This window comes from Pseudomonas citrullilanati, assembly GCF_030580855.1.
GTDB classification, from domain to species: domain Bacteria; phylum Pseudomonadota; class Gammaproteobacteria; order Pseudomonadales; family Pseudomonadaceae; genus Aquipseudomonas; species Aquipseudomonas citrulli.
In genome coordinates, this window is the sequence record NZ_JAUQOP010000035.1 from 1 (window position 1) to 56,816 (window position 56,816).

Here is a 56,816-nt window from a genome sequence, read left to right on the forward strand (position 1 = left end):
GGAACGCCTGCCGCTGGCGTGCTCAGTGGAAGACTACGAAGCGCTGCTACCGTGGAATTGCACGCCTCGAATATATAGCTGAGTGCTCTGCCCATCATTGGTTAGGTGGGGTTCATGGAGCGCTTACATTCGATTGCATCGAAGACAGAGGTCTTTCCATATCCATTTGGTCCGTCGAGCAGTACGAGAGTATTATCTTCAAAGTTAATGGTGTATGGCTCATCGCCAAATACCTTGAAGTTCTTAAGGGTTATTTTGTTGAGGTTAATCATACCAATTTCTCCCACACTTCTTCGACTCGTTGATGAATGTTTTCATCGGTCCAGTCCGAATCGTATGCCATCAACTGACTGTAGATTGAGGATTGGTATAAGGATAGAGATTTGTCTATCTCGTCATTCAGGTTAGTGAGTTGCTGTTCTTGAGGCGTGTAGGTAATAAATGGAAGCTTGAGTGCGGTTTTTAATATAAGTGAGTAATAGTCTTTTTTGTTGGTGTGATCGTTTTTGAATGTTAGAAATTTCCTTCCGGAATTTGAGTTTATTATCTCGCTTATGATGGCGTTGGTTATTTTTTCTATTCCAGTTTCGATGATGTAGGATTCTAAGCTCTCTAGCTCGTTTAATGTGTAGGTGATGACGTTTTTCTTGAAATTGTAATGGTCTTCTTCCAGCGCAAGTATTGTTTGTCTACTGATTTTTTCTTCTTCGTGACAAATAAGTAAGGTGCAGTTTTTTTCGAAAGGGCGGTCTACTTTTCCTGAGTTGCTGATTTCTTCAAACAATATCTGCGCCTTTTCAAGTAGTAACTCTTGCGCTGCGGTATCAGATTGCTTCTGAAGTTGAATGGTTACGAAGTATTCTTCTCTCTTGTTTCCTTCGGGTAAGCAGAAGACATAAAAAATTTCATTAGAAGACGACGGTTCTATGTTTAGGCGCTCGTAGCCATTGCTGGAAAGGATTTTGTTGATGAGTGTGATCATTATTTCAGTGCATCCTTTGCATTAGCGATGGGGACAAGCGTTATAAGTTTTAATACTTCGTCTCTTTTAGAGCGAGGATCTGAGTCCTCTGCTTTCGGAGCTTCTGTATGCACTGCCAATGTGGGGGAGAATGGGTAGAGTTCTAATCCGTCGTAAATTAAGTTTTGAACTTCATAAAGTATCTCGCTCATACTTGGATTAGTTATGATTTTTCTCTCAATTTGGGTCGGTCGCGCAATTCTTGTAATGGTTGTTGGCAGATAATGCTGATGCGGTAGCGTGGTTGTGCGATAGGTGAATTTATACTTTGGTGCGTTATGAGTGGCGCGCTCAAAGTTGATTGTGTGTAAAATTTTTATTAGTACATGACGGATGCCCTCAGGATTTGCGGAGAAAGCATTATCCGTATTGTTATCATGCTGGAGATAAATTTGAGGGGAGAAGCTACGATAGTGTTTCCAGAGATCGATCGCGCTCAGACCTAGAAAAAGTTTTTTTGCTTCTTTTAGGTTGCAATATTCATCTTGATTTGAGTCGTTGTAGTCCTCTGGGTCGCCCATGTATTCGTCGATTAAATGGGCAAAGCCTTCTTTGAATTTACAGGCTAAATATTCTTCACCAACATCTTCATGGTCTATTTCAAGAGCTTGAACTATTTCTTCAAAGGTTATAGGTGTTTTAGTGTTTGATTGTTTGGTCTTGTGTCGATGAATGATATGTCGGTCTATCATTCCAAGAAAACAGTGAAAGGTTTTATCTAGATGCTCAGGCGTAATGACGCCATTTCTGCTGGCTAGTGAATTAGATATCTCAAACTTTATTTTGGTGTTGATATCATCTAGGCTGCAGAATTTATTGCCGTCATCATACTGATAAGAGTCAAGTCTAGCGAGAGCATTATTTTGGCCGCTCAAGATAGATGCTAGAGTTTCATATAATTGATCTGCAGTACTTCCTTTGAAAGCGGCTCTCAGTATGGCTGCTGGCTTAGAAATCTTACTTTCATCAGAAGCGGCTTTTTCGAGTGTGGTGCTTCCGTCTTTGGGATTTTTAGTTTGATATTGAGTTGTTAAGTTTCTTAGATCGTCCTGTATGGATGCTCTTAAGTCTTGGAAGGATGGCTTGGCATTTATCGGTTTCCAAGTGTGAATTTTTCCGGAGACGCCCGGTTGTTTATATAATTCTAAAGCTATCCCGAGTAGGGCGTCGGAATACTCACTGTAAGTACTGGAATTATATGCCTTTACTTGATGAAACGAGATTGGGTCTCCGCCGCGCTTGATCTCGAAGTCTTCAGTAGACTCGAGTATTAAACTGTAACTCGACAGATCTGCACCCACGGGCTCTGCGTTTATAAGCTTTAGGGCGTAGTAGAGAGCGACCTTACCTTGGTAATTGAAGCCACTCCAAGACGGCGACGCATCGAAAGCCATTAGAGAACTCCTGCACTGCATCCGTGAAAAAATATGCGTACGGAAAGGACGACAGCGAGGTCATGGCGTTTCCTTACGCGCGTGCCATATTAGGCAAAATCTCATGTCATAATGCCACTTTTCGGTTGGTTCAGTGGACATCTGTCGCTTCGCGAAACCAAATTCTCTGGCGGGGCATTGTGAGAGGCTGAACGATATGGATTTCGATTGCATCGTGCTCACGGCTAAGCCGGTTGTGTAATCACGATGAGGCGATGGCAGAGCTTTTTAAGGCTGATCCATTTTATGCCCTTGAATTGCCTGTCGAAGTCTGCGCTGACGGTGCCGCTGATGAGCTTGCGGTACTGATGCGTCAGCTTTCTATCGGCTTTGCCTCGACGGTCATGCCTTCTGGCAGCACAAGCACGCCAGGGTGACTTTGAGGTTTCATGGTATTTTTCATGGATTTAAGTATCTTTTTGTCTTTTTGGGGGGGTGAGGGGCTATTGATAATAGAGTGGGAATAAGTCAGGTTTAAAATATCTGACCGCTGACGGCCGCTATTGGCCCCGGTTCCCCTTTGAACAAAAGCCCTGTGGATAACTTCCACGGGGCTTTTTTCATTTTTGCTGATCAATTCCAGGCGTCCGATCGCAATGACATGCCGTGACGGTTTGGAAGGGCTGTGCCGTCATCTTTCGCAACGGTTGCCCGCCCCTAGCATGCACCGCGAAGCGCTTATCATCGACTGGCATGACCCATGAGGATTTCATCGGCATGGTTCACGAGGACCCGTCGTATGCCAACCAATTTTCCTCGTTTGAGACGCCGCTCAAGAACCGCGCTTGAAAAGGAAGATTTTGATTGTCATTTGACAACCATGCGACTCATGCGAATACTGGAGATCACGGATGATTCGTCCAACGCACCCAAAGAAAGAAATCGAAGAAGTACTCAGGCATGCCGAAGGGCAGGGGTGGCGCGTTGAAGTTGGCGGCGGTCACGCCTGGGGACGGGTTTATTGCCCGTACAACGATAGGGAGTGCCGTTGTGGCGAGTTCTGTATCACCTCGATATGGAGCACGCCGAAGAACGCTGGCAACCATGCGCGAGCATTGCGACGTGTCGTGGACAATTGCACTGCGCATCGCGATCGGCGCGAAGCTGAGGAATAGAACAAATGGAATACATTTTTACCTTGAAGTATCAGCTTGCTGACGACGCCTGTGCCATGGACGAACTGGTCGAGCGGCTGGGAGAAGCGGGCTGCGACGATGCCCTGATCGGCATCGGGCAACCGGGGCGGCTGGCGCTTGAGTTCACTCGCGATGCGTCTGATGCGGTCAAGGCAGTGCTTAGCGCGCTGGCCGACGTCCATCGCGCGGTGCCGTCGGCCAAATTGATAGAGGTTGCGCCTGATTTGGTCGGGCTGACCGACGTAGCCGAGATCGTAGGTGTGTCTCGGCAGAACATGCGCAAGCTGATGTTGACTCACCCAGGCAGCTTCCCGACGCCAGTGCACGAAGGGAGTACATCTATCTGGCATCTGGCAGACGTGCTGACCTGGCTGCAGGCCAAGGGCAGCTATTCGCTTGCCGAGAATGTATTGGATGTGGCCCAGGTGGCGTTGCGGGTCAACGTTGCGAAAGAAGGCCGGCGTTTACCTGGCTTGGCTTCCAAAGAGTTGGCAGCTTTGGTTGGGTGACGCTGAAACATCAAACAGCTTCAACGCCGCGCCACATCCGAAAAATAAAACTTATCCAGGGTATGCCGCGACTCGGTGTACTCGAACTGCCGGCCGTCCTGGAGAAAGGTCTGGTTGCTGACCACGATGACGTGGCTCTGGCCTTCGAGGTCCAGATGTTGCTGGTCATCCTTGCCGCAGCGGACCGCTTCGATGGTGCGCTGGGCGTAGGCGATCTGCAGTTGCAGGGTCTGTTCGATGAAGGCGTAGATCGACTGCATGGCGATGTCGCGGGTCAGGCCTGGGATCACGTCGCTGACGAAGTGGTTGATGTCCAGGATCACGCGCTTGCCGTCGATTCGCCGGACCCGCTTGATGCGGGTGATCGCGCTCCCGGCGGGCGCCTTGATGTGTTCGAGCAAGGCGCCTTCCAGCGATAACTGGCTGAATTCGACCACTTCGGTGCTGACATCGTCGCCCAGGCGTGGGTAGGTCTCCTGGAAGCTGACGATGCCGCCGAGCTGGAATTCGATCGGCTGGGTCGACAGCACGAAGGTGCCTTTGCCATGGATCTTCTGGGCGAAGCCACGCTCCTGGAGTTGTTCGATGGCCTTGCGCACCGTGCCACGACTGGCCTGGTAGCTGTCCATCAGTTCGGTTTCGGAGGGCAGGCGGGCGCCTCGCTCCAGGCGCTCGGTGGTAATGCTGGTCAGCAGATCGTTGTAGATCTGGTTGTATTTACTCATGGAAAGGGCTCTGTACCGCGCGGTTCACCGGGGCGGAACCTTACGGGCCAAGTGGGGGATTTGTCCATTCGGCTGTCGTTATTTGACGACAGGAGCGTGGGACGTTTCCTGATTTTCGAGGGTTCATCATAAACAAAAACATCACTCGTCTGTACGAGTTGTTGATTTAACTCGTACAGACGAGTACTTTCTCTTCCACGTGCTGTCGACTCTCAATAACAAGAATGACGCGGAAGAAAAAAGCATGAGCCACGATTACCCCAAAATCGCCAGTGAGCTGCTGCACAGCTTGGGTGGCGTCGACAATATCGAGCAGGCGGCCCATTGCGTGACGCGCCTGCGCCTGTCCCTCAAGGACGCGGCTCAGGTGGACAGCGCCACGCTGAACCAGATCGACCTGGTCAAGGGCTCGTTTTTCACCGGTGGTTTGTTCCAGGTGGTCATTGGCCCGGGTGAGGTGGAAAAAGTCTACGCCGCCCTGCGCGAACTGACGGGCCTGGCCGCCGCGACCATTGCCGACGTCAAGCGCCAGGGGGCGCAGAAGGGCAACGGCATGCAGCGCCTGGTGCGGGTACTGTCCGATGTGTTCATGCCCATCCTGCCCGCCCTGGTGATCGCCGGCCTGTTGATGGGCGTCAACAACCTGCTGGGCGCCAAGGGCATGTTCATTGCCGGGCAGACGTTGCTCGATGCCTATCCGAACCTGGATGGCGTCTGGAGCCTGATCAACCTCATGGCCAATACTTCCTTCGTCTTTCTCCCGGCCCTGGTGGGCTGGTCGGCAGCCAAGCGTTTCGGGGGCAGTGAGATCCTCGGCATCGTCCTCGGCCTGATGCTCGTCCACCCGGACCTGCTCAACGCCTGGAACTATGGCAAGGCCGTGGCGGGGTTGGAAGGTCAGAGCCTGCCGTACTTCGATATCTTCGGCTGGTTCCGGATCGAGAAAGTCGGCTACCAGGGACAGATCCTGCCGATTCTGCTGGCGGCCTATGTCATGAGCGTGATCGAGCGGTGGTTGCGGGCCAGGGTGCCCAACGCCATCCAACTGCTGGTGATCCCCATCACCACCATCGTGATCACCGGTGTACTGGCCCTCGCCATCATCGGGCCGGTCACCCGGCACCTGGGGATCCTGATCACCGAAGGCATGGTGGCGCTGTTCGACCTGGCGCCGGTGATTGGCGGGGCAATTTTCGGCCTGCTCTATGCGCCGTTGGTGGTGACCGGCATGCACCACATGTTCCTGGCGGTGGATCTGCAACTGATCTCGACCCAGGGTGGCACCTTCATCTGGCCGATGATCGTCATGTCCAACCTGGCCCAGGGCAGCGCGGCACTGGCGGTGTTCTACATGACGCGCAATGCGCGGGACAAGAGCATGGCGTCCACCTCGGCGATATCCGCTTACTTCGGTATTACCGAACCGGCGATGTTCGGGGTCAACCTGCGCTACAAGTTCCCCTTCTACTGCGCCCTGGCCGGTTCGGCCCTGGGCTGTATTTTCCTGTCGCTGAACAAGATCAAGGCCTCGGCGATTGGCGTCGGGGGCCTGCCGGGTTTCATTTCGATCGTGCCTGACTACATACCGATGTTCGTGGTCGGCATGGTCATCGCCATGAGCGTGCCCTTTGCCCTGACCTGCGCGTTGAGCATGAAGATCGTCCGGCCGGGGTATCGGGTGGCCTGACACCGGCTTGCACGATGAAGCCGACAAGACCGTACCAGACAGATTGAAGGAATTGCACATGCAAGACTGGCAACGCTCGGTGATCTATCAGATCTACCCCAAGAGTTTCTACAGCCATGGCGGCCAGGCCACCGGTGATTTGCTGGGGGTGGTGGACAAGCTCGACTACCTGCACTGGCTGGGCGTGGACTATCTGTGGCTGACACCGTTCCTGCGTTCGCCGCAACGGGACAATGGCTACGACATCAGCGACTACTACGCCATCGACCCGAGCTACGGCACCATGGCCGATTGCGAACTGTTGATCGCCGAGGCGCACAAGCGCGGCATCAAGCTGATGCTCGACATCGTGGTCAATCACACCTCCATCGAGCATCCCTGGTTCCAGGCCGCCCGTAGCAGCCTCGACAACCCGTACCGTGATTTCTATATCTGGCGGGACGAGCCGAACAGCTGGGAGTCCAAGTTCGGCGGCTCGGCCTGGGAATACGAGGCGCAGACCGGCCAGTATTACCTGCACCTGTTCGACCATACCCAGGCCGACCTGAATTGGGACAACCCCCGGGTGCGTGCCGAGGTGTTCAAGATGATGCGTTTCTGGCGGGACAAAGGGGTGGGGGGCTTTCGTCTCGATGTGATCAACCTGATTTCCAAGCCGGCTGACTTCCCGGATGACCATACCGATGGCCGGCGTTTCTACACGGATGGTCCCAACGTACATCGCTACCTGCAGGAAATGCATCGGGAAGTCTTCGAGGGGTTCGACCTGATCAACGTCGGCGAGATGTCGTCCACCAGCCTTGAACACTGTCTTCGCTACTCTTGCCCGGCCTCGCGGGAACTGTCGATGACCTTCAATTTTCATCACCTGAAGGTGGATTACCCGAACCTGCAAAAGTGGGTAAGGGCTGACTTCGATTTTCTCGAACTCAAACGCATCCTGTCCGACTGGCAGGTCGGCATGCAGGCCGGTGGTGGTTGGAATGCGTTGTTCTGGTGTAACCACGACCAGCCACGGGTGGTGTCGCGGTTCGGTGATGACGGCGAATACCGCGTGCTGTCGGCGAAGATGCTCGCCACGGCGCTGCACTTCCTCCAGGGCACGCCGTTCGTGTACCAGGGTGAAGAATTGGGCATGACCAATCCGGGCTTCAATCACATCGAGCAATACCGCGATGTCGAGACCCTGAACATCTATCGCCTCAAGCGCAACGCCGGAGTGTCCGAAACCGACGCCATGGCGCCGATCATGCAGAAATCCCGGGACAACGGGCGCACGCCGATGCAGTGGAATGCCGGGCCGAATGCCGGTTTCAGCCGGGCCGAACCCTGGATTGGCGTGCCTGCCAACGCCGCTTTCATCAATGTCGAGCAGCAACAGGAAGACTCGACTTCGGTGCTGCATTACTACCGCCAACTGATTGCCCTGCGCCGCAGCGAAACCTTGATCCAGGACGGCGTCTACCACCTGCTACTGCCCGAACATCCACATGTGTGGGCGTACCTGCGCGAAGGGCAGGGGGAGCGCCTGCTGGTAGTCAGCCATTTTTATGGGCACCACTGCGAGGTAGAACTGCCCGAAGGAATCCTTACCCAGGACACCCGACAACGCTGGGTGATCGGCAACTACGAGGCTGACGAGCACCGACATCGACACCGACGGCTGCGCTTGCGGCCCTACGAGTCGTTCGTGTTGCACCTGAGCGACTGAATAAAAAAATTCCCCTGACCCAGGCAATGCCTGACAGCGAACACGTTGCGCCAGACGCGTCGTGGGCCCTTTGTCGTCAGTCAAACGCCAACCAAGGGAAGTCATGGAGCAAAAAAACAATAAGAAACAATGGAGAGGCGTATGAGAACAATAATAAACCGCGGTCTTGCCGCGTCCTGTATCTGCCTGGCGCTGCCGTTTCCGGTTCAAGCACTTGAGTTTTCCGGCTATCTGCGCAGCGGTGTCGGCAGCGCGACCAATGGCCGTTCCCAATCCTGTTTCCAGCTGCCAGGGGCGCAGTCCAAATATCGGTTGGGCAACGAATGCGAGCAGTACGGGGAGCTGGAGTTGCGCCAGGATCTGTTCACCCTCGACGATGGCTCGGTATTGAGCGTGGACGGCATGGCGTCGCTGTACAACCGCTATGACCGCACGCCGACCTTCCAAGGGGAAAACGGCGCGGCGCGTATGCCGCAGATGTATGCCCAATGGTCGAACATGCCCAGCCTGAACGGCGGGTCGCTGTGGGCCGGTCGGCGTTACTACAAGCGGAACGACATCCATATCTCGGATTTCTACTACTGGAACCAGAGCGCCACCGGCGGTGGGATCGAGGACGTGCTGATCGGTGGCTTGAAATACAGCTACGCCTTTTCGCGCAAGGACAACCTGTACCAGAAAGACCCGGTCAACCGGCATGACTTCAACGTCGCCGGCTTCAGGACCAACCCTGGCGGCGAGCTGGAATTCGGCCTGAGCTTCATCGACCGGGCGAACCGTCGCGATGCCCATCGCGGCTGGGCCTTGACCGCCCAGCATGTGCAGCAGGACGTCTTCGGCGGCAAGAATAAACTGGCTTTGCAGTATGGCGAGGGCCCTGGCACCGGCCTGGGTTATACCGGCGATACCGGACTGGACGACAGTAGCAAGAGCTATCGTCTGGTGGAGTTTTTCGATTGGCAGGTTACGCCGCGTTTCGGCGGACAGGTTCAGGCGGTGTACCAGAAGGACATCCGCCCCGACGGAGCCGACCAGGACTGGCTGTCCCTGGGGGTTCGCCCGGCGTATGCCATCACCGATCAATTCAAGCTGGTGGCCGAGCTAGGCCATGACCAGGTGCAGGCCAGCGATGGAACCCGCAAGCTGAGCAAATTCACCTTTGCCCCCACCTGGTCGCCCAAGGGCCCGGAGTTCTGGGCGCGTCCGGAAATACGCCTGTATTACACCTATGCCAGTTGGAACGAGGCGGCCAAGCGTGCAGCCAATGAACTGGCGGCCGGCTCGGCCCTCTCCGACACCGGTGCGTTTGGCGGTGCGCGACATGGCTCCAACATCGGCCTGCAGGTCGAATACTGGTGGAAATGACCCGTGTAGCGCGGGTCGCTGATCGCTGCGAGCCCGCGCTGCGAAAAAGAACAGACAGCAACAGGTGAAGTCATCATGAACACAACGCAACCTTTGCAATTGCTCGCACCGCTGTCCGGGGTCCTGATGCCTCTGGACCGTGTGCCGGATCCGGTCTTCTCCAGCCGGGTGGTGGGGGATGGCCTGTGCATCGATCCGACCTCACAGACTCTTTGCGCGCCATTGTCCGGGGTCATCGACACGCTTCAGGACAGTGCCCATGCGGTGAGTATCACCGCTGACAATGGCGTCCAGGTGTTGCTGCACATTGGTCTGGACACGGTCAATCTGGCGGGCAAGGGATTCACCTCGAGGGTCACGGTGGGGCAACGGGTCGAGGCCGGACAGGCGCTGATCGATTTCGATGCCGACTACATTGCCTTGCATGCGCGCAGTCTGTTGACGCTGATGCTGGTGGTCAGCGGCGAACCCTTCAGCCTGCTTGCGGAGGAGGCCAGTTGCATCGAGAGTGGCGCGCCGTTGTTGCAGGTGCGCTCAGGTGAGCAAGGGGCGGTCGACGAGGCGCGGCAAGGCTCGGTGCTGTTTTCCAAGCCGCTGATCGTGCCCAATGAAAGTGGCCTGCATGCCCGTCCTGCCGCTGTGCTCGCCCAGGCGGCCAAGGGGTTCGAGGCCACTGTCCAACTGCATAAGCAGCAGGCCAGTGCCAACGCCAAGTCCGTGGTGGCGATCATGGCGTTGCAGACGGCCAAGGGCGACAGCGTGCAGATCAGCGCCGCCGGCCCCCAGGCCGGGCAGGCCATCGAGGCGCTGGAACAGTTGCTGTTGTCAGGCTGCGGCGAAGGCGTGCAGGCGCCGTTGACGCTGACGCCAGTCATGTCCGTCGAACCGTCGATGCCCGATCGACTGCGCGGTGTATGCGCATCGCCCGGCTCGGCGTTTGGCGAAGTGGTCCAGATTGCCTCGCAGGCGTGGGACATCGACGAGTCGGGTGTCGGCATCGAGGCTGAGCAGGCGGTCCTGGATCAAGGGCTGGAGCAGGCGATGCAAGCCTTGAAGGCATTGCAGGACGAGGCGGCGGGCAGTGTCCAGGCGCAGATTTTTCGTGCCCATCAAGAGTTGTTGGAAGATCCCACCCTGCTGGAGCAGGCCCAAGCCTTGATCGCCGAGGGCAAGAGCGCGGCATTTGCCTGGAAAGCCGCCACCGAGGCGAGCGCTGCGCTGTTCCAGCAGTTGGGCAGCGCTTTGCTGGCCGAGCGCGCAACGGATCTGGCCGATGTCGGGCAACGGGTGCTCAAGCTGATCCTTGGGGTGCAGGACAATGCCTGGCACCTGCCCGAGCAGGCGATCCTGGTGGCCGAGCAACTGACACCGTCCCAGACCGCCAGCCTCGACACCTCACGCATCGGCGGTTTCGTCACTGTGGGCGGCGGCGCCACCAGCCATGTCGCGATCCTGGCCCGTGCGCTGGGCCTGCCCTCGTTGTGTGGCGTGGCGCAATCGGTGTTGGCCCTGGCTAACGGTACCCGAGTGTTGCTGGACGCCGACGGTGGTGAACTGCATGTAAATCCGTCGCCGGCCCTGATCGAGCAACGCCAGGCCGCGGGTGACCGGCAGCGCCAGCGACATCAGCATGACCTCGAACAGGCGGCCCAGGCGGCGCGTACTCTGGATGGCCATCGCGTCGAAGTCAGTGCCAATGTCGGGTCGCTGCGGGACGTGGAACAGTCCATGACGTTGGGAGGCGAAGGGGTCGGCTTGTTGCGCTCCGAACTGCTCTACCTGGAGCGCGTGCAGCCACCTGGCCACGATGAGCAAGCGGCCCTGTACAGCGCCGTCGCCCGGGTCCTGGGGCCTGAGCGCAACCTGGTGGTTCGCACCCTGGATGTGGGCGGGGACAAGCCGCTGGCCTACGTGCCGATGGCTCATGAGGCCAATCCGTTCCTGGGCATGCGCGGCATTCGCCTGTGCCTGGAGCGACCCCAGCTGCTGCGCGAACAGTTCCGGGCCATTCTTGCCTGTGCGGGGCTGGCGCGGCTGCACATCATGTTGCCCATGGTCACGCAACTGGCGGAGCTACGCCTGGCGCGGCAGATGCTGGACGAAGAGGTCCGCCACCTGGGACTCAAGCAGGCGCCGAAGCTGGGCATCATGATCGAGGTGCCGGCGGCGGCGCTGATGGCCGACCTGTTCGCCCCTGAAGTGGATTTCTTCTCCATCGGCACCAACGATTTGACCCAATACACCCTGGCCATGGACCGGGATCACCCGCGCCTGGCCAGCCAGGCCGACAGCCTGCATCCCTCGGTGTTGCGCCTGATCGCCCGTACGGCCGAGGCCGCTCGCACCCACGGCAAATGGGTCGGAGTGTGTGGCGCGTTGGCCTCGGACCCCCTGGCGGTGCCGGTGTTGCTGGGCTTGGGCGTCGATGAGTTATCGGTCAGCGTGCCGCTGATTCCGACGATCAAGGCCTGCGTGCGGGAATGGAACCTGGACGAGTGCCACACTCTGGCTCAGCGGGCCTTGGCCCAGGAAAGCGCCGAGCAGGTGCGTGACCTCCTGCGTACTCACTCATCCACGGGCAGCCCGGCCCCCATGGCCATGGAGCACTGAACATGTTCGACAAATTGCAAAAGGCATTCTGGAAAGCCTTGACCCCGGACCTGGTACCGGAAGAACCCAAGCGGCCGACAGCGGTGGAAGGATTGGCGCCGGCCCTCATCGTCGCGTTGGGCGGTGCGGAAAACCTCAAGTCCCATCAGGCTGTGGCGTTGACGCGACTGCGGGTGGAACTGCGGGATACGGCGCGGATTGACCGGATGGGGTTGAGTGCCGCCGGCGTGGCAGGGGTGATGACGCTGGATAACGGCGTGGTGCATCTGATCACTGGCTTGCAAGGCTGACTGTTCGCCGCAGGCAATCGGTGTGCGCCCAGGCGTGTCCTATACTCCTGGCACCATCACGGCGACGGCCACGTCGCAAGGAGCCGGCCATGAACAACACCCAACGACTCGCCGCCTTGCGCATGGTTTTGATCGTGGTCGGCCTGATCGCCGTCTTCGCGATCTGGCCGCTGATGAACCTGTGGCCGTCCGGGTGGGCGTGGCACAGCGGCCATTCCCACTATCCGTTGATGATTGTCGGCATCTACGCCACCCTCGGTGTGTTCCTGCTGATGGCCTCGCGCGATCCGATGAAACACCTGAGCCTGATCTGGTTCACGGTGTGGTCCAGCCTCGTGCACGGCGCGATCATGGCGGTGCAATCCTTCGGGGTCGAGATGGACGGAATGGACCATTACGGCCACTTGCTCGGCGACGTGCCTGCGTTATTCGTCGTCGCGGCAGCGCTGGCGTTCTTGACGCCGCGGGGTGAGAAGGCGCGGTCGTTGGCCGGGTGATCCTCGCGTTCCGGAGTGCTTGAAAAGTCCTGTAGATAATCTCCCCAGGGCTTTTCATTTTGCCGAGCTGACGGTTTCCTCTGCTTGTGATGGCTTCTGCCGGTGACTGCCGCCGGTACCGTCACCTTTGGCTACGATTCCGGATCATGCGCGAGCATTACGACGCGTCGTCGACAATTGCACTACTCGTCGCGAAAGAAGGTCGGCGGTCGCCGGGTTTGGTTTTCGAAGAACTGGACACTCTGGTGGGATGACCACCCAGGTTGGAAGGGCGCCCATTGGGCGCCCTTGGCGCATCCAACCAGCCAGCGCGACAATCCTTCACTTAATCTTTCCCAATTGCGGGTGTATCGTATTCGCCTTTTGCGGACCCGCCGGTCCGCGCAGATTCAATAGGTGGTTGCGTTCATGTCCTTTACCCGTCGCCAAATCCTCGGTGGCCTGGCCGGTCTTGTTGTTGTAGGCGTTGGCGCGGGAGGCGCATCGCGGTATTGGCTGGGCAAGCGGGCGGATGCCGAGGCTGGCCACGACTACGAATTGATCGCCGCGCCCCTGGACGTGGAGTTGGTGGCCGGGCACAAGACCCCGGCCTGGGCATTCGGGCCTTCGGCGCCGGGCACAGAGCTGCGGGTGCGCCAGGGCGAGTGGTTGCGGGTGCGGTTCATCAATCACCTGCCGGTGGCCACCACGATCCATTGGCACGGGATCCGCCTGCCGCTGGAGATGGACGGCGTGCCTTACGTCTCGCAATTGCCGGTGCTGCCGGGCGAGTACTTCGACTACAAGTTCCGCGTGCCGGACGCTGGCAGCTATTGGTACCACCCTCACGTCAACAGCAGCGAGGAGCTAGGCCGTGGCCTCGTGGGGCCGTTGATCGTCGAGGAGCGTGAACCCACCGGTTTCAAATACGAACAGACCCTGAGCCTCAAGAGCTGGCACGTGGATGAACAGGGCGCGTTCGTCGAATTCAGTGTTCCCCGCGAAGCGGCCCGTGGCGGTACCGCCGGGCGGTTGGCGACCATCAATGGCGTGCCGCAGGCGGTGATTGACCTGCCGGCCGGGCAGATCACCCGGGTGCGCCTGCTCAACCTGGACAACACGCTGACGTACCGCATCAATATTCCCGGCGTTGAAGCGCAGATCTATGCGCTGGACGGCAACCCCATCGAACCGCGCCCGTTGGGCAAGGAATACTGGCTGGGCCCGGGCATGCGCATTTGCCTGGCGATCAAGGCGCCGCCGGCCGGGGAAGAACTGTCGTTGCGCAACGGCCCGGTGCGCCTGGGTACCTTGCGTTCGGTGGCCAATAACGATGCCCCCACCCAGTGGCCGCCCGCGCTGCCCGCCAATCCGGTGGCCGAGCCGGACCTGGCCAATGCCGAGAAACTCAACTTCAATTTCGAATGGGTCGGTTCGGTGTCGGTCAACGTGGACAACGGCAAGCCGCCGAGCCTGTGGCAGATCAATGGCAAGGCCTGGGACATCACCGACAAGACCTGCGCCGACCGGCCGATTGCCACGCTGAAGAAAGGCCAGAGCTACATTTTCGAATTGAAGAACATGACCCAGTACCAGCATCCGATCCATTTGCACGGCATGAGCTTCAAGGTGATTGCGTCCAACCGGCACAAGGTGGTGCCGTATTTCACCGATACCTATTTGCTGGGCAAGAACGAGCGGGCGCAGGTGGCACTGGTGGCGGATAACCCGGGGGTGTGGATGTTCCATTGCCACGTGATCGACCACATGGAAACCGGTCTGATGGCCGCGATCGAGGTGGCGTGATGCGCCAGGTTCGCCCCGCCAGAATCATCGACCGCAGCCGTGACCAGGACTTCATGCGCGAAGCCCTGGCCCTTGCCGCCCAAGGCGCGGCCCTGGGCGAAGTGCCGGTGGGGGCGGTGCTGGTGCAGGATGGCGAGATCATCGGGCGCGGCTTCAATTGCCCGATCAGCGGCCACGACCCCAGCGCCCACGCGGAAATGGTCGCCATCCGCGCCGCCGCCCAGGCCGTGAGCAACTATCGCCTGCCGGGCAGCACCCTCTACGTCACGCTGGAGCCATGCAGCATGTGCGCCGGCCTCATCGTCCACTCACGCATCGCCCGGGTCGTCTACGGCGCCCTGGAACCCAAGGCCGGCATTGTCCAGAGCCAGGGGCAGTTCTTCAGCCAGGGCTTCTTGAATCATCGGGTGTTGTTCGAGGGTGGGGTGTTGGCGGAGGAGTGCAGCGTGGTGTTGAGCGAGTTTTTCAAGGCCCGCAGAGCCAAAGACTGAACACGACCCCGTGGGAGCGAACATCCGTGGGAGCAAGGCTTGCCCGCGATGAACGATAACGCGGCCTTGCTATAGATCGCGGTGCCCGTCATCGCGGGCAAGCCTTGCTCCCACAGATTCACTCCCACAGGTTCACTCCCACAGGTTCACTCCCACAGGTTCACTCCCACAGGTTCACTCCCACAGAGGCCCTCTCACAGAGGCCCTCTCACAGGGGGCTCGGCGATTTATTTACGCGCCACAATCACCGCCCGCATCGGCGCCGGCAGCCCTTCGATGGTCTTGCCGTGGTCGGCGGGGTCGAGGAAGTCGCTCAGCGACTGGTACTTCATCCATTCGGTGCTGCGCTGTTCCTGCACCGTCGTCAGGCTGACGTCGACGCAGCGCACGTCGCTGAACCCGGCGCGGCGCAGCCAGCGTTCCAGGGCCGGCACCGAGGGCAGGAACCACACGTTGCGCATCTGCGCGTAGCGATCCTCGGGCACCAGCACCTGATGTTCATCGCCCTCGATCACCAGGGTCTCCAGCACCAGCTCACCGCCCTTGACCAGGCAGTCCTTGAGCGCGAGCAAGTGTTCGATCGGCGAGCGGCGATGGTAGAACACCCCCATGGAGAACACCGTGTCGAAACCTTCGAGATCCGGCGGCAGGTCTTCGAACGGGAACGGCAAGTGCCAGGCGTTGGGCTGCGACAGGTAGCGCTGCACCGCCTGGAACTGGCAGAAGAACAGCCAGTTGGGGTCGACGCCGATCACGGTGTCGGCCCCGGCCCCGAGCATCCGCCACATGTAGTAGCCATTGCCGCAGCCCACATCGAGGATACGCTTGCCCTTGAGGTCCAGGTGCGGCGCCACCCGCGACCATTTCCAGTCCGAGCGCCATTCGGTGTCCACGTGCACGCCAAACAGGTCGAACGGCCCTTTGCGCCAGGGCGACAGGCCCATCAGCGCGGTGCGCATTTGCACCCGGGTTTCGTCGGAACAATCGGTGTCGAGCGTCAGGCCGTTCAGCAGGTCGACGGTGGTGGGCTGCAAAACCGGCAGCGCATCGAGGGCGCTCTGCCAGCGCTCCAGGTCGCCGTGGCCCTTTTCCATCTTGCGGTCGAGCTGCGCCTGCAACGTGGCGGCCCAATCGGCCAGGGGCGTGCCGGCCAGATGGCGGGCGAGGGGGGACAGATCAATCATGGCAGGGCAATCAACGAGGCAAAGTTAAGGCATTGGAACCAGGGCACGACTTTCGAGAACCCGGCCGCCAGCAGGCGCTCGCGGTGTTCTTCAAGGCTGTCAGGTTTCATGACGTTTTCGATGGCGCTGCGTTTCTGGGCGATTTCCAGTTCGCTGTAGCCGTTGGCGCGCTTGAATGCCACGTGCAGGTCGGTGAGCAACGCGTGCTCCTGGGCGTCGTTGAAACGCAGCTTTTCCGACAGGATCAGCGCGCCGCCAGGCAGCAGCGATTGGCGGATGCGGCCCAGCAACGCGGTGCGCTGCTCGGGGGCGATGAATTGCAGGGTGAAATTCAATGCCACCACCGAGGCGGGCTGGAACGCCAGGGCGAGGATATCGCCTTCGACCACCTCGACCGGGAGCAATTCCTGGAACATCGAATCCTGGCCGTTCAGGTATTCGCGGCAGCGCTCGACCATGGCCGCCGAGTTATCCACAGCGATGACCCGGCAACCGTCGGTGCGCACGTGGCGGCGCAGCGCCTGGGTCACCGCGCCCAGGGACGAGCCCAGGTCGTAGAGCACGCTGCCTGGCTGGGCGAATTGCGCGGCGAGCACGCCCAGGTTCTCGACGATGGTCGGGTAGCCCGGCACCGACCGCTTGATCATGTCCGGAAACACCCGCACCACGTCTTCGTTGAAGGCGAAGTCAGGCACCTGGGCCAAGGGTTGGGCGAATAGGCGATCGGGCTCTTTGCTCACGATGGTTCCAGCGGCAGGGTGGTGAAAAGGCCGGCATTTTAACCAAAAAAGCTGTGGGAGCGAGTTTTGTGGGAGCAAGGCTTGCTCGCGATAAAGGCACCGCGGTCTATAGCAAGACCGCATTATCGTTCATCGCGGGCAAGCCTTGCTCCCACAGAGCCTTCCCACAGAGCCTTGCCCACAGCGCTCTCGCCCACATTAATCTTTTTCAGTATGGCTTTCGGCTGAACGCCGAGGCGGTGATGCCCCATTGGCCCAGCCAATAGCTGAGGATGATCAGGTAGGGCGCGGCGTGGAAGGGCGCGACGAAGCGGTTGATGCCGATCATGCTGTCGGACACCACGAAGGCCAGCGCGCCGGCGGCGGCCAGCCAGGCCGAGCGCCGGGGGACCTGGGTGCCCAGTCGCGCCAGCGCGCGCCAGAGCATGGCGCTGATGACCAGGCCATAAACCACTACCGGGATCAGCAACGGCCCGAGGCCACTGGACACCAGGACGCCCAACAGCAGCGCGCCGATGCCCAGCGCCAGCGCGAGCGGTAGCAGCGCCGGCCGGCGGCTGTCACCGAGGTAGGCTTTCAGGTAGGCCAGGTGCGCCAACAGGAACGCGCCCAGGCCGAACACGAACAGGTCCCCGGGCCAGGCCAGCAGCACATCGCCCACCAGCGAAAAAATCAGCCCGAGGCTGATCCAGCGCCGGTATTCGCCGGGCGGCGCATCGTGCAACCAGCCCAGCAGGGCCAGCACCGGCATGGGCTTGACCAACAGGCACAACAGCGTGGCGTGCATGGCCAGGCCATAGAGATAGGTGGCCGCGCCCATCAGCGCCAGGATCAGCCAACCCACGGTCAGTTCACCGCAATGGCGCAGTCGAAGGTTTCCACGGGCGGCACTTCCGGTGCCCAGGGTTGTTGATAGGTCAGGCGCAGGCGGCCGGTGCCGGCGGCGAATGCCTGGAAGCGCCAGGTGGACACACCGGCAGCGCCGACGATGCCGGCGTCTTCCGGATTGCGGTAGACCTCGGGGCCAAGGCTTTTCAGCACGCCGCCCGCCGAATCCTGGATCGCCCAGCGATACCCGGTGGTGGGGTTGCTGGGCAGGCTCAGGATCAGGTTTTGTCCGTTATTGAGCCTTACCGGGCACTGGCTGAGTTTTTCCACGGTCACGTTGTTGCTGGTTTGCGTGGCGCAGGCGCTCAGCAGGGCGAGGCTGAGGGGGACGAGCAGGCGAGTGGGGGTCATAGGGGCTCCAGCATTCACGACGAACGGCGAGCATAACCGAAGATGATACTGGGTGTGTCAGCTGGGAATGGTTGGGAGCTGATGGCGCCATCGCGGGCAAGCCTTGCTCCCACAATCTTTGTCGCACACCCAATCTGTGAACAACATTGACCCTGTGGGAGCAAGGCTTGCCCGCGATGGGGCCTGCACAGGCGCTACCGTTCTATCAGAACAACACCTTCGCCACATCCGTGAACCGCTTGGCGAAATGCACCGTCATGCCGTCCTTTAGGTAGTCCGGCAGTTCTTCGAAGTTGCCCCGGTTGGCTTCCGGCAGGATCAGTTCGTTGATCTTCTGCCGGCGCGCCGCGATCACTTTCTCACGGACCCCGCCAATCGGCAGCACGTGCCCGGTCAGGGTCAGTTCGCCGGTCATCGCCACGCCTTTCTTCGGTGGCTGGTTGCGGGCCAGGGAGAGCAGGGCGCTGGCCATGGTGACGCCGGCGCTCGGGCCGTCCTTGGGCGTGGCGCCTTCCGGCACGTGCAAGTGCACGAAGGCTTCGTCGAAGAACTTCGGGTCACCACCGAATTGCTTGAGGTGGGAGCTGACGTAGCTGTGGGCAATTTCCGCCGACTCTTTCATCACCTCGCCCAGTTGCCCGGTCAGCTTGAAGCCTCGATTGAGGGTATGGATGCGCGTCGCTTCGATCGGCAGGGTCGCGCCGCCCATGCTGGTCCAGGCCAGGCCGGTGATCACGCCGACGCCGGACAACACCTGTTCATTGCGGAACACCGGTTTGCCCAGGGACGCCTCTAGGTCTTTCGGCCCGAGCTTGATCACCGCCTTCGGCTCGTCGATCAACTTGATCACCGCCTTGCGCACCAGCTTGCCCAGTTGTTTTTCCAACTGGCGCACCCCGGCTTCACGGGCGTAACCGTCGATCAGGGCCTTGAGGGCGCTGTCGCTGATGCTCAGGCTGCCCTTGGACACCCCGGCCTTGGCCAGTTGCTTGGGCCACAGGTGCCGCTTGGCGATGGCGACTTTCTCTTCGGTGATGTAGCCCGACAGGCGAATGACTTCCATCCGGTCCAGCAGCGGGCCGGGGATCGAATCCAGGGTGTTGGCGGTGCAGACGAACAGCACTTTGGACAGGTCCAGGCGCATGTCCAGGTAATGATCGAGAAACTCGACGTTCTGTTCCGGGTCGAGGGTTTCCAGCAAGGCCGAAGCCGGGTCGCCCTGGTAGCTCTGGCCCATCTTGTCGATTTCGTCGAGCATGATCACCGGGTTCATCACTTCGACATCTTTAAGCGCCTGCACCAGCTTGCCCGGCTGGGCGCCGATGTAGGTGCGCCGATGCCCCTTGATCTCGGCTTCGTCGCGCATACCGCCGACGCTGAAGCGGTAGAACGGCCGCCCCAGGGATTCGGCAATGGACTTGCCGACGCTGGTCTTGCCCACGCCGGGCGGGCCCACCAACAGGACAATGGAACCGCTGATCTCGCCCTTGTAGGCGCCAACGGCGAGGAACTCCAGGATCCGGTCCTTGATGTCGTCCAGCCCGGCGTGGTGCTGGTCGAGCACCTTGCGCGCATGCTTGAGGTCGAGCTTGTCCTGGCCGTATACGCCCCAGGGCACCGAGGTCGCCCAGTCCAGGTAGTTGCGGGTGACAGCATATTCCGGCGAACCGGTCTCCAGGATGGAGAGTTTGTTCATTTCCTCCTCGATGCGCTTCTGCGCCTGGATCGACAGCGTCTTGCCTTCCAGGCGTTGCTCGAACTGTTCGAGGTCGGCGCTGCGGTCGTCCTTGGTCAGGCCCAGCTCCTGCTGGATCACCTTGAGCTGTTCCTTGAGGAAGAATTGGCGCTGATGTTCGCCGATCTTGTTGTTGACCTCGGCGGAAATCTCTTTCTGCAGGCGCGCCACCTCGACTTCCTTGCGCAGCATCGGCAGGACTTTCTCCATGCGCTTGAGCATGGGCACGCAGTCAAGCACTTCCTGCAACTCACTGCCGGTGGCGGAAGTCAGGGCTGCGGCGAAATCGGTCAGGGGCGACGGGTCGTTGGGGCTGAAGCGGTTGAGGTAGTTCTTCAGCTCTTCGCTGTACAACGGGTTGAGCGGCAGCAGTTCCTTGATGGCATTGATCAGCGCCATGCCGTAGGCCTTGACCTCGTCAGTCGGCTCGCTGGGCTGGTGCGGGTATTCGACTTCCACCAGGTACGGTGGGCGATGGTGCTTGAGCCAGGTGCGGATGCGCACCCGGGTCAGGCCCTGGGCAACGAACTGCAATTTGCCGCCTTCACGACTGGCGTGGTGGACCTTGACCAGGGTGCCGTACAGCGGCAGCGCCGACGTATCGAAATGGCGCGGGTCTTCCTGGGGCGTGTCCATGAAGAACAGCGCCAGGGAATGGTGTTCGGACTTGGCCACCAGTTCCAGGGTTTCGGCCCACGGTTCTTCATTGACGATGACCGGCAGCACCTGGGCCGGGAAGAAGGGGCGATTGTGGATGGGGATGATGTAGACCTTGTCCGGCAGGTTCTGGCCGGGCAGGGCCAGGCCGGTGCCGGAGGCGGAATGTTCGATGTGTTCGGAGTCTGCGTAATCGTTCGCGGTTTCAGTAGAGTGCTGGTCGCTCATGGGGCACCTGCGCAATGGAGTATGGGTCTTAGATGGGGCAGGTGGGGGCTGGTTTCAATGGCGGGCGATTGTTAGTGGTTATTTCATCGGCGGCTGTTCAGGCAGGGGACAGGTTGGCGTGGCGAGGCATGGAGCCCTCGCCACGCCAACCGCCTAGGCGACCTGGTTCAAGTCGTTGTGGCGTGTTTCCTTCAGGCACAGCACGGCGATGACGCTGAGCAGGGCGGCCGCCGAGACATAGCCGCCGACATAGCTCAAGCCGCCCATCGCCACCAGTTTCTGGGCGAAGAACGGAGCGGCCGAGGCGCCGACGATGCCACCCAGATTGTAGGCCGCCGAGGCGCCGGTGTAGCGCACGTGGGTCGGGAACAGTTCCGGCAGCAGGGCGCCCATGGGGGCGAAGGTCACGCCCATCAGGAACAGCTCGATGCACAGGAACAACGCCACGCCGCCGGTCGAACCCTGGGTCAGCAGGGGTTCCATGAGGAAGCCCGAGGCAATCGCCAGCAGGCCGCCGCCGATCAGCACCGGCTTGCGTCCGTAACGATCGCTGGCCCAGGCCGAAAGCGGTGTGGCGGCGGCCATGAACAGCACGGCGAAGCACAGCAGGCCGAGGAAGGTCTCGCGACTGTAGCCGAGGGTGGCCACGCCGTAGCTCAGGGAAAACACCGTCGAGATATAGAACAGCGCGTAGCACACCACCATCGCCGCCGCGCCCAGCAAGGTCGGCGCCCAGTACTGGCTGAACAGCTCGACCAACGGCACTTTCACCCGTTCCTGGCGGGCCACGGCGTTGGCGAACACCGGGGTTTCGTGGAGCTTGAGCCGCACATAAAGACCGACCATCACCAGTACGGCACTGAGCAGGAATGGAATGCGCCAGCCCCAGGCGCGGAACTGCTCGTCATCCAGGCCCATGGCCAGGCTCAGGAACAGCCCGTTGGCCGCCAGGAAGCCGATGGAGGGGCCCAGTTGCGGGAACATGCCGAACCAGGCGCGCTTGCCTTTCGGCGCATTCTCGGTGGCGAGCAGCGCCGCGCCGCCCCATTCACCGCCCAGGCCCAGGCCCTGGCCGAAACGCAGCAGGCACAGCAGGACCGGGGCCCAGGCGCCAATACTGGCGTAGCCGGGCAGCACGCCGATGAGGGTGGTGCACACGCCCATCAGCAGCAGGGACGCCACCAGCGTGGACTTGCGCCCGATCCGGTCGCCGAAGTGGCCAAACAGCGCCGAGCCCAGTGGACGGGCGAGAAAGGCGATGCCGAAGGTCAGGAACGACGACAGCATCTGTGCCGTGCCGGAGGTTTGTGGAAAGAACACCGGCCCGATCACCAGGGCGGCGGCGGTGGCGTAGACGTAGAAGTCGTAGAACTCGATGGCGGTGCCGATGAAGCTCGCGGTGGCCACGCGGGTGGCGGAGTTCGTCGGCTGGGCAGGCACGGCGTCGTTGCAGGTCGTGGTGGTCATGCAGTTGTCCCTGACAGTCATGTGCTCCGTGGGAGCGAATTATTATGGTCGAACACCCAGGGATGTGGGCGGGAATCCTTTCGCTGTTTCGGGTAGGAACAGTCGCAGGACTGATGCGGATTTTGCCGATGGTCGGGCGGGAACCGGCTGAGTGCAGGGTAGACGCAGGGTTCGATAAGCGGCTTGAGTATAGGAAGGGGGCTAACGATTCGACAATATGTATTGTTGCGAGGGGATTTATCCCCGCTGGGGTGCGCAGTGGCCCTCAAACTGCTGGCCCAGTTGCGTCAGGCTCGGCGCACCGTTTTTGGGGACTGCTTCGCAGTCCAGCGGGGATAAATCCCCTCGCCACAACAGTGTTCCACACGGTGCCTACTGGGGCTCATAAAACAGCAGGCACCGAACTGTTATGCCACGCCAGTACCTGGCTGACGCGGTTGTCCACGGTCTCGATGATTTCCAGCCGGTAGCGACCGATCTTCAGGCACACCGGGCTTTCGGGAATGGTTTCCAGCGCTTCGGTCACCAGCCCGTTGAGGGTCTTGGGGCCGTCGCACGGCAGGTGCCAGCCGAGGGTCCGGTTCAGCTCGCGGATCGACGCCGCGCCGTCGATCATCAGGCGGCCATCGGGCTGGGGATGCACGTGGGGATTGTCGAGGCTGTGCTCGCTTTCGAACTCGCCGACGATCTCTTCGAGGATGTCTTCCAGGGTGACGATGCCCAGCACCTCGCCGTATTCGTCCACCACCATGCCCAGGCGCCGTTGCTGCTTGTGGAAGTTCAGCAGCTGCAACTGCAGCGGGGTGCTTTCCGGTACGAAGTAGGGTTCGTGGGAGGCGGCCAGCAGGGCCTCCTTGGTCAGGCTGGCGTCGGCCAGCAGATGACGGATCTGGCGGGTATTGAGCACCGCTTCGACCTGGTTGATATCGCTGTGGAACACTGGCAAGCGAGTCCGCCGGTTCAGGCGCAACTGCTCGATGATCTCGTCGATGGGATCGTCGAGGTTGATCCCGTCGACCTCGCTGCGAGGGACCAGGATGTCGTTGACGGTGATGTTGTCCAGGGCATGGATGCCGGAAATCGGGTGCAACCGGCCGCCGCTGTGCTCGGGTTCGTGCTCGTTGCGCGGCGGCGTGGGCATTTCGTCGTCGCTCTGCTGCACCACGCTGGCCTTGCGGGCGAATGGCCGCAGCAGCAATTGGCTGATGGCGTCGAGCAGCCAGGCCAGCGGATAAAGGATCTTCAGCGGCACGCCCAGCAAGGCGTTGCCGAGCCCCAGCACCGCATCGGGATGGCGGCTGGCCAGGGTGCGCGGCAGGTAGTCGGCGAACACCAGCAAGGCGACGCTGGTGCCGAGCCAGGCGGCCCAGGGACCGTTTTCCAGCCAGGCGAAAATCCCCAGCAAGGTGCCGATGACCACGGCCAGGGTGCGGCACAGGGTGTTGCACAGGACCAGGCTGATCAGCGCGAACTTCAGCGGCGCGACGGGTTTGTCAGTGGCCCGGGACGCCTTGCGCTGGGCCAGCAGGTGCTGCTGGGCCGCTTCCACGGCGGTGAACAGGGCCGACCAGAGGATCAGCACGACCCACACGGCGAGCAGCGGCGCCACGGGCAACGTATCCATCAGGGCCGTCCGTCACACATGCAGGATGTATTCGCGCACCAGCTTGCTGCCGAAGTACGCGAGCATCAGCAGGCAGAAGCCGGCGAGGGTCCAGCGGATGGCCTTGTGGCCGCGCCAGCCCAGGCGGTTGCGACCCCACAGCAGGACGCTGAAGACCACCCAGGCCAGGCAGGCCAGCAGGGTCTTGTGCACCAGGTGCTGGGCGAACAGGTTCTCGACGAACAGCCAACCGGAGATCAGCGACAGCGACAGCAGCGTCCAGCCGGCCCAGAGGAAACCGAACAGCAGGCTTTCCATGGTTTGCAGCGGCGGGAAGTTGCGGATCAGCCCGGACGGGTGCTTGTTCTTGAGCTGGTGGTCCTGCACCAGCAGCAGCAAGGCCTGGAAGACCGCGATGGTGAACAGGCCATAGGCGAGGACCGACAGCAGGATGTGGGCCAGGATACCCGGCTCCTCGTCGATGACCTGCACCGTGCCCGACGGCGCGAACTGCGCCAGCAGCACCGTCGCCAGCCCCAGCGGGAACAGCAGCACCAGGAGGTTTTCCACCGGGATGCGCGAGCAGGCCAGCAGCGTCAGGGCAATCACGGCCACGGCGATCAGGCTGGCGGCGTTGAAGAAATCCAGGCCCAGGCCGATCGGCGTCATCAGGTGGGTATAAAGGCTGGCCGCGTGGCCGAGCACCGCCAGCACGCCAAGCGTGACCAGCAGGCGCTTGTTCGCCTTGGCGCCGGAGGCCAGGCGGGTGCCTTGATAGAGGGTCGCAGCGGCGTAGAGGCAGGCGGCGGCGAGTGTGGCAAGCAAGCTGGGTGGCAAGGGGAGCATAAATCCTGTTAGGCAGGCCCGAAAGTCGCTGAGTTTGGCATAGAACCCCCGCCACACGAAAGACCGGCAGGTGTACGACGCACGCTTCTTCGCTATAATCCGCGACCTGCCCACGCCGCAGGCTCGCCGAGCACATTTTTCACGGTCTGGGCCGCCATTATCCCGGTCTCATCTGGGCCTGAAAGGATCGCGCATGTTTGAAAACCTAACCGACCGTCTCTCGCAGACGCTGCGCCATGTCACCGGCAAGGCGAAACTGACCGAGGACAACATCAAAGACACCCTGCGCGAAGTGCGCATGGCGTTGCTCGAAGCCGACGTCGCGCTGCCGGTGGTCAAGGACTTCGTCAACTCGGTCAAGGAACGCGCCGTCGGCACCGAGGTGTCGCGCAGCCTGACGCCGGGCCAGGCGTTCGTGAAGATCGTCCAGGCCGAACTCGAAAGCCTGATGGGCGCGGCCAACGAAGACCTGAACCTGAGCGCCGTCCCGCCCGCCGTGGTGCTGATGGCCGGCCTGCAGGGCGCGGGCAAGACCACCACGGCCGGCAAGCTGGCGCGCCTGCTCAAGGAGCGCAAGAAGAAGTCGGTGATGGTGGTGTCCGCGGACGTCTACCGTCCGGCGGCGATCAAGCAGCTGGAAACCCTGGCCAACGACATCGGCGTGACCTTCTTCCCGTCCGACCTGAGCCAGAAGCCGGTGGACATCGCCCAGGCCGCCATAAAGGAAGCCAGGCTCAAGTTCATCGACGTGGTGATCGTCGATACCGCCGGTCGCCTGCACATCGATGACGAGATGATGGGCGAGATCAAGGCATTGCATGCCGCGATCAATCCGGTGGAAACCCTGTTCGTGGTCGATGCCATGACCGGCCAGGACGCGGCCAACACCGCCAAGGCGTTTGGCGATGCGCTGCCGCTGACCGGCGTGATCCTGACCAAGGTCGACGGCGATGCCCGTGGCGGTGCCGCGTTGTCGGTCCGCGCCATCACCGGCAAGCCGATCAAGTTCATCGGCATGGGCGAGAAGAGCGAGGCGCTCGAACCGTTCCACCCCGAGCGTATCGCTTCGCGCATCCTCGGCATGGGCGACGTGCTCAGCCTGATCGAGCAGGCCGAACAGACTCTCGACAAGGAAAAGGCCGATAAGCTGGCCAAGAAGCTGAAGAAGGGCAAGGGCTTCGACCTCGAGGACTTCCGCGACCAGCTGCAACAAATGAAGAACATGGGCGGCCTCGGCGGCCTCATGGACAAGCTGCCGAGCATCGGTGGCGTGAACCTGGCGCAAATGGGCAACGCCCAGAGCGCGGCTGAAAAGCAGTTCAAGCAGATGGAAGCCATCATCAACTCCATGACCCCGGCCGAGCGCCGCGACCCCGAGCTGATCAGCGGTTCGCGCAAGCGCCGTATCGCCATGGGCTCCGGCACCCAGGTGCAGGACATCGGTCGCTTGATCAAGCAGCACAAGCAGATGCAGAAGATGATGAAGAAATTCTCCGCCAAGGGCGGGATGGCCAAGATGATGCGCGGCATGGGCGGCATGCTGCCCGGCGGCGGCATGCCCAAGCTGTAAGGATCCTCGCGCCGGCAGCCATGCCGGCGCTGCCCACGGGGACGTGGGATCTCCAGCCAACCCGCCGCCGGCGGGCGCTGATCGCGGCAGATCTGAATGGCAGGCCGGCAGTCGCCGGAAAAAGTCATTTGCAAAAGTCAGGATATTCCTTAGAATATGCGGCCTTTCGGGCACCCATGCCCGCTGTGCATTTAGATTTGCAGCACCGACTACAGGAACGATGTTCACATGCTAACAATCCGTCTTGCCCTTGGCGGCTCCAAAAAGCGCCCGTTTTACCACCTGACCGTAACCGACAGCCGCAACCCGCGCGACGGTTCCCACAAAGAGCAGGTTGGTTTCTTCAACCCTATCGCCCGTGGTCAGGAAGTTCGTCTGTCCGTGAACCAAGAGCGCGTAGCCTACTGGCTGAGCGTGGGTGCACAACCTTCTGAGCGCGTTGCTCAGTTGTTGAAGGAATCGGCCAAGGCCGCGGCCTGAGCTATATGAACGCGACGCCAAAAGCGGCTGACGACCTGATCGTTGTCGGCAAGATTTATTCTGTTCATGGCGTTCGCGGCGAAGTGAAGGTGTATTCCTTTACTGATCCGATCAAGAACCTGTTGGACTACAAAGCCTGGACGCTCAAGCGCGAAGGCAGCGTGAAACAGGTGGAGCTGGTCAGCGGACGCGGGAACGACAAGTTCCTGGTCGCAAAGCTCAAGGGTCTCGATGATCGTGAAGAAGCGCGTCTTCTGGCCGGTTATGAGATCTGCGTGCCGCGCAACCTGTTCCCTGAACTGACCGACGGCGAGTACTACTGGTACCAGCTGGTGGGTCTGAAGGTTATCGACTCGCTCGGGCAACTGCTCGGAAAGATCGATCACCTGCTCGAGACCGGTTCGAACGATGTACTGGTGGTCAAGCCTTGCGTCGGCAGCCTGGATGATCGCGAACGCCTGTTGCCCTATACCGAGCAATGTGTGTTGGCCGTCGACCTGGAGGCGGGCGAGATGAAGGTGGAATGGGATGCGGATTTCTGAACGTGGCCAATTTGCGCGTTGAAGTCATCACGTTGTTTCCCGAGATGTTTTCCGCCATCAGCGAGTACGGCATAACCAGCCGCGCGGTGAAACAGGAGCTGTTGCAGCTCACCTGTTGGAATCCGCGGGACTACACCACGGATCGGCATCACACTGTGGACGATCGCCCGTTTGGCGGTGGTCCGGGCATGGTGATGAAGATCAAGCCCCTGGAAGATGCACTGGTTCAGGCCAGGGCGGCAGCCGGGGAGGGTGCGAAGGTGATCTACCTGTCGCCCCAAGGCCGCCAGCTGACTCAGTCGGCGGTACGCGAGCTGGCGAATTCGGATGCATTGATCCTGATTGCCGGCCGTTATGAAGGCATTGACGAGCGTTTCATTGAAGCTCATGTCGATGAAGAGTGGTCGATTGGCGACTATGTTCTGTCTGGCGGCGAGCTGCCGGCGATGGTCCTGATCGACGCGGTTACACGACTGCTGCCTGGAGCTTTAGGGCATGCAGATTCCGCTGAGGAAGATTCCTTTACGGATGGTCTGCTGGATTGCCCGCACTACACCCGACCGGAGGTGTATGCGGATCAGCGTGTTCCCGACGTGTTGCTGAGTGGCAACCACGCGCACATCCGGCGTTGGCGTTTACAGCAGTCCCTTGGCCGGACCTATGAACGACGCGCCGATCTTCTGGAAAGCCGCTCGCTTTCTGGAGAAGAGAAGAAGCTGCTCGAGGAATACATCCGCGAGCGGGACGATAGTTAACAACGTATCGATGGTAAGTCCGAGACTTGCCTTAGGAGCACAGCATGACTAACAAAATCATCCTTGCACTCGAAGCAGAGCAGATGACCAAAGAGATCCCTACCTTTGCCCCGGGCGACACCATTGTCGTTCAGGTGAAAGTGAAGGAAGGTGATCGTTCCCGTCTGCAAGCGTTCGAAGGCGTCGTTATCGCCAAGCGTAACCGCGGCGTGAACAGTGCTTTCACCGTTCGTAAAATCTCCAACGGTGTTGGCGTAGAGCGTACTTTCCAGACCTACAGCCCGCAAATCGACAGCATGGCTGTGAAGCGTCGCGGTGACGTGCGTAAAGCCAAGCTGTACTACCTGCGCGACCTGTCGGGTAAAGCAGCGCGCATCAAGGAAAAACTGGCTTAAGTCCAGCTTCCGATGCAAAAAAAGCAGCCTGCGGGCTGCTTTTTTGTTGCCTGCGATTGGCTCTTTGAGCACCCTGCCTGTGCCTGCATCCGTCATGAGTCTTAAATGCCAGCCATCGATCACCCCCTGATAGACCAGTTCCTCGATGCCTTGTGGTTGGAGAAGGGGCTGTCGGACAACACCCGCAATGCCTATCGAAGCGACCTGGCGCTGTTCAACGGCTGGCTGCAGGAACGGCACCTGGAATTGGTCAATGCCGGTCGGGAACTGATCCTCGATCACCTGGCGTGGCGTCTGGAGCAGGCCTACAAACCCCGCTCGACGGCACGGTTTCTCTCCGGCTTGCGTGGGTTTTATCGCTATCTGCTTAGGGAAAAGCTGATTGCGGTGGATCCGACCCTGCGCGTGGAGATGCCGCAACTGGGGCGCCCGCTGCCCAAATCCCTGTCGGAAGCCGACGTGGAGGCGTTGCTGGCGGCCCCGGATCTCAGTGAAGCCATCGGCCAGCGCGACCGGGCCATGCTGGAGGTGTTGTACGCCTGTGGGCTGCGCGTCACCGAGCTGGTCAGCCTGACCCTGGAACAGGTCAACTTGCGCCAGGGCGTGCTGCGGGTGATGGGCAAGGGCAGCAAGGAGCGCCTGGTGCCGATGGGCGAAGAGGCGATCGTCTGGGTCGAGCGCTACCTGCGCGATGCTCGCCACGAACTGCTGGGCGGGCGTCCCAGCGACGTCCTGTTCCCGAGCCGCAACGGCGACCAGATGACCCGCCAGACCTTCTGGCACCGCATCAAGCACCAGGCCAAGGTGGCCGGCATCGGCAAATCCCTCTCGCCCCACACCCTGCGCCACGCCTTCGCCACGCACCTGCTCAACCACGGCGCCGACCTGCGGGTGGTGCAAATGCTGCTGGGCCACAGCGACCTCTCCACCACCCAGATCTACACCCACGTCGCCCGGGCGCGCTTGCAGGACCTGCATGCCAAGCATCATCCGCGCGGCTGAATGAAATCCCCTGTGGGAGCAAGGCCGGTGGGAGCCGAACCTGTGGGAGCAAGGCCGGTGGGAGTCGAACCTGTGGGAGCAAGGCCGGTGGGAGTCGAACCTGTGGGAGCAAGGCTTGCCCGCGATGGCAGCGCCGCGGTGTAACAGCTGAACCGCGTCATCGTTCATCGCGGGCAAGCCTTGCTCCCACAGGCATGCTCCCACAGGCATGCTCCCACAGGCATGCTCCCACAGGCATGCTCCCACAGGCATGCTCCCACAGGCATGCTCCCACAGGCATGCTCCCACAGGTTCAGCTCCCACAGGTTCAGCCACCACAGGTTCAGCTACCACAGAAAAGCCTCCACCAATGCCTTGCATCACCGGCATTCGGCCACGCGGGCCTTATGTGGTAGGCTTTGCCGGTTTGCACGGTGGGCGGCTGGAACCCGAATCCAAGGGTCGGCGTTTCCTCGTCCCATTTGTTCGCCTCAGGAGTCCTCATGCGCTTGATCCAGATGTTCACCGCCGCCGCCATTGCGCTGGCCAGTACCTTTGCCATCGCCGACGACGCGGCCGACAAGGCTATCCGCAAGAGCCTGGAAAACCTTCAGCTCGAAGTGCCGATCGAAGCCATTTCGGCCAGCCCGATGTCCGGCCTGTATGAAGTCAAGCTCAAGGGCAGCCGCGTGCTCTACGCCAGCGCCGACGGGCAATACATCGTCCAGGGCAACTTGTTCGAGCTCAAGGACGGCAAGCCGGTCAACCTCACCGAGATCACCGAGCGCCAGGGCATCTCCAAGCTGATCAACGGCATCCCGGTCGCCGAAACCGTGGTCTACCCGGCCGTTGGCGAAACCAAGTCCCACATCACCGTGTTCACCGACACCACCTGCCCGTATTGCCACAAGTTACACGCCGAAGTGCCGGAGCTGAACAAGCGCGGTATCGAGGTGCGCTACGTCGCGTTCCCGCGCCAGGGCCTGGGTTCGCCGGGTGACGAGCAGTTGCAGGCGGTCTGGTGCTCCAAGGACAAGAAAGCGGCCATGGACAAGATGGTCGATGGCAAGGAAATCAAGGCCGCCAAGTGCGAGAACCCGGTTTCCAAGCAATTCGCCCTTGGCCAGTCCATCGGTGTGAACGGTACGCCGGCCATCGTTTTAGCCGATGGCCAGGTGATTCCGGGCTACCAGCCGGCGCCACAAGTCGCCAAACTGGCCCTTGGCGCCAAATGATCATGGGTGATCCGCTTTAAGGTCACGGCTCGGCGAAAACCTTCGCCGGGCCGTTAAACACAAAGCCGCGTTGCTGCGCGGCTGTATTCACGGCCGACCCTTGCGTCGGCCGTTTCATGGGGAGTCAAGAGTGAATCCGGTCAAAGTAGGCATCTGTGGGTTAGGTACCGTCGGTGGCGGCACCTTCAACGTACTTCAGCGCAACGCCGAGGAAATTGCTCGTCGTGCCGGGCGTGGAATCGAAGTGGCACAAATTGCCATGCGCACGCCAAAGCCTCAGTTCCAGACGACCGGTATTGCGATTACCAACGATGTCTTCGAAGTGGCCACGAACCCTGAGATCGACATCGTCGTAGAGCTGGTGGGCGGCTATACCGTTGCCCGCGAGCTGGTACTCAAGGCCATCGAGAATGGCAAGCATGTGGTCACCGCGAACAAGGCGCTTATCGCCGTTCACGGTAATGAAATTTTCGCCAAGGCCCGCGAGAAAGGCGTGATCGTGGCGTTCGAAGCCGCCGTGGCCGGTGGCATCCCGGTGATCAAGGCGATTCGTGAAGGCCTGTCGGCCAACCGTATCAATTGGGTCGCGGGGATCATCAACGGCACCGGCAACTTCATCCTCACCGAGATGCGCGAGAAGGGTCGCACCTTCGAGGACGTGCTCGCCGAAGCCCAGGCCCTCGGTTACGCAGAGGCCGATCCGACCTTCGACGTGGAGGGCATCGATGCGGCGCACAAGCTGACGATCCTGGCGTCCATCGCGTTCGGTATCCCGTTGCAGTTCGACAAGGCCTACACCGAAGGCATCACCAAGCTGACCACCGCTGACGTGAACTACGCCGAAGCCCTCGGCTATCGCATCAAGCACCTGGGCGTGGCGCGCAGCACCGCCAGTGGCATCGAGTTGCGCGTGCACCCGACCCTGATCCCGGCCGATCGCCTGATCGCCAATGTCAATGGCGTGATGAACGCGGTGATGGTCAACGGCGATGCGTCCGGTTCGACGCTGTTCTACGGCGCCGGTGCCGGCATGGAGCCGACGGCTTCCTCGGTGGTGGCCGACCTGGTGGACGTGGTTCGCGCCATGACTTCTGACCCGGAAAACCGTGTACCGCACCTGGCCTTCCAGCCGGACTCGTTGTCGGCCCACCCGATTCTTCCGATCGAGGCGTGCGAAAGCTCCTACTACCTGCGGATCCAGGCCAAGGACCATCCGGGCGTATTGGCCCAGGTGGCGAGTATCCTGTCCGAGCGTGGGATCAACATCGAGTCGATCATGCAGAAGGAAGTCGAGGAACACGACGGCCTGGTGCCGATGATCCTGTTGACCCACCGCGTGGTCGAGCAGCGCATCAACGACGCCATCGCCGCGCTCGAAGCGCTCCAGGGCGTGGTCGGCCCGGTGGTCCGTATTCGCGTCGAACATTTGAATTAATTTAGCGGCAAGTGACACGCTGCAAGCGACAAGTAAAAGGCGCACCGCTTTCAACTTGTAGCTTGTAGCTTGCAGCTTGAAGCTCAAACCAAGGGTTTGTCTTTATGCGCTATATCAGCACCCGCGGCCAGGCACCGGCCCTGAATTTCGAAGACGTCCTGCTGGCCGGCCTGGCCACGGACGGCGGCCTCTATGTGCCGGAAAACCTGCCACGTTTCACCCAGGAAGAAATCGCCTCCTGGGCCGGCCTGCCGTATCACGAGCTGGCGTTCCGGGTCATGCGCCCGTTCGTCACCGGCAGCATCCCGGACGCCGATTTCAAGAAGATTCTCGAAGAGACCTACGGGGTCTTCTCCCACAACGCCATCGCACCGCTGCGCCAGCTCAACGGTAACGAATGGGTGATGGAGCTGTTCCACGGCCCGACCCTGGCGTTCAAGGACTTTGCCCTGCAATTGCTCGGTCGCCTGCTGGACTACGTGCTGCAAAAGCGCGGCGAGCGCGTGGTGATCGTGGGCGCGACTTCCGGCGACACCGGTTCGGCCGCCATCGAAGGCTGCAAGCATTGCGAGAACGTCGACATCTTCATCCTGCACCCGCACAACCGCGTCTCGGAAGTGCAGCGTCGGCAAATGACGACCATCGTCGGCGATAACATCCACAACATCGCCATCGAAGGCAACTTCGACGACTGCCAGGAAATGGTCAAGGCCAGCTTCGCCGACCAGGGCTTCCTCAAGGGCACCCGGCTGGTGGCGGTGAACTCGATCAACTGGGCGCGGATCATGGCCCAGATCGTCTACTACTTCCACGCGGCGCTGCAACTGGGCGGTCCGGCCCGTTCCGTGGCGTTCTCGGTGCCGACCGGCAACTTCGGCGATATCTTCGCCGGCTACCTGGCGCGCAACATGGGCCTGCCGATCAACCAACTGATCGTCGCCACCAACCGCAACGACATCCTGCACCGCTTCATGAGCGGCAACCAGTACGTCAAGGAAACCCTGCACGCCACGCTGTCGCCGTCGATGGACATCATGGTCTCGTCGAACTTCGAACGCCTGCTGTTCGACCTGCACGGCCGCAACGGCGCGGCGATTGCCGGCCTGATGGACAGTTTCAAGCAAGGCGGCGGTTTCAGCGTCGAGCCCGAGCGCTGGACCGAAGCCCGCAAGTTGTTCGACTCCCTGGCCGTCGATGACGCACAAACCTGCGAAACCATCGCCGAGGTGTACGGGCAGTGTGGCGAGCTGCTCGATCCGCACACGGCCATCGGGGTCAAGGCCGCCCGCGAATGCCGTCGCAGCCTGGACATTCCGATGGTGGTGCTGGGAACGGCCCATCCGGTCAAGTTCCCGGACGCCGTGGAGCAAGCGGGCGTAGGAAAAGCGCTGGAACTGCCTGCACATCTTTCTGATTTGTTTGAGCGAGATGAGCGTTGCACCGTGTTGCCCAATGACCTGGCAGCCGTGCAGGCCTTTGTCAGCCAGCATGGCAACCGCGGCAAGCCACTCTGACCGCTGGAACCTGTCACATTTTGAAGCCCGTCTCCTGACGGGCTTTCTTGTTTCTGCATGCCAAACTGATCGGGTTTTCGGCCCTGGGAGGGACGAGCGATTCATCTCGAAGGAAGTGCAGATGTTGTTTTTTATCAAATCCAAACCCATGCGCGGCTGGGTGGCGGGCCTGGCGTTGGCGTACTGGGCCCCGTGGGGCGGGGCGGCACCGTTGGCCACTGTCGAAGCGCCACCGTTCAATCCTGGCGAACGGCTGGTGCTGGACGCCAGCGAGTTGAAGTGGATCAGGGAAAACCCGCGGGTCGTGGTGGCCTCGATGCAGTTTCCGCTGTACCTGTTCAAGAATGAACTGGGGCAATGGGACGGTTTGAACCACGACATTCTCCAGCGCATTGCGCTGATGACCGGCCTGGAGTTCGTGCACCGGGAATCGTTTTCCCCGGGCCAGTTGCTGACCATGCTGGAGAACGGCGAGGCGGACATGACCGCCAACCTGGCGATGAACGAAGAGCGCCGGGACTTTCTCCATTTCAGCCATGCATTTGGCGGTTTTGGCTGGGTATTGGTCGGCCGCGCCGGGGAGACGGTTCTCCACTCCCTGGAACAGCTCGAGGGCAAGGTCCTGGCGCTGCCGGCCCGGCATGCCCTGGAGGCGGAGATACGGCGCGACTACCCGACGATCCAGCTGCGCACGGTCAAGACCTATGGGGAGGCGCGTGCGCTGGTGGAAAGCCGGGAAGCCTTCGCCACCATCGAGAATGAAACCAGCGTGCATCTCTATCCGGCTGGGCAGTTGCAGGTCGGCGCCAGCCTTGAGGGGCGGTGGGAACCGGACTACCTGGCGGTGCGCCAGGACCTCACCCCCTTGCTGGGTATCCTGAACAAGGCGCTGGAAGTGTTTCCGGCCGAGGACATGCGCGCGCTGCGGGCCAAGTGGCTGGCGGGCACGGTCCCCGGCCCGGCGCCCTCGCTGTGGCAGCGGGTGTCGGCCTGGGGTTATTGGTGCGTGATCGCGGTCGCGCTGTTCGGCCTGCTGTCGGTGCTGTGGAATCGCCGCCTGCAGATCCAGATCGACCAGCGCCTCAAGGCCGAGGCGGTGCTCAAGGACCAGTTGATGCTGCAACGGGCGTTGATGGACGCGATCCCCGATCCGGTGTTCATCCGTGACCTGGAGGGGCGCCTGATCATGTGCAACAAGAGTTACGAGGACCTGTTGGCGACGCGTTTCGAAAAGCTGCGGGGCACCCGGTTGACGGATGCCAGCGCTTTTCCCCGGGCCACCGCCGAGCTGCTGCATGACGAGATGATGGAACAGTTGCGCACCGGCCAATCTCGATTTGCCGACCGCCAACTGTCGTTCCATGGCGGCTTGCGGGACATCCACCACTGGTCGGTGCCGTTCTACGGGGCCGACGGGCAGTTGCGCGGTCTCCTGGGCGGCTGGCGCGATACGGGGCGCCGCGGGTGTCGCACCGACGGCTTGCCGGCCTGATCCGGGGGGGGCGGCGATGGGCCGGCCGCCGAAAACGGCTGTGGTGTGCCTGTCACATTGCACGCGCATGCTCGGTGGAACGAGGCCTCATTGTGTCGCCTCGCTGCGCTGGCGAACTTTCTGTTGCGGCCCACGGTCATTTACAGGGTACACGCAGTTGTTTTCGGACTATTGAAGGGTGAGCGAATGGAAAGTATCAGCCTATTGCTGGGTGAGGCTTTGAGCCCGTATCAGGTCTCGCTGACTCCCTCCGGCGCCAAGGGCGAATGCCTGGTGACGCTGAAGAATGCCTCCGGGGCCATTGTGGTCGAACGAGTGTTCAACCAAGCCCAATTGACCGACAAGCGTCAACTGACGGACGTGGTCGATGGCCTGCATCGCGATGTATTGATTGCCGAAGGGCGGCTGGAGCCCTGTGTGATAGCGGCGCTGCGTAATCTGGCGGGCGACAAGGTCATGGCCGCCCCGAATTGACCTGAGTTTGTGGGAACCTTCCTACGCTTTGGTGAGTCAGATCTTTTACCAACAAGAGCAAGCATTGTGCTCCGGTGCTTGTCGCTTGTTGTACGAACCTGAATGGTTACGTTTAACCCCGAGTTGTCTCCCCACTGCTCGGGGTTTCTTTTTGCCTGTCGTTCCAGGGCCTGGCGTGCGCGGCCCATGAGCCCCGCCGAACCGTCATGGGGATGAGCCTGTGTGGGAGCGAGCCTCGGTGGACGGCAGGTTCGGGTTCGCCGCCGGTCAAACGGCGCCGTCGCTGCGCAATTGGGCGACCTGCTGCGCGTCGTAGCCCAGCGCGGCGAGCACTTGCGCGGTGTGTTCCCCCAGTGCCGGCCCGACCCATTCGCAGGTGCCTGGCGTGTCCGAGAGTTTCGGGACGATGCCGGGCATCTTGAACGCCTTGCCGTCCGGCAACCTGGCCTGCAGGAACATCTCCCGGGCGAGGAATTGCGGGTCGCTGAACATATCCTCGGCGCTGAAGATCCGGCTGGCGGGCACGCCGGCCTGGTTCAACTGTTCCATTACGGCGTCGAGCGACAATGCGTTGACCCAACGATCGATGACGCCGTACAGCTCGTCACGTCGGCTGTCACGGCCATCATTGCTGGCCAGTTGCGGATCGTCGGCCAGGTCGTTGCGGCCGATGGTCTGCATGAAACGCTTGAAGATCGCGTCGCCGTTGGCACCAATTTGCACGTGCTTGCCGTCGGCGCTGGTGTGGATGGACGATGGCGTGATGCCGGGCATGATGTTGCCGGTGCGCTCACGGATGAAACCGAACACGTCGAACTCCGGCACCATGCTTTCCATCATGGCGAAGATCGCCTCGTACAGCGCCACGTCCACCACCTGTCCGGTGCCGCCGTTGACCTCGCGGTGGCGCAGGGCCATGAGCGCGCCAATCACACCCCAGAGCGCGGCGATGGAGTCGCCGATGGAAATCCCTGTGCGCACCGGCGGACGGTCTTCGAACCCGGTGATGTAGCGCAGGCCGCCCATGGATTCGCCCACCGCGCCAAACCCCGGCTGGTCTTTCATCGGCCCGGTCTGGCCGAAGCCCGACAGCCGCACCATCACCAGTTTCGGGTTCAGCCCATGGAGGACGTCCCAACCCAGGCCGAGTTTCTCCAGCACGCCGGGCCGGAAGTTCTCGATCAGGATGTCGGCTTCGCCAATCAGTTTCTTCAGGATCTCCAGGCCTTGCGGGTGTTTCAGGTTCAAGGTCAGGGATTTCTTGTTGCGCGACTGGACGAACCACCACAGGGACGTGCCTTCATACAGTTTGCGCCACTTGCGCAGCGGATCGCCGCCATCCGGCGATTCGACCTTGATCACCTCGGCACCGAATTCAGCGCAGATACGCGAGGCGAAGGGCCCGGCGATCAGGGTGCCCAGTTCGATGACTTTGACGCCGGCAAGGGGTTTGGCAGTGAGCGACATGACGGATCCTGTAGGACAAGGCAGAACGAATAGAGCGTTTTATCACAGGCCAGGGTCGGTCGCCGCAGGTTGATGGTCGGCAATTCGTGGATTGCTTGCGTCATCGGTTAGACTTGCCGCCTTTCCTCGTATCAAGAAGCCCTGTTCATGGCCCAGCCGTCCACGACCTACAAGTTTGAACTGAACCTCACCGACCTCGACCGCAATGTCTACGAGAACGTGAAGCAGACCATCGCCCGCCATCCTTCGGAAACCGAGGAACGCATGACCGTGCGTCTGCTGGCTTACGCGCTCTGGTACAACGAGCTGCTGTCTTTTGGGCGTGGTCTGTCAGATGTCGATGAACCGGCGTTGTGGGAAAAAAGCCTGGATGACCGTGTGCTGCATTGGATCGAAGTCGGCCAGCCGGATGCCGATCGCCTGACCTGGTGCTCGCGCCGCACCGAGCGCACCAGCCTGCTGGCCTACGGCAGCTTGCGGGTCTGGGAAGGCAAGGTGATCCCGGCGATCAAGAACCTGAAGAACGTCAACATCGCCGCCGTGCCCCAGGAGGTGCTGGAAACCCTGGCCCGGGACATGCCCCGGGTGATCAAGTGGGACGTGATGATCAGCGAAGGCACGGTGTTCGTGACCGATGACCGCGGCCAGCATGAAGTCCAGTTGCAGTGGTTGCTGGGCGAGCGCGGCTGAGCCGTTGACCTGACAGGGTCGAACCATGGTGGGAGCGAGCCTGCTCGCGAAGGTGGTGTATCAGTCAACATATGGCTGCATGGCACTCAGCTTTCGCGAGCAGGCTCGCTGCCACAGAGAGCTGCCCTAGTTACAATTCCTACAATTTAAAGAGAAATACCCGTTACCCCATGCGCATAGAACCCCGCCAACTGCCCGACACCCTGCCATTTCTCGGTGACCTGCCGCCGCTGCTGACCCGGCTGTATGCCGCGCGTGGCGTGCAGTCCGAGGCCGAGCTGGACAAGAGCCTGGCGCGGCTGATTCCGTTCCAGCAGCTCAAGGGCATCGACGCAGCAGTGGACCTGTTGGTGGTGGCGCTGGAGCAGCGCCAGCGGATCCTGATCGTCGGCGACTTCGATGCCGATGGCGCGACGGCCAGCACCGTGGGCATGCTGGGGCTGCGCCTGCTCGGCGCGGCCCATGTCGATTACCTGGTGCCCAATCGCTTCGAGTACGGCTATGGCTTGACCCCGGAAATCGTCGAGGTCGCACTGGCTCGCCAGCCGCAGTTGCTGATCACCGTGGACAACGGGATCTCCAGCGTGGAAGGTGTGGCGGCGGCGAAGGCGGCGGGACTCAAGGTGCTGGTCACCGATCACCACTTGCCGGGCCCCGAACTGCCGGCGGCCGACGCCATCGTCAACCCGAACCAGCCGGGCTGTGATTTCCCGAGCAAGGCGTTGGCCGGGGTCGGGGTGATCTTCTACGTGTTGATGGCGCTGCGAGCCCGCCTGCGCAGCCTGGGCTGGTATGCCAGCACGCCGCAACCGAACATTGGCGAGCTGCTCGACCTGGTGGCCCTGGGCAGCGTTGCCGACGTGGTGCCCCTGGACGCCAACAACCGCATCCTGGTGCACCAGGGGCTGGAGCGGATTCGCGCGGGACGGGCGCGCCCGGGCATCAAGGCCATCCTGGAAGTGGCCAAGCGCGACCACTCGCGCATCACCTCCACGGACCTCGGGTTTATCCTCGGCCCGCGCTTGAACGCGGCGGGGCGCCTGGATGACATGAGCCTGGGCATTGAATGCCTGCTCACCGACGACCCGGCCCTGGCCCGGGAGATGGCCGCGCAACTGGATGGCATGAACCAGGACCGCAAATCCATCGAGCAGGGCATGCAGCGCGAAGCCCTGGCCCAGCTCAAGGAGCTGCCGGTGGATTCGATGCCGTTCGGCTTGTGCCTGTTCGACCCGCAGTGGCACCAAGGGGTCATCGGGATCCTCGCCTCGCGGATGAAGGAGCGCTATTTCCGTCCGACCATCGCCTTTGCCGACGCCGGCGACGGTCTGCTCAAGGGCTCGGGACGCTCGGTGCCGGGGTTTCATATTCGCGATGCACTGAGCGTGGTGGCGGCGCAGCATCCCACCCTGATCAGCAAGTACGGCGGCCACGCCATGGCGGCGGGGCTGACGTTGCCGGAAGCGAATTTTCCGCTGTTCGCCGAGGCATTCGACGCCGAGGTACGTAGGCAATTGCGTGATGAGGACCTGACCGGGCGGTTGTTGTCGGACGGTACGTTGGCGGTCGAGGAATTCCACCTGGAACTGGCCCGGGCGCTGCGCCATGCCGGGCCGTGGGGCCAGCATTTCCCCGAACCGATGTTCCACGGGGTGTTCCAGTTGGTCGAACAGCGGGTGGTGGGCGAGCGGCACTTGAAAGTGGTCCTCAAGAGCGAGTGCGGCTCGGTGAAGCTCGACGGCATCGCCTTTGGCATCGACCGCGAGATCTGGCCCAACCCCACCGTCCGTTGGGTCGAACTGGCCTACAAGCTCGACCTCAACGAGTTTCGCGGACAGGAAACGGTGCAACTGATGATTGCCCATATCGAGCCGCGATAGACACAAGCCGTTAGTTACTGTGGGAGTGTTTTCCAGTGGCGAGGGGATTTATCCCCGTTGGGCTGCGAAGCGTCCCTCGAGCTGGCACTGCATTTCGTCAGTCAATCAGCATTGGCTGGGTTTACGACTGCTTCGCAGCCGAGCGGGGATAAATCCCCTCGCCACAGCGATCGACCCGAGTAGGAGCAAGCGCCCTCTCCACACCGCCGGTTTTTAAGTTCTGAACCCTCCGTCCTTGCGGGTTGTCGACTAGGCTCTAAGCACTGGTTGATAGCCCTTGTGACGTCTTGTCGATTTTCTTTGCCCGCGGGGGCGGGTGTTGCACGTTTTGTCACTCGTCGACTGTTCAAACAGAACCCTGGAGCCTGCCCACTGATTCGAGAGAGGTGCCCCATGAGTCTGCTGCTGGAACCCTATACCCTTCGTCAATTGACCCTGCCCAATCGCATCGCGGTATCCCCGATGTGCCAGTATTCGAGCGTCGATGGCCTGGCCAACGACTGGCACCTGGTGCACCTCGGCAGTCGTGCCGTGGGTGGCGCCGGCCTGGTGTTCACCGAAGCCACCGCCGTCACCGCCGACGGCCGTATCACCGCCCAGGACCTGGGGCTGTGGAACGATGAACAGATCGAGCCGTTGCAACGCATCACCCGTTTCATCACCGCCCAGGGGGCCGTGCCGGGTATTCAATTGGCGCATGCCGGGCGCAAGGCCAGTACCTGGCGTCCCTGGCTGGGCAAGCATGGCAGCGTGAAGCCGGCGGACGGCGGCTGGGTCCCGGTCGGTCCGTCACCGATCGCCTTCGACCCGCAGCACACGCCGCCGGTCCAGTTGGACGAAGGGCAGATCGCCGAGCTGATCCAGGCGTTCGTGGCGTCGGCCAAGCGCGCTTTGATTGCCGGTTTCAAGGTGGTCGAGGTCCACGCCGCCCATGGTTACTTGCTGCATCAATTCCTCTCGCCGTTGAGCAATCAGCGCCGCGACCAATATGGCGGTTCGTTCGAGAACCGCATCCGGCTGGTGCTGCAAGTCACCGAGGCGGTCCGTGCCGTCTGGCCTGAGGAACTGCCGGTGTTCGTGCGTGTTTCGGCCACCGACTGGGTCGAGGACGGTTGGAACCCGGACGAGACCGTGGAGCTGGCGCGACGCTTCAGGGCGCTGGGGGTGGACCTGATCGATGTGTCCTCGGGGGGGACCGCCGCCAATGCCGAGATCCCCACCGGCCCCGGCTACCAGACGCGCTTTGCCGAACGGGTGCGCAAGGAGTCGGAAATCGCCACCGGTACGGTGGGCATGATCACCGAGCCGGCCCAGGCCGAGCACATCCTGCGGACCTGCCAGGCGGACATCATCTTCCTGGCCCGCGAATTGTTGCGTGATCCGTACTGGGCCTTGCACGCCGACGATGACCTGGGCGGACGCAAGGCAGTGTGGCCGGCGCAGTACCAGCGGGCGACCCACCGCGACCAGCCGATCCATGAGTCGGACCTGCGGGACTGAGTGGACGGTGATAGCAAAAGCCCCGGTTGATTGGCCGGGGCTTTTGCTTATCAGGTGTCGATCTCGCTGGCTGTTGCGGCCTTATCGCGAGCAGGCTCGCTCCCACAACGTTCACACCGACCCTGTGGGAGCGAGCCTGCTCGCGAAAGGGGGGCCCCGCTAGGCCGGGTACTTGCGCTTGTCCGGGGCCGGCGGGAAGTACTGGTACAACCAGGTCTCGCTCAAGGTCCGGTCCTTGGTGCGGATGAACAGGCGCATCTGCACCGGGTCCACGCGGTCGTCGGTCGGGTACCAGTCGAAGGTGATGCGGTAGCCCTTGATCGCATCCAGCACCAGCACGTTGAAGTCCTTCACCTCGCCGTGGGAGCAGGTCACCACCGGTTCGATGCCGGTGCCCGGCGGCAACTGGTCGAGGCCGCCGCCGCTGAAGTCCACGGCGAAGCGGCGGGCCCAGACGGTCGGGTAGTGTTCGCCGGGTGCCCAGCCTTCGATGAAGCCGCCCATGCCTGAACGGGTCGCATCGACATGGGCCAGGTCGGTGCTGACCGGGGGCAGGGCGCTCCAGTAGAGCTTGTAGCCGTAGTTCAGCGCATCGCCGGCGGCCACCGGTTTCTTCGGTGTCCAGAAGGCCACGATGTTGTCCAGGGTTTCACCGGTGGTGGGGATTTCCAACAGGTCGACGGAGCCCTCACCCCAGGCCGTCGTCGGTTCGACCCACAGGCTCGGGCGCTTGCTGTACCAGTCCACGGTGTCCTGGTAGCTGGCAAAGTCATGGTCGGTCTGCACCAGCCCGAAGCCTTTCGGGTTGTTGTCGGCAAAGGCGTTGAACTGCAGGGTGGCGGGGTTGTTCAGCGGGCGGCAGACCCACTCGCCGTTGCCGCGCCACATGGCCAGGCGGTCGGAGTCGTGGATTTGCGGGTGGATGGTGTCGCACATGCGCCGCTCGACGGTGCCGCAGCTGAACATGCTGGTCATCGGGGCGATGCCCAGTTGCTGGATGGCGGTACGGGCATTGATGTGCGCATCGACCTCCATCACCACCCGGGTCGGCTGGCAATCGATGTCGAAGCGATAGGCGCCGGTGGCGCTGGGGGAATCGAGCAGCGCGTAGACCACGAAACGGGTGCTGTTCTTCTCCGGGGTTTCGAACCAGAACTTGGTGAAGTCCGGAAACTCCTCGCGTTGCTTGGCGTAGGTGTCGATGGCCAGGCCACGGGCCGACAGCCCGTACTGGCCACTGGCGTCCACGGCGCGGAAGTAACTGGCCCCCAGGAACGACACGATGTCGTGCCGGCCCAGTTCCGGGGCCTTGAACACCCGGAAACCGGCGAACCCCAGGTCACCCGTCAGCTGTGAGGTGTTGACCGTGGTCTTCTCGTAGTTGAACAGCTCCGGGCGAAAATGCACTTCACGGGCCAGGCGGGTCGCCGGATCGACGCTGTACATGCGCACCGGCTGCTTGAAGCCCATGCCGACGTGGAAAAACTGCACGTCCAACTGGGCGCCCAACTGATTCCACAGCGAGTGGTTGGCGTCGTACTGGATCGCGTTGAACTGCAAGGGCGACATCTGCGCCAGGGTCGGTGGCAAGACTTGCTTGGTGTCGACGTAGGGGCTGGCGGCCAGTTTGCGGGCCTGGTCTTTCAGTGCATTGAAGTCGAAGGGGCGGGCCTCGCCGTCGGCGGTCTGATCAGCGGCCCAGGCGCGTGCGGCCATGAGCCCGGAGGCTGACAACCCGGTGTAGGCGGCAAAGGCCATCGAGGCCTTGAGCAGATTCCTGCGGTGCATAAATACAACCTTTCTCGAAAACAATCCCATGCCCATCCTGGCAACGGAAACTGATGAAGGAGTTCGGACATGCCTTTGGCCAAACGCGACGAACGTTAGAACAGATGCCTGAGAGCTGGATCGGTTCACCGAGGCGCAAAATCATAGGGGATGAGCGGGGGCGGGGAGAACGGAAAGCGGGGACAAGTCAAAATTTCTTACAGTTATTTCTTTTTTTATGAGGATTGCGGCATTTTTTGACTAATTACTCTAAAACTCCCTTCTCCCGGCTGGAAACCTCCCTATTCTCTAGCATGACAGGCGATCCAAGCCGGGATGCAACGCGCTATCAGGTTAAATTCGACGTAAAGAAGGACACACGCTCATGACGAAAATACAGGGCATCGCTGAAATACTGGGGATCTTTCCAAACCTGACCCATGGGCGCAGGTCGCGGCGCTTGAGCCTGGAAGAACTGAAGCTGGTGGAGCGCTACCGGGAACTGTCGGAAAACGACCGGATCGCCATGCGCTACCTGGTGGATGCGATGCGCAGTGTTTCGAGGTTTTGAAAGAGGACGGGCCGGTGTCATTCCGGCGACCAGTCCTGGGGGCGCTCGGTGCGTTGGTGCAATATCCGCAGGATCTGCAATTGCCCACGCACCTGGCGGTAGGGAGCAACGAACGGGTAGCGAGTCAGTACCAGCTCCCGGATATCGGGCGCGACCGAGGGACGGCCCGAACCCGGGAAACGCTGCAATTGTCCCAAGGTCTCCAGGATCGCGAGGATGACAGCATCAGCGCCGTCCACCCCGAGGGCGCCTTGGTAGTGTTCGTGAATCGAGTCGAGGTCACTCTGTGCTTTGTCGGTCAGTACGATGCTCGGCACGCTTTGCCCACTTAGCCTTCACGGCGTCCAGGTCGGTCAGGTTTCCAGCATCGGCATCTGCGACGCCTTCGCTGATGGCTTGCAGATGCCAGGATTCGGCTTCCACATATCGGACCAATGCACGCTTGAGGTGATATTGACGGTCGCGGTCGGTGGCGGCGGCCAACAAATCCAGCTGTTGGGCCAGACCTTCTTCCACGCGAAAGGATAAAACAGGCGAGGCCATGGCTGATCTCCTGGGGTGTATACGTTGTAGACACCCTAGGTTCTGCCAAGGCTTCCGTCAACCGGCGAGCGTGCACGGATCGACGAAAACCTTAGCAGGCCCCCGGCCCGCCAGCCGTGGGCATGTGTTGCCAACGTTGTCTCGTTTCAATGCTTGAACATCACATGCCGCACCACCGTGTAATCCTCCAGCCCGTACATGGACATGTCCTTGCCGTAGCCGGAACGTTTCTGACCGCCGTGGGGCATTTCGCTGACGAGCATGAAGTGGGTGTTGACCCAGGTGCAGCCGTATTGCAGGCGTGCCGCCAGGCGATGGGCGCGGCCGATGTCGGCGGTCCACACCGAGGACGCCAGGCCGTAGTCCGAATCGTTGGCCCAGGCCAGCACCTGGGCTTCGTCGAGGAACGGCGTGACCGACACCACCGGCCCGAAGACCTCCCGACGGACGATTTCGTCATCCTGCTGGGCGTCGGCGAGCACGGTCGGTTCGAAGAAGAAACCGTTGCCGTCCACGGCCTTGCCGCCGGTGACCAGGCGAATGTGCGGCTGGGCGATGGCGCGTTCGACGAATCCGGCCACGCGGTCGCGGTGCTGGGCGGTGATCAACGGGCCCATCTCGGTGTCGGCGGCGGTTTGCAGGCCGTACTTGATGCTGCTGACCGCCGCGCCGAGTTTTTCCACGAAGGTGTCGTAGATGCCTTGCTGGGCATAGATGCGGCAGGCGGCGGTGCAATCCTGGCCGGCATTGTAGAAGCCGAAGGTGCGGATGCCTTCCACGGCGGCATCGATGTCGGCGTCGTCGAAGATGATCACCGGGGCCTTGCCGCCCAGTTCCATGTGGGTGCGCTTGACGCTGTCGGCGGTGCTGGAAATGATGTTCGAGCCGGTGGCGATGGAGCCGGTCAGCGAGACCATGCGCACTTTCGGGTGGGTCACCAGGGGTTGGCCAACGGTCTGCCCGCGACCGAACACCACATTGAGTACGCCGGCCGGGAATATTCCCGACGCCAGTTCCGCCAGGCGCAACGCCGTCAGCGGGGTCTGTTCCGACGGCTTGAGCACCACCGTATTGCCGGCGGCCAGGGCCGGGGCGATTTTCCAGGCGACCATCATCAGCGGGTAGTTCCACGGTGCGATGGAGGCGACGACGCCCACCGGGTCGCGGCGGATCATTGAAGTGTGTCCCGGCAGGTATTCGCCGCCCGCCGAGCCGTTCATGCAACGGCTGGCGCCGGCGAAGAAGCGGAACACGTCGGCGATCGCCGGGATCTCGTCGTTCAGCGCCGCGCTGAGGGGCTTGCCGCAGTTGTCCGACTCCAACTTGGCCAGCTCTTCGCCATGGGCCTCGATGGCATCGGCCAGTTTGAGCAGCAACAGGGAGCGGTCCTTGGGGGCCACCTGCGACCAACTGTCGAACGCCCCGTCGGCGGCGCGCACGGCGGCATCCACCTGGGCTTCGCTGGCCTCGTTGATTTCCACCAGCACCCGGCCCAGCGCAGGGTTGAACACGGCCTGGCCTGGCCCTTCGCCGTCCACCAGATGGCCGTTGATCAGTAGTTTGGTTTGCATGGCATTGTCCTCATTGAAGCAGTTCTGTGTCTGCTGTAACCGATCCCTGTGGGAGCGAGCTTGCTCGCGATAGCGGTCATACAGTCGACATCGGTGTTGAATGTTTGTCAGTCATCGCGAGCAAGCTCGCTCCCACAAAAAGCTCTTTTTACCGTGGGAAAGGGGTTATTTCCCACCGCTCCCCGCCACGCTTTCACCGCCCCGGGTCAGGTAATAGGCGCCCAGTATCGGCAGCATGGTCGCCAGCATCACCAGCATCGCCACGACGTTGGTCACCGGCACGTCGCGGGGCCGGCTGAGTTGGTTGAGCAGCCACAGTGGCAACGTGCGTTCGTGGCCGGCGGTGAAGGTGGTGACGATAATTTCGTCGAATGACAGCGCAAACGCCAGCATCCCGCCGGCCAGCAACGCCGAACCCAGGTTGGGCAGGATGATGTAGCGAAACGTCTGCCAGCCGTCGGCCCCCAGGTCCATCGATGCCTCGATCAGGCTGTGGGAAGTGCGGCGCAGGCGGGCGATGACATTGTTATAGACGATCACCACGCAGAAGGTCCCGTGGCCGACGACGATGGTGAACATTCCCGGCTCGATCCCCAGGGCCTTGAACGTCGCCAGCAGCGCGATGCCGGTGATGATCCCGGGCAGGGCGATCGGCAGGATCAGCATCAATGAAATGGCCTGCTTGCCGAAGAAATCACGCCGGTACAGCGCCGCCGAGGCCAGGGTGCCGAGCACCAGGGCGATCAGCGTGGCGATGGCCGCGACCTGCAAGGACAGCTTGATCGCCTCCAGCACGTCCGGGCGCGCGAAGGCGACGCCGAACCATTTCAGGGTCAGGCCCTTGGGCGGGAAGCTGAACGCCGCGTCTTCGGTGTTGAACGCGTAGAGGAAGATGATCAGGATCGGAAAGTGCAGGAACACCAGCCCGCCCCATGCCGCCAGGCGCAGGCCCCAGGAGGCGCGGGACAATGAGTCAGAGTGCATCGAAAGCCCCCAGGCGCTTGACGATGGACAGGTACACCGCGATCAGCACGATGGGCACCAACGTGAACGCCGCCGCCATGGGCATGTTGCCGATGGCGCCTTGCTGGGCGTAGACCATGCCGCCGACGAAATAACCCGGCGGGCCCACCAGTTGCGGCACGATGAAATCCCCCAGGGTCAGGGAAAACGTGAAGATCGAGCCGGCGGCGATGCCCGGGATCGACAGCGGCAGAATCACGTGCATGAACGTCTGGCGCGGCTTGGCGCCCAAGTCCGCCGAGGCCTGCAGCAAGGACGGCGGCAGGCGCTCCAGGGAGGCCTGGATCGGCAGGATCATGAACGGCAGCCAGATGTAGACGAACACCAGGAAGCGCCCCAGGTGCGAGGTGGACAACGTGCTGCCCCCCACGCCGGGAATGCCCAGCACGAACTGCAGCAGTGGCCCCAGGCCCAGTTGCTGGATGAACCACTGGGCGACGCCGCCCTTGGCCAGCAGCAGCGTCCAGGCATAGGCCTTGACGATGTAGCTGGCCCACATCGGCAGCATCACCGCGATGTAGAAAAACGCCTTGGTCTTGCCGGTGGTGTAGCGCGCCATGTAGTAGGCGATCGGGAACGCGACGATGGCGCTGGCGATGGACACGACGATGGCCATGCTCAAGGTGCGCAGGATGATGTCGAAGTTCGAGGGCTGGAACAGGGCCGCGAAGTTCGCCAGGGTCAGGTCCGGCGTCACGGCCATGGTGAAGTCGTCGAAGGTGTAGAAGCCCTGCCACAGCAAGGTCAGCAGCGAGCCCAGGTAGATCGCGCCGAACCAGATCAGCGGCGGCACCAGCAGCATCGACAGGTACAGGTTGGGCCGTCGATACAACAGGTCGGAGAACCGTCGCAGGGAACCCGCGGCGGTCGTTGGGTGCAAGGCCGGCGTGTTCATTTCAGGCCTCGCCCGGAACGCTGTCATGCAGCGGGATCATCGCCTCCCGGGCCCAGCGCACGGCCAGTTGCTGGCCGGCCTGGTGACGGGTGCCCGAATCGTCCCACCGGGTGTTGGCCTGGCTGAGGCTCAGCAACTGGCCATTGGCGAGTTTCAACTCGTAGCGTGTGGCGCTGCCCTGGTACTGGATGTCATGCAGCAGGCCCTGGACCTCGATTTCATGCTCGGCCAACGGGCCTTCGGCAAAGCGCAGGTGCTCGGGACGGATCGAGAACGGCTGTGGATAACCGCTCAAGGCCTGGGCCAGCTCGCCACGGATCACGTTGGACGTGCCGACGAATTCGGCGACGAAGGTGGTCGCCGGTTTCATGTACAGGTTGCGCGGGGTGTCGACCTGTTCGATGCGCCCCTTGTTGAACACCGCCACGCGGTCGGACATCGACAGTGCTTCGGTCTGGTCATGGGTGACGAAGATGAAGGTGATGCCCAATTGGCGTTGCAATTTTTTCAGCTCGCCCTGCATCTGTTCCCGCAGTTTCAGGTCGAGGGCTCCCAGGGGCTCATCCAGCAGCAATACCCGCGGGCGATTGACCAGCGCGCGGGCCAGGGCCACGCGTTGGCGCTGGCCTCCGGAGAGCTGCACCGGCTTGCGCTGGCCGTAGCCGCCCAGGGCGACCATTTCCAGGGCTTCTTCGGCGCGCCTGACGCGTTCGGCCTTGGCGACGCCCTTGACCTTCAAGCCGTAGGCCACGTTGTCGCACACGTTCATGTGGGGGAACAGCGCGTAGTCCTGGAACACCGTATTGACGTCCCGCTGGTAAGGCGCGAGCCCCGTGGCTTCCTCGCCGTGGATGCGGATCGAGCCTTCGCTGGGCTGCTCGAACCCGGCGATCAGGCGCAGGCAAGTGGTCTTGCCCGAGCCGGAAGGCCCCAGCATGGAGAAGAATTCGCCGTCCTGGATCTCGATTGAAACCCGGTCAACGGCCTTCACCTCGCCGAACTGGCGGGAGACCTGGATGAATTGGACTGCAAGCGTCATGGTGGCTCCAAAAAAGCGCGACTGCCTTTGGGTCGTTAACGGATTTGCCCGGCACAGCTCCGTGGGTGCAACACTGTGGGAGCAAAGCTTGCTCGCGATACAGACGCCTCGGTTCCCCGAGGGACCGAATCATCTTCATCGCGGGCAAGCCTTGCTCCCACACAAGAGCGGTGCTCAGCTCCAGTTTTTTATCCGCGCAGGCCTTAGCGCCCACCCATGATCGCAATGTAATCCTGGGTCCAGCGACTGTAGGGCACGTACTTGCCGCCCTCGGCCTGTGGGGTTTTCCAGAAGGCGATCTTGTCGAACTGGTCGAAGCCGTTGGTCTTGCAGCCTTCGGCGCCCAGCAATTCGCTGCCCTGGCACGCCGCTGGCACCGCCGGCAGCGAGCCGAACCAGGCGGCCACGTCCCCCTGGACTTTCGGTTGCAGCGACCAGTCCATCCATTTGTACGCGCAGTTGGGGTGCTTGGCTTCGGCGTGGAGCATCGTCGTATCGGCCCAACCGGTGGCGCCTTCCTTGGGGATGGTCGAGGCGATCGGCTGTTTTTCGTTCACCAGGCCGTTGACCTGATACGGCCAGGCCCCGGACGCCACGACGCCCTCGTTCTTGAAGTCGCTCATCTGCACGGTGGTGTCGTGCCAGTAGCGATGGATCAACGGTTGCTGGGCCCGCAGCAATTGCAGCACTGCCTTGTATTGCGCCTCGTCGAGCTGGTACGGGTCCTTGATGCCCAGCTCAGGCCTGGCGGTCTTGAGGTAGAGCGCCGCGTCGGCGATGTAGATCGGCCCGTCGTAGGCCTGCACGCGGCCCTTGTTCGGCTTGCCGTCGGGCAGGTCCTGGGCGCTGAACAGCACGCCCCAGCTGGTCGGCGCCTGTTTGAACACCTCGGTGTTGTACATCAGCACGTTCGGGCCCCACTGGTACGGGGTGCCGTAGGTCTGCTGGTTGACCACGTACCACGGCGCGTCCTTGAGGCGCGGGTCGAGGTTCTTCCAGTTGGGGATCAGCGCCGTGTTGATCGGCTGCACCCGCTTGCCGGCGATCAGCCGCAGCGAGGCGTCACCCGAGGCGGTGACCAGGTCGTAGCCGCCCTTGCTCATCAGGCTGACCATTTCGTCGGAAGTCGCCGCGGTCTTGACGTTCACCTTGCAGCCGGTTTCCTTTTCGAAACCGCTTACCCAATCGTAGGCCTTGTCGCTTTCGCCGCGTTCGATGTAGCCCGGCCAGGCCACGATATCCAGCTGGCCTTCGCCAGCGCCAATCGCCTTGGGCAGCTCGGCGGCCTGCAGGCCGGCACCGGTCAGCAGCGCCGTGGTCATTGCACTGAGCAATACGGTCTTGTGCGCGTACATGGGAATCCCTCTTGCTTTAATTGTGGTCGGGCAGTGTCGGAACGGGGCGATACGCCATCGATGGCTTGTTATTAGCGTAGTCAGGCAACATCTGGAAGCAAACTTGCCGCGGCACAAGGGCACTTTCGATCTAGGCTGGGGGCCTTAATGATCCGGTTAACCCGAATGCGTGGAGGTGGCAGATGAACACCCGTGGATTGCTCGATCAACTTCTCAAGTCCGGCCAGGAACTGTTGCAGAACAAGGCCGGCGGCTCACACGACAAGGCCTCCGGCGGCTTGGGCGGCTTGCTCGGCGGTGCCGGGAACCTGGGGGGCATGCTCTCCGGCAAGGGGGGCGGGGCCCTGGCCGCCGGGGCCATGGGGCTGCTGCTGGGGAACAGGAAGGCCCGCCAGTTCGGCGGCAAGGCCCTGGCCTATGGCGGCCTGGCCGCGCTGGGCGTGATCGCCTACAAGGCCTATGGCAACTGGCAGGCCCAACAGGGCGCCGCCGCGAAAACCGAACCGCAGACCCTCGACCGCGTGCCCCCGGCACAGGTCGAGCAGCACAGCCAGGCGATTCTCAAGGCCCTGGTGGCGGCCGCCAAGGCCGACGGCCACGTGGACGAGCGTGAGCGCGAGCTGATCGAAGGCGAGTTCACCAAGCTCGACAACGACCAGGAACTGCAACACTGGCTGCACGCCGAACTCAACAAGCCCCTGGACCCCGCTGATGTCGCCCGCGCCGCGAACACCCCGGAAATCGCCGCCGAAATGTACATCGCCAGCGTGATGCTGGTGGACGAGGAAAACTTCATGGAGAAATCCTACCTCGATGAACTGGCGCGCCAGCTCAAGCTGGAACCGGGACTGAAGGCCGAACTGGAGAAGCAGGTCCGCCAGGCCGTGGCTTGAGTCTCCCAGGCCGTTCCCCTGTGGGAGCGAGCCGGCTCGCGAAGACGGCGCATCAGTCGCCAGGACGGGCACTGATCCGCCCCTTCGCGAGCCCGCTTGCTCCCACAAGGTTTTACCTGGCGTCCCGTTACTGCCGCACCCCAGCCCTCGGCTATACTCCCCGGCATTTCAAGTGCCTGAGGTTTTACTGTGAAGAACTGGACGTTGCGCCAACGCATCCTGGCGAGTTTCGCGGTGATCATCGCCATCATGCTGCTCATGGTGGTTGTCTCGTACTCGCGGTTGCTGAAGATCCAGGACAGTGAAGAACGGGTGCGGGCCGATGCGGTACCGGGGGTGTACTACAGCTCCATGATCCGCGGTGGCTGGGTCGACAACTACGTCCTGACCCAGCAGATCGTCGGCCTTTCCGGTAACCGGGAGATCACCGCCGAGGACAAGGCCCGCTACCAGGGCTTCGAGCAGCACCTGCGCGAAGAAATACAGAACTATGAAAAACTGATCCAGAACCCGGCCGACCAGGCGTCCTTCGACGAGTTCGAGACCAATCACCAGGCGTTCAACCAAGCCATGGCCAAGGTCCTGGACTTGTACCAGCGCAAGGACTACGAAGGCGCGCGGCTGGCCCTGGACAAGGAACTGACGCCAGCCTGGATCGGCGGGCGCACGCACTTGAACCACATCATCGAGCGCAACCGCGAGCTGGCGGAAAACGCCACCCAGACCATCGACGATGCGGTGACCGCGGCCAAGGTGGCCATGGGTCTGTCGTTCCTCGTCGCGCTCATCATCGCGCTGTTGTGTGGCCTGCTGTTGATGCGCGCGATCATGGCGCCGATGAACCGCATCGTGGAGATCCTCGAGGTCATGCGCAGCGGCGACCTGAGCGGGCGCCTGAACCTGGCGCGCAAGGATGAATTCGGCGCGGTGGAAACCGGCTTCAACGACATGATGGCCGAATTGACGTCGCTGGTGGCCCAGGCCCAGCGTTCGTCGGTGCAGGTCACCACCTCGGTGACCGAGATCGCCGCCACGTCGCGCCAGCAGCAAGCCACGGCCACCGAGACCGCCGCCACCACCACCGAGATCGGCGCGACGTCCCGGGAAATCGCCGCCACGTCCCGTGACCTGGTGCGCACCATGACCGAAGTCTCCACCGCCGCCGACCAGGCCTCGGTGGCCGCCGGCTCGGGCCAGCAAGGCCTGGCGCGGATGGAAGACACCATGCATTCGGTGATGGGCGCCGCCGACCTGGTGAACGCCAAGCTGGCGATCCTCAACGAGAAGGCCGGCAACATCAACCAGGTGGTGGTGACCATCGTCAAGGTGGCGGACCAGACCAACCTGCTGTCTCTCAACGCCGCCATTGAGGCCGAGAAGGCCGGTGAATACGGGCGCGGGTTCGCCGTGGTCGCCACCGAGGTGCGACGCCTGGCCGACCAGACCGCCGTGGCGACCTATGACATCGAGCAAATGGTGCGCGAGATCCAGTCCGCGGTGTCGGCGGGGGTGATGGGCATGGACAAGTTCTCCGAGGAAGTGCGCCGGGGCATGGCTGAGGTGCAGCAGGTCGGCGAGCAACTGTCGCAGATCATCCACCAGGTCCAGGCCTTGGCGCCGCGGGTGTTGATGGTCAACGAGGGCATGCAGGCCCAGGCCACGGGCGCCGAGCAGATCAATCACGCCCTGGTGCAACTGGGCGATGCCAGCAGCCAGACCGTGGAGTCCCTGCGCCAGGCCAGTTCGGCGATCGATGAACTGAGCCAGGTGGCCGTGGGGCTGCGCAGTGGCGTCTCGCGTTTCAAAGTCTGATGGGCGGCGAGTACGAGACTCGGCGTGGCGCCGCGCCGGCGGCACGCCAGGCGTTGTTCCTGGTGTTTCGCATCGGCAACGAACGCTATGCCTTGCAGGCCATCGATGTGGTGGAGGTGTTGCCGCGCCTGCCCCTCAAGCCGATTCCCCGGGCACCGGCCTGGGTGGCGGGTGTCTTTGCCTGGCGTGGCACGGTGGTGCCGGTGATCGACCTCTGCGCCCTGACATTCGGCCAGGACGCCGAGGCGCGTACCAGCACGCGGCTGGTGCTGGTGAATTACCAACCCGACGGCAATCAGGCCGGGCACGTGCTGGGGCTGATCCTGGAACAGGCCACCGATACCCTGCGCTGTGATCCGGCGCAGTTCCAGCCCTATGGCCTGGAGAACCGGCAGGCGCCTTACCTGGGCCCGGTGCGCGAAGATGCCCAGGGGTTGCTGCAATGGGTGCGGGTCAACGACCTGCTCGACGCGCCGGTGCGCGCCGTGCTGTTTCCCAACCCGCCGCTGAATCCCGATGATCTCGAGGCGCGTCCATGAGCGGCGACCAGCGTTTTTTCGACTTCCTCAAGGAGCGCATAGGCCTCGATGTGACGTCCGTCGGCACCGCCATCATCGAGCGGGCCGTGCGCCAGCGCATCCTGGCGGTGGCGGGGCGAACCGCCGACGAGTACTGGCAGGCGTTGCAGCATTCGGCCCCGGAACAGCAGGCGCTGATCGAGGCGGTGATCGTCCCGGAGACCTGGTTCTTCCGCTATCCCGAATCGTTCGCAACCCTGGCCCGGCTGGCCGCCAAGCGCCTGGTGGAGATCAACCACCTGCGTGCGCTGCGCATCCTCAGCCTGCCGTGCTCCACTGGCGAGGAGCCGTATTCCATCGCCATGGCCTTGTTCGACGCGGGCCTGAAACCCCATCAGTTCAAGGTCGATGGCCTGGACGTCAGTCCGCTGTCGGTGGAGCGGGCCAGGGAGGCGCTTTACTACAGGAATTCCTTTCGCGGGGCCGAGCTGGGCTTTCGCGAGCGCTATTTCGTCGCTGAAGACGACGGCTATCGCCTCGGCGAACGGGTGCGCGAGCAGGTGCGCCTGCAAGTGGGCAACCTGTTGGATCCGGCGTTGCTGGTGAACGAGGCACCCTATGACTTCGTGTTTTGCCGCAACCTGCTGATCTATTTCGACCAACCGATCCAGCGGCTGGTGTTCGAGGTCCTCAAGCGCTTGACTCACCAGGACGGCGTGCTGTTCATCGGTCCCGCCGAAGGCAGCCTGCTGGGGCGCCTGGGCATGCGTTCGATCGGCGTGCCCCAGTCGTTCGCCTTCAGCCGCCAGGGTACCCCCGAGCCCCAACCGTTGCCGGCCTGGACACCGACCCCGCCGCCAGCGCGCCAGCCAGCCCCGCGAGTCGTCCCGCCGGTGGCGCGGCCGCGGCCATTCGCCGCGACCTTGGCGCCAGCGACCGCGCCGGGGAGCAGCGATGCCGACGCCTTGCTGGCCCAGGTCGCGGCGCTGGCCAACAGCGGCAAAAGCACCGAGGCCCGGGCGGCGTGCGAACAGTACCTGCGCCACCACCCGCCGGCGGCCCAAGTGTTCTATTGGCTGGGGCTGCTCAGCGACACGGCCGGCAACGCGCTCGACGCCCAGGGGTTTTATCGCAAGGCACTTTATCTTGAACCCCAGCACGCCGAGGCCCTGGTGCACCTGGCGGCGCTGCTGGCTTCCCAGGGAGACGCGGCGGGCGCGCGTCGATTGCAGGAACGTGCCGCGCGCAGCGGGCGCGCGGCAGACAGCGAGCGTAAACCATGAGCGGTCCGGCCTCTTACAACGTCCATGACGATGCCCAGGCAATCGACGATTGCTGGAACCGTATCGGGATTCATGGCGACAAGTCCTGCCCGCTCTTGGTCGAGCACATCCACTGCCGCAATTGCTCGGTGTATTCGGCCGCGGCCACCCGGTTGCTCGACCGCTACGCCTTGCAGCAGGACGATCGGGCCCTGGTCCACACCGCCGTGGACAGTGACATCGTCACCCGCTCGCTGCTGATCTTCCGCCTCGGTGAGGAATGGCTGGGCCTGGCCACCCGCAGCCTGGTGGAAGTCGCCACGCTGCAGCCGATCCATTCGTTGCCGCACCAGCGTTCCCGGGCCTTGCTGGGCGTGGCGAACGTGCGCGGGGCGCTGGTGGCCTGCCTGTCGCTGGTGGAACTGCTGGACCTGGAGCCCGGCGGCGGGCCGGTAGCCGGCGCCCGGAACCTGCCGCGCATGCTGATCGTCTCCGCCAAGGGCGGGCCGGTAGTGGTGCCGGTGGACGAGGTGGACGGCATTCATGCCATCGACGAACGCATCCTGGCGAGCGCTTCGCCGTCGGCCGGCAAGTACACCCGGGGCGTGTTGCCCTACAAGGGACGCAGCCTGCGCTGGCTGGACGAAGAACAATTGTTGTCCGCCGTGACCCGGAGCCTGTCATGACCCCTGACCAGATGCGCGACGCGTCGTTGCTGGAACTGTTCAGCCTGGAAGCCGAAGCCCAGACCCAAGTGCTGAGCGCCGGACTGCTGGCCCTGGAGCGCGACCCGAGCCAGGCCGACCAATTGGAGTCGTGCATGCGCGCCGCGCACTCGCTCAAGGGCGCGGCGCGGATCGTCGGGGTGGACGCCGGGGTCAGCGTGGCCCACGTCATGGAGGATTGCCTGGTCAGCGCCCAGGAACGGCGCCTGGTGCTGACGGCCGAGCACATCGACGCGTTGCTCCAGGGTACTGACCTGCTGACGCGCATCGCCACACCGGGCAACGACGTGGGGACGGCGCAAATCGACGCCTACGTGGCCCTGATGGGGCGCTGGCTGGAGCCCGGCGCCACCGCGAATGGGCCGGCGACGCCCGCCAGGCTCGAAGTGCCGGTGGCGCCGGTTCACGTCGAATTGCCCGAGCCGGAACCTGTGCCGGCAGCGGAACCGGTCGCCAAGGGCAAGCGCGTCACCGAAGGCGGCGAGCGGGTCCTGCGGGTGACGGCCGAGCGCCTCAACAGCCTGCTGGACCTGTCGAGCAAGGCGCTGGTGGAAACCCAGCGGCTCAAGCCCTGGCTGGCGACGATGCAACGACTCAAGCGCCAGCAGGGCAACGGCTTGCGTGCCCTTGAAGAGCTGAATGCGCACCTCAAGGAACACGACCTGAGCCTGCAAGCCCAGGAAGCCCTCGCCGATGCCCGGCGGTTGTTGGTCGAGACCCAGCAACTGTTGGCGCAGAAAACCGCCGAGTTGGACGAATTCGCCTGGCAGGCCGGTCAACGGGCGCAGGTGTTGTATGACACGGCGCTGGCCTGCCGCATGCGCCCGTTTGCCGACGTACTTTCCGGCCAGGTGCGCATGGTGCGCGACCTCGGACGCAGCCTGGGCAAGCAGGTGCGCCTGGAGATCGAAGGCGAGAAGACCCAGGTCGACCGCGACGTACTGGAAAAGCTCGAAGCGCCGCTGACCCATCTGCTGCGCAACGCCGTGGATCATGGCATCGAGAGCCCGGAGCAACGGCTGGCGGCCGGCAAGCCCGCCGAAGGCCTGATTCGCCTGCGAGCCTCCCACCAGGCCGGCCTGCTGGTCCTGGAACTGGCGGACGACGGCGCCGGCGTGGACCTGGAGCGGGTTCGCCGCAGCATTGTCGAGCGCGGCCTGTCTCCTGAGCAGACGGCGGCCAGCCTGAGCGAAGAGGAATTGCTGACCTTCCTGTTCCTGCCCGGTTTCAGCCTGCGGGACAAGGTCACCGAAGTGTCCGGGCGCGGCGTTGGCCTGGACGCCGTCCAGCACATGGTCCGGCAGTTGCGCGGGGCGGTGGTGCTGGAGCAGACGGCGGGCGCGGGCAGTCGCTTCCACCTCGAAGTGCCGCTGACGCTGTCGGTGGTGCGCAGTTTGGTGGTGGAAGTCGGTCATGAAGCCTATGCCTTTCCCCTGGCCCATATCGAGCGGATGTGCGACCTGGCCCCGCAAG

General features: G+C 62.2%; 53 protein-coding genes (1 of these 53 running past the window's edge). 31 read left to right on the forward strand and 22 right to left on the reverse strand.

Going from position 1 to position 56,816, the window contains the following annotated elements:
- Window positions 1–101: 101 nt before the first annotated feature.
- The 4 genes from Q6A48_RS20200 to Q6A48_RS20215 all read right to left on the reverse strand — a co-directional run bounded on the left by Q6A48_RS20200 (window position 102) and on the right by Q6A48_RS20215 (window position 3,031).
- The gene (locus tag Q6A48_RS20200) at window positions 102–272 is read right to left on the reverse strand and encodes an AAA family ATPase (RefSeq protein WP_304556006.1); all 171 of its coding nucleotides are present in this window, start codon (window positions 270–272) and stop codon (window positions 102–104) included.
- Complete coding sequence (locus Q6A48_RS20205) at window positions 269–982, reverse strand: ABC-three component system middle component 1 (RefSeq protein WP_304556007.1); 714 nt, start codon at window positions 980–982, stop codon at window positions 269–271. The genes Q6A48_RS20200 and Q6A48_RS20205 overlap by 4 nt, the downstream gene beginning before the upstream one ends.
- Window positions 982–2,415 carry an ABC-three component system protein gene (locus Q6A48_RS20210; protein ID WP_304556008.1) on the reverse strand — a complete coding sequence of 478 codons (1,434 nt, stop codon included), beginning with the start codon at window positions 2,413–2,415 and terminating at the stop codon, window positions 982–984. The genes Q6A48_RS20205 and Q6A48_RS20210 overlap by 1 nt, the downstream gene beginning before the upstream one ends.
- A gap of 352 nt (window positions 2,416–2,767) precedes the next feature.
- Entirely contained in the window at window positions 2,768–3,031 is a 264-nt protein-coding gene (locus Q6A48_RS20215) for a hypothetical protein (RefSeq protein ID WP_304556059.1), read from the reverse strand.
- A gap of 274 nt (window positions 3,032–3,305) precedes the next feature.
- Between Q6A48_RS20215 and Q6A48_RS20220 the strand changes: the two genes are divergently transcribed.
- Window positions 3,306–3,569: a hypothetical protein gene (locus tag Q6A48_RS20220; RefSeq protein ID WP_304556009.1), complete on the forward strand. Its 264-nt coding sequence runs from the start codon at window positions 3,306–3,308 to the stop codon at window positions 3,567–3,569.
- A 5-nt stretch (window positions 3,570–3,574) separates the two neighbouring features.
- A complete protein-coding gene (locus Q6A48_RS20225; RefSeq protein ID WP_304556010.1) occupies window positions 3,575–4,099 on the forward strand; it encodes a helix-turn-helix transcriptional regulator in 525 nt (174 codons plus the stop codon).
- 20 nt (window positions 4,100–4,119) lie between these two features.
- Here the strand turns inward: Q6A48_RS20225 and treR are convergent, their stop codons facing one another.
- On the reverse strand, window positions 4,120–4,824 hold the full coding sequence (treR, locus tag Q6A48_RS20230; RefSeq protein ID WP_304556011.1) for a trehalose operon repressor: 705 nt from the start codon (window positions 4,822–4,824) through the stop codon (window positions 4,120–4,122).
- A gap of 244 nt (window positions 4,825–5,068) precedes the next feature.
- On the opposite strand from treR, the gene treP reads away from it, so the two are divergent.
- The 8 genes from treP to tadA all read left to right on the forward strand — a co-directional run bounded on the left by treP (window position 5,069) and on the right by tadA (window position 15,260).
- A complete protein-coding gene (gene treP / locus Q6A48_RS20235) occupies window positions 5,069–6,511 on the forward strand; it encodes a PTS system trehalose-specific EIIBC component (protein WP_304556012.1) in 1,443 nt (480 codons plus the stop codon).
- Between the two features lie 58 nt (window positions 6,512–6,569).
- Window positions 6,570–8,222: an alpha,alpha-phosphotrehalase gene (gene treC / locus Q6A48_RS20240; RefSeq protein WP_304556013.1), complete on the forward strand. Its 1,653-nt coding sequence runs from the start codon at window positions 6,570–6,572 to the stop codon at window positions 8,220–8,222.
- Between the two features lie 141 nt (window positions 8,223–8,363).
- The gene (locus Q6A48_RS20245) at window positions 8,364–9,587 is read left to right on the forward strand and encodes a maltoporin (RefSeq protein WP_304556014.1); all 1,224 of its coding nucleotides are present in this window, start codon (window positions 8,364–8,366) and stop codon (window positions 9,585–9,587) included.
- A gap of 75 nt (window positions 9,588–9,662) precedes the next feature.
- On the forward strand, window positions 9,663–12,197 hold the full coding sequence (gene ptsP, locus Q6A48_RS20250) for a phosphoenolpyruvate--protein phosphotransferase (protein WP_304556015.1): 2,535 nt from the start codon (window positions 9,663–9,665) through the stop codon (window positions 12,195–12,197).
- Window positions 12,198–12,199: 2 nt separating this feature from the next.
- Entirely contained in the window at window positions 12,200–12,487 is a 288-nt protein-coding gene (locus Q6A48_RS20255) for a PTS sugar transporter subunit IIB (protein ID WP_304556016.1), read from the forward strand.
- An 89-nt stretch (window positions 12,488–12,576) separates the two neighbouring features.
- Window positions 12,577–12,984 (forward strand): DUF6632 domain-containing protein, encoded by a 408-nt coding sequence (locus Q6A48_RS20260; RefSeq protein WP_304556017.1) that lies wholly within the window; start codon window positions 12,577–12,579, stop codon window positions 12,982–12,984.
- Window positions 12,985–13,392: 408 nt separating this feature from the next.
- Window positions 13,393–14,769 carry a multicopper oxidase family protein gene (locus Q6A48_RS20265; RefSeq protein WP_304556018.1) on the forward strand — a complete coding sequence of 459 codons (1,377 nt, stop codon included), beginning with the start codon at window positions 13,393–13,395 and terminating at the stop codon, window positions 14,767–14,769.
- Window positions 14,769–15,260, forward strand: coding sequence for a tRNA adenosine(34) deaminase TadA (gene tadA, locus Q6A48_RS20270; protein WP_304556019.1), 492 nt, complete (start codon window positions 14,769–14,771; stop codon window positions 15,258–15,260). The genes Q6A48_RS20265 and tadA overlap by 1 nt, the downstream gene beginning before the upstream one ends.
- Window positions 15,261–15,487: 227 nt before the next feature.
- Here the strand turns inward: tadA and cmoB are convergent, their stop codons facing one another.
- The 8 genes from cmoB to Q6A48_RS20310 form a co-directional block, all read right to left on the reverse strand.
- The gene (gene cmoB, locus Q6A48_RS20275; protein WP_304556020.1) at window positions 15,488–16,444 is read right to left on the reverse strand and encodes a tRNA 5-methoxyuridine(34)/uridine 5-oxyacetic acid(34) synthase CmoB; all 957 of its coding nucleotides are present in this window, start codon (window positions 16,442–16,444) and stop codon (window positions 15,488–15,490) included.
- On the reverse strand, window positions 16,441–17,184 hold the full coding sequence (cmoA, locus tag Q6A48_RS20280) for a carboxy-S-adenosyl-L-methionine synthase CmoA (RefSeq protein WP_304556021.1): 744 nt from the start codon (window positions 17,182–17,184) through the stop codon (window positions 16,441–16,443). Before cmoA ends, cmoB begins: the two co-directional genes overlap by 4 nt.
- Window positions 17,185–17,392: 208 nt before the next feature.
- Complete coding sequence (locus Q6A48_RS20285; protein WP_304556022.1) at window positions 17,393–18,028, reverse strand: lysoplasmalogenase; 636 nt, start codon at window positions 18,026–18,028, stop codon at window positions 17,393–17,395.
- Window positions 18,029–18,030: 2 nt separating this feature from the next.
- The gene (locus Q6A48_RS20290; RefSeq protein WP_304556023.1) at window positions 18,031–18,423 is read right to left on the reverse strand and encodes a protease inhibitor I42 family protein; all 393 of its coding nucleotides are present in this window, start codon (window positions 18,421–18,423) and stop codon (window positions 18,031–18,033) included.
- Window positions 18,424–18,628: 205 nt separating this feature from the next.
- Entirely contained in the window at window positions 18,629–21,043 is a 2,415-nt protein-coding gene (gene lon / locus Q6A48_RS20295; RefSeq protein ID WP_304556024.1) for an endopeptidase La, read from the reverse strand.
- Window positions 21,044–21,196: 153 nt separating this feature from the next.
- A complete protein-coding gene (locus Q6A48_RS20300) occupies window positions 21,197–22,510 on the reverse strand; it encodes an MFS transporter (protein ID WP_304556025.1) in 1,314 nt (437 codons plus the stop codon).
- A 382-nt stretch (window positions 22,511–22,892) separates the two neighbouring features.
- On the reverse strand, window positions 22,893–24,134 hold the full coding sequence (locus tag Q6A48_RS20305; RefSeq protein WP_304556026.1) for an HlyC/CorC family transporter: 1,242 nt from the start codon (window positions 24,132–24,134) through the stop codon (window positions 22,893–22,895).
- Between the two features lie 12 nt (window positions 24,135–24,146).
- On the reverse strand, window positions 24,147–24,959 hold the full coding sequence (locus Q6A48_RS20310; protein WP_304556027.1) for a cytochrome C assembly family protein: 813 nt from the start codon (window positions 24,957–24,959) through the stop codon (window positions 24,147–24,149).
- A 193-nt stretch (window positions 24,960–25,152) separates the two neighbouring features.
- Here Q6A48_RS20310 and ffh point away from each other — a divergent pair, with 193 nt between their 5' ends.
- From ffh to Q6A48_RS20365, 11 genes are all read left to right on the forward strand, one after another.
- Window positions 25,153–26,529, forward strand: coding sequence for a signal recognition particle protein (ffh, locus tag Q6A48_RS20315; RefSeq protein WP_304556028.1), 1,377 nt, complete (start codon window positions 25,153–25,155; stop codon window positions 26,527–26,529).
- A 228-nt stretch (window positions 26,530–26,757) separates the two neighbouring features.
- Entirely contained in the window at window positions 26,758–27,009 is a 252-nt protein-coding gene (rpsP, locus tag Q6A48_RS20320; protein ID WP_007927680.1) for a 30S ribosomal protein S16, read from the forward strand.
- Between the two features lie 5 nt (window positions 27,010–27,014).
- Window positions 27,015–27,551, forward strand: a complete 537-nt coding sequence (gene rimM, locus Q6A48_RS20325) for a ribosome maturation factor RimM (RefSeq protein ID WP_304556029.1) — start codon at window positions 27,015–27,017, stop codon at window positions 27,549–27,551.
- Window positions 27,533–28,306 (forward strand): tRNA (guanosine(37)-N1)-methyltransferase TrmD, encoded by a 774-nt coding sequence (gene trmD, locus Q6A48_RS20330; protein ID WP_181289115.1) that lies wholly within the window; start codon window positions 27,533–27,535, stop codon window positions 28,304–28,306. Before rimM ends, trmD begins: the two co-directional genes overlap by 19 nt.
- Window positions 28,307–28,350: 44 nt before the next feature.
- Complete coding sequence (gene rplS / locus Q6A48_RS20335) at window positions 28,351–28,701, forward strand: 50S ribosomal protein L19 (RefSeq protein ID WP_003175895.1); 351 nt, start codon at window positions 28,351–28,353, stop codon at window positions 28,699–28,701.
- A 105-nt stretch (window positions 28,702–28,806) separates the two neighbouring features.
- On the forward strand, window positions 28,807–29,703 hold the full coding sequence (gene xerD, locus Q6A48_RS20340) for a site-specific tyrosine recombinase XerD (RefSeq protein ID WP_304556031.1): 897 nt from the start codon (window positions 28,807–28,809) through the stop codon (window positions 29,701–29,703).
- Window positions 29,704–30,185: 482 nt separating this feature from the next.
- Window positions 30,186–30,917 carry a DsbC family protein gene (locus Q6A48_RS20345; protein WP_042730057.1) on the forward strand — a complete coding sequence of 244 codons (732 nt, stop codon included), beginning with the start codon at window positions 30,186–30,188 and terminating at the stop codon, window positions 30,915–30,917.
- 130 nt (window positions 30,918–31,047) lie between these two features.
- On the forward strand, window positions 31,048–32,352 hold the full coding sequence (locus tag Q6A48_RS20350; RefSeq protein ID WP_042730056.1) for a homoserine dehydrogenase: 1,305 nt from the start codon (window positions 31,048–31,050) through the stop codon (window positions 32,350–32,352).
- A gap of 104 nt (window positions 32,353–32,456) precedes the next feature.
- A complete protein-coding gene (thrC, locus tag Q6A48_RS20355) occupies window positions 32,457–33,866 on the forward strand; it encodes a threonine synthase (protein WP_304556032.1) in 1,410 nt (469 codons plus the stop codon).
- Between the two features lie 121 nt (window positions 33,867–33,987).
- Window positions 33,988–35,358, forward strand: a complete 1,371-nt coding sequence (locus Q6A48_RS20360) for a transporter substrate-binding domain-containing protein (RefSeq protein WP_304556033.1) — start codon at window positions 33,988–33,990, stop codon at window positions 35,356–35,358.
- Between the two features lie 186 nt (window positions 35,359–35,544).
- Window positions 35,545–35,832: a DUF3509 domain-containing protein gene (locus tag Q6A48_RS20365; RefSeq protein ID WP_304556034.1), complete on the forward strand. Its 288-nt coding sequence runs from the start codon at window positions 35,545–35,547 to the stop codon at window positions 35,830–35,832.
- Window positions 35,833–36,099: 267 nt separating this feature from the next.
- Here the strand turns inward: Q6A48_RS20365 and Q6A48_RS20370 are convergent, their stop codons facing one another.
- On the reverse strand, window positions 36,100–37,299 hold the full coding sequence (locus tag Q6A48_RS20370) for a CaiB/BaiF CoA transferase family protein (protein ID WP_304556035.1): 1,200 nt from the start codon (window positions 37,297–37,299) through the stop codon (window positions 36,100–36,102).
- A gap of 147 nt (window positions 37,300–37,446) precedes the next feature.
- Here Q6A48_RS20370 and Q6A48_RS20375 point away from each other — a divergent pair, with 147 nt between their 5' ends.
- The 3 genes from Q6A48_RS20375 (at window position 37,447) to Q6A48_RS20385 (ending at window position 41,369) form a co-directional block, all read left to right on the forward strand.
- A complete protein-coding gene (locus tag Q6A48_RS20375; RefSeq protein ID WP_304556036.1) occupies window positions 37,447–37,989 on the forward strand; it encodes a YaeQ family protein in 543 nt (180 codons plus the stop codon).
- 170 nt (window positions 37,990–38,159) lie between these two features.
- Window positions 38,160–39,869 (forward strand): single-stranded-DNA-specific exonuclease RecJ, encoded by a 1,710-nt coding sequence (gene recJ / locus Q6A48_RS20380; protein ID WP_304556037.1) that lies wholly within the window; start codon window positions 38,160–38,162, stop codon window positions 39,867–39,869.
- Between the two features lie 393 nt (window positions 39,870–40,262).
- The gene (locus Q6A48_RS20385; RefSeq protein ID WP_304556038.1) at window positions 40,263–41,369 is read left to right on the forward strand and encodes an NADH:flavin oxidoreductase/NADH oxidase; all 1,107 of its coding nucleotides are present in this window, start codon (window positions 40,263–40,265) and stop codon (window positions 41,367–41,369) included.
- 159 nt (window positions 41,370–41,528) lie between these two features.
- Here the strand turns inward: Q6A48_RS20385 and Q6A48_RS20390 are convergent, their stop codons facing one another.
- Window positions 41,529–43,157: a glucan biosynthesis protein D gene (locus Q6A48_RS20390; protein WP_304556039.1), complete on the reverse strand. Its 1,629-nt coding sequence runs from the start codon at window positions 43,155–43,157 to the stop codon at window positions 41,529–41,531.
- A 364-nt stretch (window positions 43,158–43,521) separates the two neighbouring features.
- Between Q6A48_RS20390 and Q6A48_RS20395 the strand changes: the two genes are divergently transcribed.
- A complete protein-coding gene (locus tag Q6A48_RS20395) occupies window positions 43,522–43,707 on the forward strand; it encodes a hypothetical protein (protein ID WP_304556040.1) in 186 nt (61 codons plus the stop codon).
- A gap of 17 nt (window positions 43,708–43,724) precedes the next feature.
- Here Q6A48_RS20395 and Q6A48_RS20400 read toward each other — a convergent pair whose 3' ends face one another.
- The 7 genes from Q6A48_RS20400 to ydcS form a co-directional block, all read right to left on the reverse strand.
- A complete protein-coding gene (locus Q6A48_RS20400) occupies window positions 43,725–44,024 on the reverse strand; it encodes a type II toxin-antitoxin system RelE/ParE family toxin (protein ID WP_304556041.1) in 300 nt (99 codons plus the stop codon).
- Window positions 43,987–44,250: a CopG family ribbon-helix-helix protein gene (locus tag Q6A48_RS20405; RefSeq protein WP_304556042.1), complete on the reverse strand. Its 264-nt coding sequence runs from the start codon at window positions 44,248–44,250 to the stop codon at window positions 43,987–43,989. The genes Q6A48_RS20400 and Q6A48_RS20405 overlap by 38 nt, the downstream gene beginning before the upstream one ends.
- Before the next feature lie 146 nt (window positions 44,251–44,396).
- Complete coding sequence (locus tag Q6A48_RS20410; protein WP_304556043.1) at window positions 44,397–45,821, reverse strand: gamma-aminobutyraldehyde dehydrogenase; 1,425 nt, start codon at window positions 45,819–45,821, stop codon at window positions 44,397–44,399.
- A 165-nt stretch (window positions 45,822–45,986) separates the two neighbouring features.
- Window positions 45,987–46,805, reverse strand: coding sequence for an ABC transporter permease (locus Q6A48_RS20415; protein WP_304556044.1), 819 nt, complete (start codon window positions 46,803–46,805; stop codon window positions 45,987–45,989).
- A complete protein-coding gene (locus Q6A48_RS20420; RefSeq protein WP_304556045.1) occupies window positions 46,795–47,739 on the reverse strand; it encodes an ABC transporter permease in 945 nt (314 codons plus the stop codon). Before Q6A48_RS20420 ends, Q6A48_RS20415 begins: the two co-directional genes overlap by 11 nt.
- A 1-nt stretch (window position 47,740) precedes the next feature.
- Window positions 47,741–48,778 carry an ABC transporter ATP-binding protein gene (locus Q6A48_RS20425; RefSeq protein WP_304556046.1) on the reverse strand — a complete coding sequence of 346 codons (1,038 nt, stop codon included), beginning with the start codon at window positions 48,776–48,778 and terminating at the stop codon, window positions 47,741–47,743.
- Between the two features lie 203 nt (window positions 48,779–48,981).
- Entirely contained in the window at window positions 48,982–50,133 is a 1,152-nt protein-coding gene (gene ydcS, locus Q6A48_RS20430) for a putative ABC transporter substrate-binding protein YdcS (protein WP_304556047.1), read from the reverse strand.
- 182 nt (window positions 50,134–50,315) lie between these two features.
- Between ydcS and Q6A48_RS20435 the strand changes: the two genes are divergently transcribed.
- The 6 genes from Q6A48_RS20435 to Q6A48_RS20460 form a co-directional block, all read left to right on the forward strand.
- Window positions 50,316–51,026, forward strand: a complete 711-nt coding sequence (locus tag Q6A48_RS20435) for a tellurite resistance TerB family protein (RefSeq protein ID WP_304556048.1) — start codon at window positions 50,316–50,318, stop codon at window positions 51,024–51,026.
- Between the two features lie 189 nt (window positions 51,027–51,215).
- The gene (locus Q6A48_RS20440; RefSeq protein WP_304556049.1) at window positions 51,216–52,838 is read left to right on the forward strand and encodes a methyl-accepting chemotaxis protein; all 1,623 of its coding nucleotides are present in this window, start codon (window positions 51,216–51,218) and stop codon (window positions 52,836–52,838) included.
- Complete coding sequence (locus Q6A48_RS20445; protein ID WP_304556050.1) at window positions 52,838–53,377, forward strand: chemotaxis protein CheW; 540 nt, start codon at window positions 52,838–52,840, stop codon at window positions 53,375–53,377. Before Q6A48_RS20440 ends, Q6A48_RS20445 begins: the two co-directional genes overlap by 1 nt.
- Window positions 53,374–54,639, forward strand: coding sequence for a CheR family methyltransferase (locus Q6A48_RS20450; protein WP_304556051.1), 1,266 nt, complete (start codon window positions 53,374–53,376; stop codon window positions 54,637–54,639). The genes Q6A48_RS20445 and Q6A48_RS20450 overlap by 4 nt, the downstream gene beginning before the upstream one ends.
- On the forward strand, window positions 54,636–55,304 hold the full coding sequence (locus tag Q6A48_RS20455; protein ID WP_304556052.1) for a chemotaxis protein CheW: 669 nt from the start codon (window positions 54,636–54,638) through the stop codon (window positions 55,302–55,304). Before Q6A48_RS20450 ends, Q6A48_RS20455 begins: the two co-directional genes overlap by 4 nt.
- Window positions 55,301–56,816: the 5' portion of a hybrid sensor histidine kinase/response regulator gene (locus Q6A48_RS20460; RefSeq protein ID WP_304556053.1), read on the forward strand. The gene runs 749 nt beyond the window's last position; the window shows 1,516 of its 2,265 coding nt (coding positions 1–1,516); it begins with the start codon at window positions 55,301–55,303; its stop codon lies beyond the right edge, outside the window. The genes Q6A48_RS20455 and Q6A48_RS20460 overlap by 4 nt, the downstream gene beginning before the upstream one ends.

Excerpts from the sequence above, each read along its gene's own strand:
- rplS (WP_003175895.1), top strand. The coding sequence starts at position 28,351 with ATGACTAACAAAATCATCCTTGCACTCGAAGCAGAGCAGATGACCAAA.
- Q6A48_RS20305 (WP_304556026.1), bottom strand. The coding sequence starts at position 24,134 with ATGGATACGTTGCCCGTGGCGCCGCTGCTCGCCGTGTGGGTCGTGCTG.
- Q6A48_RS20345 (WP_042730057.1), top strand. The coding sequence starts at position 30,186 with ATGCGCTTGATCCAGATGTTCACCGCCGCCGCCATTGCGCTGGCCAGT.
- rpsP (WP_007927680.1), top strand. The coding sequence starts at position 26,758 with ATGCTAACAATCCGTCTTGCCCTTGGCGGCTCCAAAAAGCGCCCGTTT.
- trmD (WP_181289115.1), top strand. The coding sequence starts at position 27,533 with ATGGGATGCGGATTTCTGAACGTGGCCAATTTGCGCGTTGAAGTCATC.
- Q6A48_RS20455 (WP_304556052.1), top strand. The coding sequence starts at position 54,636 with ATGAGCGGTCCGGCCTCTTACAACGTCCATGACGATGCCCAGGCAATC.
- Q6A48_RS20360 (WP_304556033.1), top strand. The coding sequence starts at position 33,988 with ATGTTGTTTTTTATCAAATCCAAACCCATGCGCGGCTGGGTGGCGGGC.
- rimM (WP_304556029.1), top strand. The coding sequence starts at position 27,015 with ATGAACGCGACGCCAAAAGCGGCTGACGACCTGATCGTTGTCGGCAAG.
- ptsP (WP_304556015.1), top strand. The coding sequence starts at position 9,663 with ATGAACACAACGCAACCTTTGCAATTGCTCGCACCGCTGTCCGGGGTC.
- Q6A48_RS20225 (WP_304556010.1), top strand. The coding sequence starts at position 3,575 with ATGGAATACATTTTTACCTTGAAGTATCAGCTTGCTGACGACGCCTGT.
- Q6A48_RS20445 (WP_304556050.1), top strand. The coding sequence starts at position 52,838 with ATGGGCGGCGAGTACGAGACTCGGCGTGGCGCCGCGCCGGCGGCACGC.
- Q6A48_RS20210 (WP_304556008.1), bottom strand. The coding sequence starts at position 2,415 with ATGGCTTTCGATGCGTCGCCGTCTTGGAGTGGCTTCAATTACCAAGGT.
- Q6A48_RS20415 (WP_304556044.1), bottom strand. The coding sequence starts at position 46,805 with ATGCACTCTGACTCATTGTCCCGCGCCTCCTGGGGCCTGCGCCTGGCG.
- Q6A48_RS20450 (WP_304556051.1), top strand. The coding sequence starts at position 53,374 with ATGAGCGGCGACCAGCGTTTTTTCGACTTCCTCAAGGAGCGCATAGGC.
- Q6A48_RS20425 (WP_304556046.1), bottom strand. The coding sequence starts at position 48,778 with ATGACGCTTGCAGTCCAATTCATCCAGGTCTCCCGCCAGTTCGGCGAG.
- Q6A48_RS20410 (WP_304556043.1), bottom strand. The coding sequence starts at position 45,821 with ATGCAAACCAAACTACTGATCAACGGCCATCTGGTGGACGGCGAAGGG.
- Q6A48_RS20300 (WP_304556025.1), bottom strand. The coding sequence starts at position 22,510 with ATGACCACCACGACCTGCAACGACGCCGTGCCTGCCCAGCCGACGAAC.
- Q6A48_RS20385 (WP_304556038.1), top strand. The coding sequence starts at position 40,263 with ATGAGTCTGCTGCTGGAACCCTATACCCTTCGTCAATTGACCCTGCCC.
- cmoB (WP_304556020.1), bottom strand. The coding sequence starts at position 16,444 with ATGATTGATCTGTCCCCCCTCGCCCGCCATCTGGCCGGCACGCCCCTG.
- Q6A48_RS20370 (WP_304556035.1), bottom strand. The coding sequence starts at position 37,299 with ATGTCGCTCACTGCCAAACCCCTTGCCGGCGTCAAAGTCATCGAACTG.
- thrC (WP_304556032.1), top strand. The coding sequence starts at position 32,457 with ATGCGCTATATCAGCACCCGCGGCCAGGCACCGGCCCTGAATTTCGAA.
- Q6A48_RS20390 (WP_304556039.1), bottom strand. The coding sequence starts at position 43,157 with ATGCACCGCAGGAATCTGCTCAAGGCCTCGATGGCCTTTGCCGCCTAC.
- Q6A48_RS20365 (WP_304556034.1), top strand. The coding sequence starts at position 35,545 with ATGGAAAGTATCAGCCTATTGCTGGGTGAGGCTTTGAGCCCGTATCAG.
- Q6A48_RS20260 (WP_304556017.1), top strand. The coding sequence starts at position 12,577 with ATGAACAACACCCAACGACTCGCCGCCTTGCGCATGGTTTTGATCGTG.
- ydcS (WP_304556047.1), bottom strand. The coding sequence starts at position 50,133 with ATGTACGCGCACAAGACCGTATTGCTCAGTGCAATGACCACGGCGCTG.
- Q6A48_RS20290 (WP_304556023.1), bottom strand. The coding sequence starts at position 18,423 with ATGACCCCCACTCGCCTGCTCGTCCCCCTCAGCCTCGCCCTGCTGAGC.
- Q6A48_RS20375 (WP_304556036.1), top strand. The coding sequence starts at position 37,447 with ATGGCCCAGCCGTCCACGACCTACAAGTTTGAACTGAACCTCACCGAC.
- Q6A48_RS20435 (WP_304556048.1), top strand. The coding sequence starts at position 50,316 with ATGAACACCCGTGGATTGCTCGATCAACTTCTCAAGTCCGGCCAGGAA.
- treP (WP_304556012.1), top strand. The coding sequence starts at position 5,069 with ATGAGCCACGATTACCCCAAAATCGCCAGTGAGCTGCTGCACAGCTTG.
- Q6A48_RS20245 (WP_304556014.1), top strand. The coding sequence starts at position 8,364 with ATGAGAACAATAATAAACCGCGGTCTTGCCGCGTCCTGTATCTGCCTG.
- Q6A48_RS20420 (WP_304556045.1), bottom strand. The coding sequence starts at position 47,739 with ATGAACACGCCGGCCTTGCACCCAACGACCGCCGCGGGTTCCCTGCGA.
- Q6A48_RS20310 (WP_304556027.1), bottom strand. The coding sequence starts at position 24,959 with ATGCTCCCCTTGCCACCCAGCTTGCTTGCCACACTCGCCGCCGCCTGC.
- treC (WP_304556013.1), top strand. The coding sequence starts at position 6,570 with ATGCAAGACTGGCAACGCTCGGTGATCTATCAGATCTACCCCAAGAGT.
- xerD (WP_304556031.1), top strand. The coding sequence starts at position 28,807 with ATGCCAGCCATCGATCACCCCCTGATAGACCAGTTCCTCGATGCCTTG.
- ffh (WP_304556028.1), top strand. The coding sequence starts at position 25,153 with ATGTTTGAAAACCTAACCGACCGTCTCTCGCAGACGCTGCGCCATGTC.
- Q6A48_RS20395 (WP_304556040.1), top strand. The coding sequence starts at position 43,522 with ATGACGAAAATACAGGGCATCGCTGAAATACTGGGGATCTTTCCAAAC.
- Q6A48_RS20220 (WP_304556009.1), top strand. The coding sequence starts at position 3,306 with ATGATTCGTCCAACGCACCCAAAGAAAGAAATCGAAGAAGTACTCAGG.
- treR (WP_304556011.1), bottom strand. The coding sequence starts at position 4,824 with ATGAGTAAATACAACCAGATCTACAACGATCTGCTGACCAGCATTACC.
- lon (WP_304556024.1), bottom strand. The coding sequence starts at position 21,043 with ATGAGCGACCAGCACTCTACTGAAACCGCGAACGATTACGCAGACTCC.
- tadA (WP_304556019.1), top strand. The coding sequence starts at position 14,769 with ATGCGCCAGGTTCGCCCCGCCAGAATCATCGACCGCAGCCGTGACCAG.
- Q6A48_RS20200 (WP_304556006.1), bottom strand. The coding sequence starts at position 272 with ATGATTAACCTCAACAAAATAACCCTTAAGAACTTCAAGGTATTTGGC.
- Q6A48_RS20405 (WP_304556042.1), bottom strand. The coding sequence starts at position 44,250 with ATGGCCTCGCCTGTTTTATCCTTTCGCGTGGAAGAAGGTCTGGCCCAA.
- Q6A48_RS20265 (WP_304556018.1), top strand. The coding sequence starts at position 13,393 with ATGTCCTTTACCCGTCGCCAAATCCTCGGTGGCCTGGCCGGTCTTGTT.
- recJ (WP_304556037.1), top strand. The coding sequence starts at position 38,160 with ATGCGCATAGAACCCCGCCAACTGCCCGACACCCTGCCATTTCTCGGT.
- Q6A48_RS20255 (WP_304556016.1), top strand. The coding sequence starts at position 12,200 with ATGTTCGACAAATTGCAAAAGGCATTCTGGAAAGCCTTGACCCCGGAC.
- Q6A48_RS20205 (WP_304556007.1), bottom strand. The coding sequence starts at position 982 with ATGATCACACTCATCAACAAAATCCTTTCCAGCAATGGCTACGAGCGC.